Source organism: Bradyrhizobium sp. OAE829 (assembly GCF_040546575.1).
In the GTDB taxonomy this organism is placed as follows: Bacteria; Pseudomonadota; Alphaproteobacteria; order Rhizobiales; family Xanthobacteraceae; genus Bradyrhizobium.
The window spans coordinates 2,588,593-2,646,263 of sequence record NZ_JBEPOE010000001.1 but is presented as its reverse complement, the minus strand read 5'-3'; the positions used below and the strand labels follow the sequence as shown (position 1 = coordinate 2,646,263).

Sequence of the window (57,671 nt, the reverse complement as noted above, 5' to 3'; positions counted from 1 at the left end):
CGTGATCTGCGGCTCCTCGAGATCGAGCAGTGCGTCGATCGCCTCTTGGAGACGGGAGGGACTCGCCAGCAAGTTGCCCTTCGAGTGCTCCGTCTCGATCTGATAGGCATCAAGAGCCCGGCGCCGCAGGATGTCGCGCTTTTGGGTGGGCGACAGATTGCTGTCCAGCAGCACCTGTTTCGGATCTGCGTAGCTCTCGGCAGGTTCAGCCCCAGGTCCGAACCCGTGGCGGGTCACCTCCGGTCTAAGGGTCCGCTCGATCCATTCCAGCCTCCGTCGGCGGTGCTGGCTGGCGGCGCGGCCTTCAGGCTCGGGATTGTCCGATACCAGGCGTGGCTTCGATCCCTGTGTCGGCAAGTCCTGCGCCGTGTATTGCAGACCTTGGCGATGTGCATATGCGATAGCGGCTTCGGCAGACGGGAACGAAAGTTCGACCTGCGAGAGGGTATCGTCGTCGGCGGTCCAACCCATCAGGGGTTCGATGTACGGGGCCGAGCGGCGCTCGAAACGCAGCTTCCATTGCTGGGCACTCGTCCGTCTCGAAGTCATCGGCGAGGCGGCAGACTTGTAGATCACGGCCTGCGCATCCGCCGGGAATACCGACTTCGTCACCGGCGCCTCTGGAACGGGCCGTCGCGCCGTAAAGTCCGAATGAGCCGATAAAGGCGCGATGTTCATGAACGCCTCCCTCGAACCAGGCGGGCGGGAGCGAGGCTTCCGTCCGCTTCGTCTTACTTTCCGGGTCAGGCCGCCTGCATTGAACTGCCGACCGTTGCTGCCTGTAATGTCGATCAAAGCATCAGCGGCATGCTCCGTATGGCTGCACAAAACTTAGGAAGATGCGATTTAGCTGCAAGGGGTGTGGAGAAGACTGCGGCATCTACCCGCCGACCGAGCAGCGCGTCAAAGTTCGTCACTCCTCGTTCGTCTGGACCATTCGAGCGCCTCGCCGAGCGGCGATGCAATTCTGCGGCCAAAGCGAACGGCCGGGCGCTCATCGCCATTGCACGTTGCTGATCTTGTAAGCCTTTGCGCCGCTGGGTGTCAGAACCTCGACAGTTGAATCTTTGGCCTTACCGATCAGCGCACGGGCAAGCGGAGAGAAGACAGATATCTTGCCCTTTCTAGCGTCAGCTTCGGGCTCACCCACGATCTGCCATAGCCGCTTCTCATTGGTGTCCTCATCAATAACAGTTACCGTTGCGCCGAATTTCACTGTGTCGCCGGACAGCTTGGAAACATCGATCACTTCGGCCCGAGCGAGCTTGCTTTGAAGGTCCGCGATCCGCGCCTCATTGAAGTCCTGCTCAGATTTAGCAGTCTGATACTCCGCGTTCTCGGGCAGGTTCGGGTCGTCCGCAATGGCGTCCTGAATGCGTTCGCCGGTCCGAGGGCGCTCGATCTGGATTCGGTGTCTAAGTTCAGCGTGAAGGACGGCGTAGCCCTCGCTGGTCACAGGCAGCTTCTCATAAGATCTGTCAGTATCCTGATTCATTGGGCACTGCCGAATCCAACGCTTATGTGCGGACGCGACTTCACTCCCATCGCCTGTCCTGCATCGACAATCAAGGTGCGGGGCATCGGTTCCTAGTCGGGTGAAGAAATCCGCCTCGAGGGTATCGCGTCCGATCGAGCTAGCAAGGCGTACAGCCGAAAGGGCGAGGCGGAGTGCGCGCGCTTGAGCAGGAACGCGCGGCGAAGGGACTGCCGGGATGCACGCCGAGTCTCCCTCCAGAGAAGCCATACTGCTCCATCTCGCCGCGAGAGTGGCGTCGGTGTGGCCGGCGCCGGCTGATTTTGGAGTAGGCGACGCAGACGTTCTGGATCCGCGTCGCCGCTCTGATAAGGTCATTGGGCTCGACAGCAACCCACTTGAGACACAAGCCACGGTGTCCGCACTGTTCAGCCTTGCTGAACGGCCGCCTGCCGGCGCACACGGTCGTCTACAAGCTTACGCCTTGCGCCTACCGGATGCTGCTGAAATTGGCGGCCGAAGCTTGCTGCCGGAAGCGGGAAGGACATCCTTGAGCCGCGCCCGCAGTACTCCGCTGACCTTTTGTAACGCCCGAAACTCGATCTGGCGGACGCGCTCGCGTGACACCTTCAGCGTTGCGCCAAGCTCCTCCAGAGTCTTCGGCTGATCAAGCAGGAAGCGCTCTTCAAGGATGTGGCGTTCGCGAGACGACAGGACAGCGAGAGCGTCTCTCAGTGCAGTCCTTAACCGGTTGCGATCTTCCGCTTCCGATAACAGACTTTCCGGGTCCCGCGCCGGGTCAACCAGCCAGTCTTGCAACTGTTCGGAAGCGTCCTCCCGAGTCGTGGGCACGTTGAGCGAAACATCGCCGCGCATCCTTCCATTCATGTCGACCACCTCGTGGTAATCGACCTTCAGTTGGTCGGCAATGTAGTGAACGTGCTCGGGCGATAACTCCTCCTCGCCTGCGGAAATTCGGTTCTTCAGTTTTCGCAGGTTGAAGAAGAGCTTCTTCTGGGCGGCGGTAGTGCCTATTTTTACGATCGACCAGGACCTCAGGATGTACTCGTGGACGCTCGCCTTGATCCACCACATCGCATAGGTAGCGAGCCGAACGCCTTTTTCGGGCTCGAACCGCTTCACAGCCTGCATCAGGCCTACGTTTGCTTCCGAGATCAGGTCGGCGATGGGAAGACCATAGCCGCGATACCGCAGGGCCGTCTTGGCAGCCAGCCGAAGGTGACTTGTCACCAGGCGATAGGCCGCTTCGCGGTCGCCGTGCTCGCGCCAGCGGCGCGCGTACATCGCCTCGTCGGCCGCACTCAATAGTGGAAATGTTCGAATGGCGGCCAGGTAGCGGGGGAGCCCGCGTTCCGAGTTAACCGTCGGCAGATTCGATACAATTGAAAGGGTGCTCATATCCAAATCCTCCTCAGAGCAAAATGGGTGCGAGCTACCGTGCCTGCGCTTAGGCCCGGAAATGGCGCCAAAGCGCAACAAGCCGGTGGCATCGTCAGAATTTCGTAGCGCGCGAATTGTTCCACGAGCTTCCCATCCGTTTTGCCGCAGGAGGCCGTGACGCCAGCTTCGCGCCGACGGGGGGTTGCTCACTCATCCACAGACACCGGGTTTACCCTCAGGAAGAGCACCCCTTGCAGATATCCGGGACAATGTCCTCTGCCCGGAAAGTCCGGGTTCGCACCGTACCTCGGTTGGACGGCGTACGCCGACCAGACACCCCGCTGCGGTGCCTCCGTCTGAACGACCGCGTTGGAACCGCTATTCGACTTTGTCCGTGGCGCGCCAGAACACGGCCGACATTATGAAAGCTGCGAATAAGCCGTACATCGTTCATCCTCCCGCATTAGCCGCCGTTTCCTTGCGGCGGGACCGCCGTGCCAATCCGATGAGGCCTTGGCGGCGGTCGATTTAGGATAGATCTGCGCGGCGTCAAGAAGGGCGATTCGCTCTGGAAGCATCGCCCGGCTGGGCCACTCAGAGAGAACCATCACTGGCGCCGGTTCATACGGACTTCTGGCTCCCCGTCCTGCTCGTCGGTTTTGAAAGTGCCCGTTTGAAAAGGTATCAGGCGCGCTAGCGGCACTCTTGAAATCAAACCAAACTCTTCTAGTTCATGTGGTGCCACCAAATGCGTGGCATCGGAGGCCGTCAGGATTCGGCTGAGGCCGTCGATGATGCCGCATCGCGTGGCGGTTCAAGTCGACGGCAACGACAACCAGCAAATCGGAAAGGAGGCGGCCTGACAAGGTGGTTCAACGCTGTCAAATCCCTGCCGCGCATGGGGTCAAGTGAACATGAGAGGAGGCAAATGCTATGGCACTACGCGACCTAATACCGCGGAATAACGGCTCTCGTGATCTGAGCGTACCTCGCAATGATCCCAATCCGTTCCTCGCGTTTCACCGCGAGATGAACCGGCTGTTTGATGATGCGTTCCGTTCCTTCGATATCACTCCGTTCAGCTCCCGGGCGATGGGGTGGCCGAGCGTCGAAGTCAACGAGACCGACAAGGCTGTCACGGTCCTCGCCGAGCTTCCCGGTCTCCGGGAGAAGGACGTCACTGTCGAATTGCGGGACGGATTGTTGACCATTAGCGGTGAGAAGAAGAGCGAGACCGAAGACAAGGAGCGGCGCTTCAGCGAGCGCTTCTACGGGCGCTTCGAACGTTCCATCCCGATCGATGACGTCGATCAGGACAAGGTCGCGGCGTCGTTCAAGGATGGCGTTCTCACCGTGACGTTGGCGAAGTTACCTGCCGAGCAGCAGAAGGTTAGACGGATCGCCATCAACGACAAGTGAGCCAAGGGCGGGCGAGCACTCTCGCCCGCACAGAATGCAGTGATCACCAATGAAAGGTCACCGAACTCTGACGGACCGGTTACGAGCCGGAGTGATCTCCGGAAACCGAGTGAAGTTGAAAGGAGCCAATGTAAGGAGTTGCAACCATGCACACCGTCTGGAAAAAAGACATGATCGCCGACGCGGTAAATCTTGTGATCGGCGTGGGTTTGTTCTTGTCACCATGGATCTTGGGGCTCTCCGCCGAAAGCCCCACGAACTGGAATGCCTGGTTGACCGGGATCCTCATCGCCGCGCTCGCAGTAGCGGCGCTGGCTGTGTTCGGAGAATGGCAGGAGTGGGTGGCCCTTGCCGCCGGCGTTTGGGTGGCGATATCGCCGTGGGTGCTGCAGTTCTCGGCTAACGCGACTGCTACACCGGTCCACGTTGTTGCCGGGATCGTGGTGGCGGCCGCTGCTGCTCTACGACTCTGGTTTCTCCAGCAGAGCCATCCTCGCGTGACGGCGTGACAAGCGAGGGGAGGCCGCCGGGCCTCCCTTCATCAGTCGTCAGCGGACCGGAGACAGGTTCGAGCACATGGGGCACACCGATGGTGCGCGAGGTGCCTCGAAGACCAATGACTTGACCAGTGATGGCACCACCACCGCGACCGTTCTGGCGGCTGCGATCGTCCGTGAGATGCTACGTCGGTCGAGGGATCTGAAGCGCGGTGTAGAGAGCGACGGCGCTGCTACCGCGAAGGTCGTCAGCGAGATTGGGAGGCTGCCGCCGACCACGACGCGGCCGCCGTACGGCGGAGACCGAGAGGTCCATGCCTGCCGTGAACATGAGAAACATTACGCCGAACTCGGCCAGGAACCGGGTTTCGGCACTTTCCGCGAGAGCATCTAAGCCATGAGGTCCAAAGCAGTCCTGCGAGCAGATAGCCCAGCACCGGCGGGAGCTTCATTCTCGCAAGAATCATCACGGCAGTATGGCCTGCGTAGAATGCTTGTTGGGTCCGATCCGGCAGCCGCATATATCATCGGCGGCGCCGCCCCTATGTCGTCCACCGCACTGACGGTAAAGCAAGTAGCCGAGCAGGGCGAATTCGCGAGATTGCAATAACCAAGGTGTTTCCGGTTATGGTTCTCCGGTGAGGAACGAGTGCCCCCTTATGGCGTTTTTAGGCGGGAGAAGACGACGGCGGATCAGGTGTCGACGTGATGCTGTACCGGAGGCAGTAAATGAGGATCGCGCAGATTGCGCCGCTCTTCGAGAGCGTGCCGCCACGGCTCTACGGCGGAACGGAACGAGTCGTTTCATACTTGACGGAGGCTTTCATCAAGCAAGGTCATCAGGTCACGCTATTCGCCAGCGGCGATTCCATCACCTCCGCCGAGCTTGTTCCTTGCACGCCCCGGGCGCTGCGCCTCGATCCAGGCGCCCGCGACCCGATCCCGCATCACGCGCTGATGCTCGACAAGGTGCGGGAGCGCGCCGACGATTTCGACATCCTGCACTTCCACATCGACTATCTGCACTTTCCGCTATTCCGACCGGAGGCCCGACGGACCGTGACGACGCTTCACGGCCGCCAGGACGTTGCCGACCACATGCCGTTCTACCGCCGGTTTTCGGATATGCCGCTGATCTCCATCTCCAACGCGCAACGGGCGCCATTGCCCAGCGCGAACTTTGTCGGAACCGTCTACCACGGGCTCCCGCTTGATCTTCACAAGCCGAGGTGGACGCCCGCCGGCTATCTTGGGTTTCTTGGCCGCATCTCGCCCGAGAAGCGGCCCGACCGCGCCATTGCCATCGCACAAGCCGCGGGCCTGCCGCTCAAGATCGCGGCGAAGGTCGATAAGGTCGACGAAGCCTACTTCCAAAACGTCATCGCGCCACTCTTGAACGGGACGGACGTCGAATTTGTGGGCGAGATCAACGAGAGCGCCAAGACCGAGTTTCTCGGCCAGGCGGCCGGATTGCTTTTCCCCATCGATTGGCCCGAGCCGTTCGGGCTGGTCATGATCGAGGCGATGGCCTGCGGAACGCCGGTGCTCGCCTTTGGGGGCGGATCGGTACCGGAGATCGTCGAGGACGGGCTGACCGGGTGCATCGTCTCGAGCGTTGACGAGGCAGTGCGGGCCATTCCCGAACTGCTGGCGCTGGACCGGAAAGTCATCCGGGCGCGATTTGAGGAACGATTCTCCGCGCTCCGTATGGCCTCCGACTGTCTAAAAATCTACTCCATCCTCCGTACCCACGGGACGCAGCAGATCCAGCTCCCGGCTGTTCCTTACTCCTACAACGGGGCGCGTGCTGTTGAAGAGTCGGCAACGGCTGCTCTGCGGGCGTGCAAAACACGCGCTGATCCTTTCGAAGACGGGCGCTTCCGGAAAGATTCAGATAACGGATTTCGTAGCGGCGGGTAACGCGTTTATTTTCGGGGTCCTGTAGTGTCCGTCCCAGTCCAGGTTTCACGGGCTTTACAGGCAAGCGCCGGAATCATTCGTTCGATTGGCCGATTTGGAGGCGGGTGGGTATTTGTCCATCGCAATGGAGTTAACGACGGCAGCCATCGCCTTTGGCTATCCGCGCGAGCGCTAAGTAGTGAATAACAGCGGGTCTGTAGACCTTTGGCTATCCGCGACTGGCGCCGTTGTGAACGGCGGGCGATGGCTCCACGCTATCGACTCTTGGGCGGTGAATTTGTTCCCCGACTGTGTATCCTTTCGACGCGGCACGACGCTCCAACCCCAACGGCGGGGTCAGAACACGCACACGTCACGTCACGGGGATTCGATTGCGGCACCTCGGCGATTTGGGTGGAAGCCGGGATCGCCCTTCTTCCATACCGCCCGAGCAGCGTGGTAGTCGAAGGGGAACGTGAATGGTTAGGTCGACGAGTTGGCCGTTACCAGACTGGGCAGAAGTGCACGCAAATCCTCATGCACGGCAAAGCAGCCAGCATCCAACAGTGCCTCGGAAGAAAATCCACCTGTAAGTACGCCAGCGGCAGACGCTCCCGCTTCAAGGGCGGCTTCGGCATCGTATGGCGTATCGCCCACCATGACGGATTGCGGTCCTGAGAGACCAAGTTTGCTGAGGGCCAGGCCGATGAGACGGGGATCGGGTTTGCCATGTTCAACGTCGTCGCCACATGCCTTTGCTGTGACAAACTCGTCAACGTCGAGTAAAGAGAGATAATGCTTCAGTTCGGGTCCTTTGCAATCCGTCGCAAGCGCGATCCGCCCGCCCTGCCGGACGAGCGACTGAAAAACGTCGCGGATGCCCTCGAAGGGCTGCACGCCATTAAGATACGTTTCTCGATATATCCTCGCTTGCATCGTGAGGATGTCCTTCCTCACCGACTCTGGGGCATCAGGTACAACAAGTTGAAGCGTTTGATCGCCGTCTAGGCCAGAATAAAGTTGAAGCGTATTGTAGGGTACCGGCGGACCGTAGCGCTCGATCGCTTCCTGCAGGCTTTTCAAGGTTTGCGGAATGCAATCGACCAGCGTGCCCTCCACGTCGAAAATGAAACCTGAAAACATCACTCGCTCCGGTGTGGGCTGGAATATTGCTTCAATTCCGGCCTAGGGAAGGGGTTCCTAATCCAACCGGGGGCACTGATGGGCGAAGGAACCGGAGCCCAATCCTTTGGTTGATTGTCGATGTCGGAAGAACTCGACAGTAAGCTTAAGACCGCTCTCGACGAGTCACGCCTCCTCATCCTGGGGGCGCAGGTCTTATTTGGCTTTGCCTTCCAGGCCGCCTTTCAAGAGCTGTTCGTTGAGGTGGATACGGCCGGTCGGATCGCGCAGATTGTTGCACTTGCCCTACTCAGTATTAGCGTCATGCTCTTGATAGTTCCTTCCCTTCACCACCAGATTGCCTGCGATGGCCGAACACTCCACAGTGCGCTTAACGTAGCGACCGCGTTTGCGGCATGGAGCCTGCTTCCTCTCACGTTGGGTCTGGGCGCATCAGCATATGCCGTCTTGGGCCGCTTCGCAGGTAACCAGACGGGCATTATCTTTGCAGGTCTGTTGACTGCGACGGGCCTCGCACTGCTTTACGGGTTGGGGTTTGCACTTCGCAAGCAGCGAAAGGGCCTCACCCAAGCGGACGCGTCCGTACTTTGGAGCGCTTGCCCTAGCGGTGCGCGAGCAGAACGGCTGGCGCTATATCGGTCATGTCGGAACGGGCTTTTCTCACACTACCCTGGAGCAGCTGTACAGCAAGCTCATCAAGCTCAAAGCCTCGAAATCCCCCTTTTCTGCGAAAGTGAAGGATGAAGCCGTCACGACGTGGGTCAAACCGTCGCTGGTGGCAGAGGTGAAATTCACTGAGTGGACGACAAAAGGTGAGATACGCCATCCCGTATATCTAGGGCTCAGGGCAGACAAACGCGCGGAAGACGTTACCCGCGAGCGCGAGAAACCTGGTCACGCCAAGATGCCGGGCAAACGGTCCCCGTCGCGTCCAGCGCGATCTTCTTCCACTCTTCAGCCATCCGCAGCCAGGCCTTCTGGTCAGTCACGTCGTTAGATGCTCAGCCTGAACCCGGAAAGTTCTGCCCGCGCGCGGAACCTGGCGATGTCTTGTTCGGACATTCCACTGAGATGTCATCGTCTTTCGCATCACATACTCATTTTAGGCTATGGGTGATCGCGGCGGGGAACGTCGCGATCACGGCCCTCTCCGGATTTGGCACGGTGAGGCAGTCGATCTTGGCACTTTTCGATAAGTACATCGTTTGAATAGGAGGAACGCTCACAACTGCATTCGCGCCTGAGCAAATCCAGAGCATCAATTCAACGTCAGAGGGAGACGAACATGGCTGAGGGGACGACACGATCGCGTACAGGCGCCACTGCCCATGGCGAAACATTGAGGACAGCGAGCAGGCGATAGAAGCAGGTCGCGAGTTCAATGATAAGGCTGGCGATCTTGTAGGGAACAAAAAACCTGAAAGACCACGCGTCGGGCCTGGCCAATGACGCAAAGGAAATGATAGGGCAGGGGACCGAAACGTAGACAGCTTGGCTGAGGCGATACGTTGCGCCGGCCGGGAGTTCGACAGCGATTTTCCCATTTTCGGAAAATACATCCGGAACGCCGCATCCCAAGTTGAAAGCGTGGAGGGCTCGATCCGCATGGGGAGCCTCAATGATCTGGTGCTCGATGCGCAATCCTTTGCAAGACGGCAGCCCACGGCTAGTCTCGGAATCGCCGCTCTAGCAGGTTTTGCTTTGGTTCGCTTCTTGAAAATTTCCGCGGACGCTCCGGCAGACGTATCGGTGCACCGAGGGGGGCGGCAGGCGCAAACCTCACAAACTAGGTATCGAGATGGGTTCTCAAAGTGAGCGCTCGATCGGGCAACCCTTTTCAATGCAAACGCTAGCGCGTTCATTGTTCAGATGGCGCTTGATGATCCGTCCAACGCCAAACGTTCGGCACAGCGTGTTCCTGCGCCTGGCGTCGCGGTCGTTCCTAAAGTCGATGGGCGTAAGTCAATACAGAATGAGGAACAACGCCGCCCCAATTGCTTGTCGTGGCACAGAGAAGGAGATTGCCGAGGTCGATAAGCTTCCCCGGTAAACTGCTCGTTATGACCCTTCTGCTGTCGCCCATGGCTTCTTTGCTCAAAGTGGTGGTGGCGGCGGTGGAAGCTCAGGCGGCGGATCTGCGGGGGTGGCTCATCAAGCGGCGCCTCTGCCGGTGGCGCGTCCGGAGGTTCAGTGGGGACTAGTCCGGGAACCACAACCCCTAGCGCAGGCTCCGCCGGCGCCGGCAGTTCGGCAATCAGCGGTGCGCCGATGGGCCCGCGAATCCCGCGGGTCTCAATAATTCGTTGAACGACCCGAGCGGGGCGGCCAACGCTGGCGCGCCTCTGAACGTACCGGGCACCAATGCAGCAGGGACCGCAAACTTGGGCGGCTCCCTTGGGAATGCGAACGGGGGAAACTCAGCACCTCGCGGCTCCATCACAACTGGGACAGCAGGTAACAGAGCCGGTGGCACAAGCACTGGCCGCATTGACGGTACGGTAATCCCCGGCGGCCCTTCCACTCCCGCTGACGCGGTAATTAGCCAAGAAAATGCCAAAGTCGATCAGAAGGTGAAAAGTATCTGCAAAGGTTGCTAGAAACGAGCAGCACCAGCTACCCTAGTTGCTTGCCGAAGCCTTTTTGAACTTTCACCGAGATGCGTAACCCGCGGAGGCCACCGTGCGCGTCGACTTACAGAAGTGAATATGTAGCGCGGGCTACGAGAGACAGCCTCCCTGATGAATCGCATTGGACGGGTGAAAGGCTGCGGATCAGAATCCGCCGTGGGGCCTGGCTGGTCGCAGCGAAGATTGAGGGCGGGCCAATCTTCGGACGATCGATAAGGCCGGAAGGTGCGTCCTCACGACTTACATGCCGTTCAGTTACCAATTGTGTGAAGGTGTATGCGGAACGGGCTCTCAGTCGAACTTCGTGAATTTCTGAAGCGCGAGCCAGCGCAACCACCATCCCGCTATGGAACCAACCATCTTTCGCGGGCTTGGTGCATTTTTAACCCGGAGGACTCACATGAACAAGCTACGACATTCGCATTTTTTCGTCCTGGAATCGTCTTTGGCCCCGGCCCAGACCGGCGGGCCAATGATGATGGGAAAAGACACCAGCAAAACAGGCGCTACGCCGCCCAACGCAGGCGCGAATGCGCCCATCACGGTTGATCCAAAAGCCAAGAAACCGGCTCTGCTACCAGGCGCGGATACCAGCAAAGCTGGCGCTTCGCCGCCCAACGCAGGCGCCAGCGCGCCCATCGCGGCCGCGCCCGCGGCCAAAGGCAAAAAGTAAGATGAGAGCAGTTTTTGGCGTCTGGGAAGGTCCCGTCCCTACGGGGCCTTCTTCGTTTGCTAAAGGATGTGTCCGGATTCTGATCCTCATGGACGATTCCCGGTTTCGCTCCTTACCCGGAGGGCACGCTGCCGCGCCGATCCCATCCAGTTTACAAATGACTGTCGAAGAATCACTTCGAGCAACCCGCACAGCGATATGAGGCGAGCAGCCGGTGCGTATCAGTGGACCGATTGCCTACATTATCCTCTATGCCGCTTTGTACGCTGCGTTTGGTGTGGCTTCGCCGTTTTGGCCGAAGTTTTTCGAGTCGAGGGCTCTGAGTTCTCAGCAGATCGGTCTGGTCCTGGCTGCCGCAATGTCCATGCGGTTGGCGGCCGGGCCGCTGATCGGGCTACTCGCTGATTGCATGAGATCGTTGCGCGGCGTGCTCGCTATCTGCATCGTAATGGCGGCTGGAGCTGCCGCCACGTTTATATGGGCGGATGCTTTCTGGCTGTTCCTTGCAGTAGCTTTGATCCAGGCCGCTGCACTTGCGCCCACGACTTCGATTGCTGACGCCTTATCGGTGAACTCAGCCAAACCAGAGAGTGCCGGGAGACAGTTTGAATATGGTCGAATACGCGGTTCGGGGTCGGCCGCTTTCATATTGGGCACGCTAACGGTGGGGCAGCTCATTAGCCCCGATGATCTCGAGCCGATCATCTGGTTGAATATGGCCCTACTCATCATCTCCGCCGGCGCAACCGCGCTGGTGCCGGCTGTTGCCCCTCCATCAGGACCGCCTCCAGGCGCCCGACGTGTTCTGGTTCGAGTGCTTGAACTTCTCAAGCTGCCGCAGTTCCGGATTCTGATTTTGGTGTCAGCTCTAGTCTATGGCAGTCACGCAATGCATGACGCATTCGCCGTGATTCGGTGGAGCAATGCGGGAAGCAGCACCCCGTCCATAAGCATCCTGTGGTCCGAAGCCGTAGCTGCAGAAGTCATAATGTTTTTTCTGATTGGTCCAGCGCTAATTGATCGGTTCGGTGCGCGCGGTGCCGCTGCCCTGGCCGCCGCGGCAGGCATCATTCGTTGGTCTATTGCAGGCGTGACCACGTCCGTTTTGCTGCTCTCTATTACCCAGCCGCTACATGGATTGACTTTCGCCCTGCTTCATCTTGCGTGTATGCGCATGATGGGAGCTCTGGTGCCAGCGGCCTTGTCGGCCACCGCCCAAGCGCTGTACACATTCGGCGCGGGTTTCGTGACTGCTGCACTGACGTTGTTGTCGGGGGTTCTCTACGCAAGGTACGGAGGAGAGGCCTTCGTTCCTATGGCTGTGCTTTGCGGTATTGCCCTCCCGTTTGCCTGGTTTGGCTTCGCTGACCGGAGGCATCGATGTATAGGTTCCTGACGAGGCAAGCGACCCGCTCGCTGGGCCCCACCCTAGAGTGCTAGCAGGCCTTACAAGGTGCTGGCGAACCCAATTGCTTCGCAGCGTGGCAATTCACCGGCAAGCACGTCGGTGTCATCACGCCGCAACTTCCGGAACTGTTGGTAAAAATAGGCTGGTTTGTCATAATGTCGGACGGCCATAGACCAATGACCAAACCCTTGCTTCGAGTTGCTAAGCGCCCGCGCAGGGCGCGAGCTGGGCGCGGGGCGCGCCTTGAACAGCCGACATTCGCCAAGGCTTACCCCTGATCCAGATCCGATCGATCTCGATAGAGCGCCACCCCGTTGGCAAGAGTACGGGCCCTTTGCACCAATCTTGGGGATCTTCCGGTCCTGGCTCAATCCTTGGAAACCCCAGAATCAACCCCAGTAAAAGGCCCCCAAGATTTGCAAAGAAGGGTCCGGCTGGCGGTTGCTCGGGAAATACGTCTTTGCGGTATTCGAGCGTCTGCATGAACCTGCCGGTGCAGAAGTCACCATAGCCTCGGTCCAGCATTTCCAACGAAAGCCGCCTGTTGCCGGAACGGGCCGCCCAAACGCCATACAGGGCAGACAGCATGGGACTGCCGATGTATCGTTTTGCAATCTTCAAATAAAACGCGAGAGTAGCTTGCTCGGTCTCGTCATCGAGCCCGCAGCTGAGGGGAAAAATGCCCATCAGGGGATCGGGTGTCGCCGCCTTTTCCTCATCGACGCGAAATGCATCGTGAGAAATTATGACTTTACCTCGTTTGGGGACGACCATCTTCGTCGCCATCTCAAGCCAAGCAGGATCAACCGGCCTGTTCAGCCGCTTTGCAGCCGAAATGGCGTCACGCAAAATTGTCTGCGCAGAAAGGTTCGTAAATACTGCATTGTCGGAAGGCGATTTGCGCTCCGCGATACCCATCGAGGCACGAATTTCATACTTTCCGCGTCGCTTAGTCACGCGGCTCTTGATCCACTCGGCCACGCCGAACAGTACAGGCCATGCCTTATCCCGCAAGAATGCATCGTCGCCAATTACGTCGGCGCAAAGCGCAAAAGCGCGGGCGATATCAAGCGAGGCATGGTCCTCGCGCCATGCTGCCGAACCTGGCATAGGCGCGGCCTCTTCTCCGGAAGATGGCGCACTTTCCCAGGGAAATTGCAGTCCGCGTCGCCCCATCAGGCGTGCATTGCTGCGGGCGGCCTCTAGATTGCGTGCGCGGTAGTCGAGGAGTCCCTTTGCCGCATCGGGCTGAAGAAAAAGCAAGGGCGGGACACAGAAGGTCTCAATGTCCCACATCACATGACCGAAATAGTAATGGTAGTCATGCCAAGTCGCCAAGCCGAACATGGACGTTGAAGCAGGAGAGGAGCTATGTCCAGATGACATGAGGTAGAAGAACGCGGCATCCGCCATGGCTTGCCAACGCTTCTCTGCACCCACTAGCCGAATCCGGCTTCTCCACAATTGGGCCCAGCAAGCCCGATTATTTTTCTTGATTAGATCAAAGCCGATGTTAGCCGCCATGGCGATCAGCCTTGAAGCCTGGTAATCCGGCTGATTGTGGAGTGCACTCGGAACCAAACTGACTAACTGTCGGAGTTTATACCGCCGTCCCCGGCGACCCCGCCACGCATATTCGCTCCTTAAACCTTCACCGTCCAATGGCGGTCGTTGCGGTTTTGCATCATCTCCAACTAACTCAGTCACGTAAGCAATTCCGCATGTAGAAATCGCGCCGGCGCTTTCCCAGAGCACGGAACCGTCGCAGGAAGGCTTGGCTTCCCCAGGCGTGTCGCGATTATATCGTAGCGGGCGTCCTTCTATCCCTGATAGATCTATCCTTGCCCGAACCTTAAGGTCCGAGGCGGCATCGACATCAATGGCGATCTCTTGGCAGACCACGGTGGGCTGCTCTCGGCTGCAGAATGACGTCACGGCAATTTTGGCTTGATGTCCCTTCACTCTGAACCGCAGGCGCGTCGTCAATTCGGCCGTCGAAAAATCGTAGGCCTGGTCGACGATGTGAACACTTTGAGGAGTGTCCGACATCCAAACCCCTTCGAGGCAAATGTCACCGGCGAGCGGATAGGGAGCGAATGCCGCCGCCTCGATTTTTCTCTCAGGATGCTCCCCGGAGAATCCGCTAAGCAGTGCCATGCCGGGATTGAGTGGATTGTCGCGGATTTTCAGCCCTACGACGCCATTTGACAAATAGGCCGGCAACTCGTTGGCAGCGCTTCCGGTGACTGGCGGGGGACTTATAGGACCGTCCATTGCAATTTCCTCCAGGCCTCGCAACGCTCAGCGAGGAGTGGCGTTCCAAACGCCAAAGGGAGGGTAATAGAAAGGTCCCGCCGAGGCCGGAACGCTGGATTTACCGACGCGTTGCTAGGGCGTTACGCTCAAAGCATCTATAGAAGCAGGGTTCTACAATGCCGGCTGAAAATGCGAAGTGGTGGAAGACCGGGGTCATTTATCAGATCTATCCCCGCTCGTTTCAGGATAGCAACCACGATGGGGTGGGAGATCTCCGAGGGATAATAGACCGACTGCCTTATCTAGTAGAACTTGGCGTCGACGCCATCTGGCTGTCACCAATTTTTACATCGCCGATGGCCGACTTCGGCTATGACATAGCGGATTACACCGGTGTGGATCCCTTGTTTGGAAATTTGGCTGACCTCGATAGCCTGATAGACGCAGGCCGTCGCAATCACCTGAAGCTCATTCTAGACCTGGTTCCCAATCACACGTCGGATCAACATTCCTGGTTTGTTGAAAGCAGAGCCTCCCGTGATAACCCAAAACGCGATTGGTATATCTGGCGTGATGCGGCTCCGGATGGGGGGCCTCCAAATAATTGGCTGTCAGAATTCGGCGGAAGCGGGTGGGAATTCGACTCGAGCACCAACCAATACTATTACCATACATTTCTCTCAGCTCAGCCCGACTTGAACTGGCGCAATCCCGCCGTTCGCGAGGCGATGCATGACGTCATGCGTTTCTGGCTGAGGCGCGGCGTCGATGGATTTCGCGTCGATGCCGTCTGGTATCTCATCAAGGATGATCAATTTCGCAATAACCCTGTCAATCCAGATTTTCGTCCCGGCGAGCTTCCCCGCGATGCGTTAATCCCGCTTTACACGGCAGACTTACCGGAGGTTCATGACGCGATTGGTGGCATGCGACGCGTATTGGACGAATTTCCCGATCGAGTTCTTCTCGGCGAAATTTATCTGCCGATCGATCGTCTCGTCGCCTATTATGGCCGCAAGCTGGACGGCGTCCACTTTCCCTATAATTTTGCTCTCCTCACCGCCAAATGGGAAGCTCGCTCGATCGCTCAATTAATCGACGAGTATGAGGCAGCGCTCCCACCGGGAGGGTGGCCGAATTGGGTGTTAGGCAATCACGACCGGCCCCGCCTTGCAACTCGAGTGGGGCCGAACCAGGTGCGAGTTGCCGCGATGCTTCTAATGACTTTGCGCGGGACACCGACCCTCTACTACGGTGATGAAATTGGCATGCAGCAGGCGGCAATTCTGCCGGAACAGGTTCGGGACCCGTTCGAAAAGAACGTTCCAGGCATCGGTATTGGTCGCGACGGGTGCCGCACCCCGATGCAATGGGATGGTACGAAATCGGCAGGTTTTTCGGATGCTGACCCATGGTTGCCAGTTGGTGGCAACTTTCGCGAAGTGAATGTGAACAGTTTGAGCAAGGATAGGGGCTCGCTCTATTGGCTCTACCGTCGGCTGATCGATCTCCGGCGCAAGCACATTGCTCTTGCAGAGGGCTCGTATAAGCCCCTGATGGCGAGCGGCGAACTCCTGCTGTTCTATCGTGAGCTGCGGGAGGAGCGGGTGTTGATAGCCCTCAACATGGGGCCTGAGCCTATCGCGGTCTCGTTTCCTGACGAGAGAGTATCTGGCTACGTTCTTTTATCTGCATTTGCAGACCGCGAGGGGGAAGCGGTGAGCGCCAAGCTCGATTTACGCGGCAACGAAGGGTTGCTGATGAAATTGGACTCGGATCGGCGCGCCAATTAGGAACATATCGCAACATCGAGCGTTCGATGAATTGCTAGACATCAAGCGTTACACATGGGTGAACAAGGAGATGAGGATCGCTCAGATTGCCACGCTGATGGAGAGCGTGCCGCCAAAGCTCTACGGTGGGACTGAACGGATCGTTTCCTAACTTACGGAGGAGTTGGTCAAATTAGGTCACGACGTTACGTTATTTGCTAGCGGAGATTCAGTACCTCGGCCAAATTGGTGGGCTGCGTTCCGACGGCCCTTCGGCTGGACCCTAAAGTCTGTGATGTAATTCCGTACTACATGCTCATGCTCGACCGGGTCAGCGCCAGGCACACCAATTCGATGTTCTCCACTTCCACATCGACTATTTGCACTTTCCGCTCTTCAGCGAAATGTCCTCGCGAATCCTGACCACACTCCACGGAAGGCAGGATCTCCCGGACATCAAGCCGATCTATATGGGTTTTGACGAGATGCGTTTGGTCTCCATTTCCGATAGCCAACGAATTCCGATTCCGAACGCAAACTTCGCCCCAATACGCCGCCGACCCTTTTGAAAGAAAGCCCAAACGCATTCTACGCAAACACACCTGTACGGCCGGCAAGCGGTGACTCTGCCTAGTTGGATAATCGCTCGGTTACTGGCGCGGCGTTTTGACGGCATATTCGTGAGCAACTTCGAACGGGACGAGATGGGGCTGGACCTCTTCCGCCATGCCTGCAAAAGGACTGGAGGGCAGTATCAAAACTGGACGACGCGCCTTACCGCCCGGCCGATCGCCCATTGGGCGATGATCAAAAACCGGCTTCTCTGGCCATGAACGGCGCGAAAGATGCGTTTTCATGAGCGACGGAGTTGTTGCCATTGCCACCGCGAAGTAGCCGAGCGCACACCATCTGCAAGGGGTGAAATAGCGGGCTACTCGGCCGCACGGCGATTGCGGCACGTCATCCAACGTCTTACCGGTCAGCGAAGAGGGCAACGAAAAGCCCAACGCAATCGACCGCAGGCGGAGGAACGTTAGATACCATCACGGCTTATCCTCGCATTCGAAGGAGAAGATGCTCATGAAACCAATATGCCGAAAAGGTCCGGCAGGCTACACGCGAGCAGTGATTGCGTTGTCGGCCCCGTTCCTTTTCATAAGCGGCCGTCTTGAAGCCCAAGGCCTGCCAATTCAGAATGCATCGCCCATCCCGATCGCGATTTGGTTTGTCGGCGTCTTTATACTCGGCGGCTTCATCGCGTATGGCATCTTCCGAAACCGGAGCCGTACGCGCGCAGAAAAAGAATTGACGGACCGGGCGACCCGCCAAAACTACGCTGAAGAGGATCGCAAAGCGCGCTCGGCACGGTCCAACTTAAGTTAACCCATACTGCGGGCCAAGGATGCGTTCCTGATGGATGGCGATAAGCCCCGGTTGACGCGCCGCCGCTATCCTGACGCTCCGAGCAAGACGTGGCATGACGATGTGCGTGTCGGGACGATCGCCAAAGCGGAGGGCCAAAGAGGCTTCACCTATTGGACCCGGGACTGTGGCTTCAGCGTTAACGGCGCCAGTCGCGACCACCGATCCGGCGCAGCGGCGACCTATGACGACGCGCGCGCAGCTTCCTTGCCGCATGGGCCGAATACCTTCCAAAGCGAACGCCAGAGGATTTTGACAACTGGCGCCGCGAAGCCGCTTGGACTGCCGAGAAGTATGCACGCTGGGGTCGCGGGCGAACTCCGCCATGGCCGCTACCTGGGTTTGTGTCCAGACAGGCACTGGCACCGGAACAAAGTAGCCGAGCACACCATCATCTGGGGTAGGTTGAAATAGCGGGGCCCGGCTACTCGGCCGCACGGCGGTTGCGGCAGATCATCCAATGTCTGATTTCTAAATTTGTTGTAAAATCATCATCTAAGTAAAGCGATTTAATGTTCCATTTGAGGGTGCAACTCAACAGAAAAGCCCGCTGACGTGAACCGGTCAGCGTTCCGGATGCATTCGAGCGTTACTCCGAGCCGCGTTTAAGTAGTTTTGCGCCCGGCAAAACGCTGCGACGAATGCTTGTACTTTGCGGAGCAGCGCTATCAATTATGCGCTCCTATCCAATCGGAAGCGGCTCCCGCGTTGGTGTCTCTCCGACGCGGGGCCGCCCTCTCGGCCGGGGGTGCTGAGGGATCAGCGCCGGGAGCGGAGAAAAGATTCAGACGGTACGCGATCGTTCCTAATGGCTTAAAGAAAAAGCCTAGCCGGTTTGGGGCAAGGCTAAAGTAGATGCTCAATGACCATGGGCACCGGGAGCGTAGAATCGATTCCTCGTTCCTAGTGGCAAAGAAAAAGCCCCGCCTGTCAGGATGGCGGGGCTAAGTCAGAAACAGCCCAGCGCGGTTGGGGAATTCATGGAGGGGTGCGCCGGGCTGTTTTTGCGCCGGGTTCCGGCCGACGCGCACCAAGCTTGATCGAGTTGGCTTCGCGTGTCTGTTCGGCGGCCGACTAAGGAACCAAGCATTCGCGCTATGCGTCTCGACAGATGTTCTCTTGCAGGGCCTTATTCTGCGAGCCACATCCAGCGTTGCGAAAACTAATAGGTTGGCTAGCTTCCGTTTCGCACAATTCAGGCCGGGGTGACGTGATGACGACAGCCGACCAATATCGCGCAAATGCTGACAACTGCGCTGTGATGGCGGAAGCGGCTGAAACCGAACCGAATAAGAATCGCTTTAAGCGAATGGAAGTTGCCTAGCGGCTCTGGCAGAACAGCAGGATTGGTTAGACGGCAAATCGCCGGCCGAGGGGCTGAAGGCGAAGAGCAAATGATCCGCCGGAGTCGGCCTTGGACACCGGAAGACAAAAAGCTGCTGCGCTCACTTGTGGAAAGCGGCGCGTCCGTAACGCTCGTTGCCGCCAAGTTAAACAGAACGATTACCGCAATACAGGTGCGGGCTAAGTTGATGAGAATGCCCTTCAGGAAGATACGGCTGAGGCGAAGCCCAGGTCCTGATTTTTGTTTAAAGAATCCATCCCATTTTTAGAAGGAGGCGCGCATGAAGGCGATCGGCGTCGCGGCAATATTGGTGTGCTTCCTCGCGATGGTTTACTTCGTTTTCGATTATTACCAGCGCGGCCAGATCGGCCAGACGCGGGGAACAACAGCGGACACGCGGTGAGGACAGTTCTTGTGCTCAGGAACAAACGAAAGCATTGGAGCGACGAGGAGGATCGCCCCTTGCTGCAACTGGTGTCGAGCGGTCGATCGATCATGTCTATAGCCGTAGCGCTTAATAGGTCGCAGAAGGCAGTCAGATTGCGGCTTGAGTTTTTGCGCGCCGGAGCGAAACAATTAGATCACCGCCCGCCGAGTGGCGTTTCTTTGTACTGACAGAACTGCGTGGGGATCGTCGTGGCTTTCACATCTCCTGGCCGTTCCCGTTCATCACCCGGCGCCAGTCCGAATAGTCGTAATAGGCGGACCATCGGTAAATCTCAGCATTTGCATTCCCAGCATTCGAAAGTCCCCGATCGACTGGGCGAGCGTCGCACTTGCGAGGCGCGGTACACCAAACCGCTCGGGGAAGGCAAAGATAACGGTAGTCTTAATGCCGAGCGGCTAGCGAGTATGTCATTTGGGCCGACCGATTTCTACAGGCTCGTAATATCGGATAACGATGGCTCGCCTCGCCACCTCCGTTCGGCAGGCTCGCCGTGGCTGTTACACAATCAAAGCGACTGGTGAGTCGCCGCCCGTTAGGAACATTGGTCCCCGACGTGGGCCGGGGAAACCTCAGTTTTATGCTCAGGAACGAACGGAAGCATTGGAGCGACGAGGAGGATCGCCCCTTGCTGCAACTGGTGTCGAGCGGTCGATCGACCATGTCTAGAGCAGCGGCTCTTAATAGGTCACAGAAGGCAGTCAGATTGCGCTTTGAGTTTTTGCGTGCCGGAGCGAAACAATTAGATCAGTCCCCGCGACGAATTCATTGTAGCGGGCGCTACTGTAGGTCATTCGAGCGATTGCGGCGGGATCTTGGGCCCGCGTGAGGCTCTATCGAGCGCGGGATCACCGCCGCCACCTCCAGGCGCACCGCTAGCGGCTCCGCTCTCGCCTGCTCCACCGGCTCCGCTAGGGCCCCGGCTCCAGCACCGCCCGCGCCCTGCCTCAACCCTGCCAGCGCCGGCTCCGCCCGCACCATAGCCACCTGCTCCAAATCCGCCGGCGCCCTGCGCTAGCGCTAGTGAACTACCGAGCGAAAAAACAATCCTGACGAAAGTTTTTGGATTTTCTACCTGGCGCGCTAGGCGCGGTGGAGAGGAAGGGAACCGCTAGCCGCTCACGCTATTTACGAATCGCTCGGCATCAATGCAGAGCGCTTATAAGCTCAACCTGACAGGAGAGTGCTATGCGCAAGAAGCTCTTGACCGCTCTGGTCTGTATCGCCCTTGCTGGCGCGGTGTTGACCTTGGCTGCAAATGAAGCTTCGGCGAGGTTCGGCGGTGGCCGAGGTGGCGGCTTTGCCGCTGGCGGCGGCTTTGCTGGTGGCGGAGGCTTCCGGGGAGGCGGATTTGCGGGCGGCGGATTTCGAGGTGGGATGATCGGGAACAGCGGCTTCCGGGGTGCAGGATTTGCAGGCGGCGGATACCGTGGTGGCTTTGCCGGTGGCGGGTTTAGGAACGTCGGTATTGTAGGACGACCCGGGTGGGGGGTCACAGGCAGACCCGGTTGGGGAGCGGCAGGTCCGATCGCAGGCCGCCCAGGGTGGGGTGCCGCAGGCCGTCCCGCTTGGGGCGGCAGGTGGGCCGGCTACCGTCCGGGTTGGGGTCGCTCGGGTTGGGGAGGATGGGGTTTGCCGGTTGCAGCCGGCATCGTCGCTGCCGGCGCATGGGGTTATCCATATGGCTACTCGGGCTACGATAGCTGCGTGGTCTGGGACGGTTATCAGTACGTGAACGTCTGCTATGAATCGTACGGTTATGCGTACTATTGAGGGCTGATATTGGCGGGCTCACCTCAGCCCGCCACACCTCTTTCCAATTTCTGAGGGTGAGAGCAGAGAGGGTCCCTTGTCCGACGCTCCGGTGGGACCGCAGCCCGCTCGCAGGCAAGGTCGGCACGGTCATCAACGCCGGTCGCCTCGGCTCTACTCGGAGCCACGATGGACAGGAATCTAAACTGACAGCGGCGCAGTTCACCACGTTCGAGCCTGGATAAGCGCCATGGCCTTTTGGGACTCGGGCCAGGCGTATAGCTGACACCGTCGGCGATGGCTGTTTTCCTGATATCTTCGAGCTCCTCGTCCGTGAGATGCTCGATGCCTACGAATGAATTATGCGCGGTGCTAGGCTTGCAGCGCCCCAGCTGTACCTCGGCCGGTAGATGAGAGAGGTTAGAGCGGCCCGAACGGCTGTGTCGCAGCATCGCGAAGTGCCGTTGGCACCAAACGATTTCGGTGCCAGTTTAATTGATCGTGATTTGCTAGCTTCAGCAGTTGCCTCAGGGCGTGCTGTGCCCAACTACACCGTCTGCGCTTGTCCCTCTAAAAACAGGACGTCGGCTTCACAGCGGTTCAGACGGTTCGCAACGCTTGTCTGGGCCGCTTCCGCGCGTCCTTCGAGAGAAGTGCGATGCGGTATCGAATTAATTTGTAATGTCGGGTACCCGACTTTAACCTTGCCTTCGCGCCCGGCCGCATACGAGGGCTCTTGCCGCGATGACGGCCCCGGCGTTAGCCCCGGCGTCGGGGCCGTTTCGGGCAGGGTGCGGCTTAGGCCGACGGAGTGAGGCCGGGCCCTCTGACCATTTGAGTACCACACGCTCGCATGGTGAGGCGACTGACTGGCCCTTCAGACAATATCTAAGCAGCACGCCTGCTTACTTCCATATTCTTTTTGATCTGTTTTCCGGTTTCATCAGCCATTTTCAGCGACAAGTCGGCTATACGACGGCTGCTCTCCAGAGCGGTTTCGATGGTCTCCCGCACCACGTCGGTTTGTACGGCCGCGAGTTCCTGGGGAGTTCGACAGGTCCACAGCTGGTTCATACGGTCCATACTTTTCTCGACGTGATGCCGAACCATCTGAAAGTACTCTCGAGACACCCCATCCATAGCTCTGGCGGCAGCGGTACCTTGTAGAGTATTGTTTGCGCGTTGCGGGCGGAACGTTCCGTTGCCTCTTCCATCCCTTCTCCTGATAAGCCGAGCGTGCGACCAAATTGGTCGGTGGACCGTCCCATGACCGCGGTCGCCGCTTCCAGGCCAAAGCGCAATGCATTCTGTAACGTCTCGGCGTTTTGCTTGAGCAGGTTCGCACTTGCCCGAGCCACTTCCTCCCCGGCATCAGCCGCCGCTTGCCCAACACGCGTCGTTTGATCGGCCGCTGCTTGTCCAATGCGGCTGGTCTGCTCAGCAGCCCGCTCGCCGGCGCGGTGGACCGCATCTTCCATGCCCTGCCTATGTTTATCCTCGCGTGGGTTTGCCATCATTGCTCTCCGATGATTGCAGGTTGACGATTTGCCCCAGCTTCGTGTCGAGCAACGCGATCTGCGTGCGACCGTTCCAGGCCCGCGGGCTTTTTCCATGAGTGCGCGATGCCCCTTAGGAACGACGGCCATATGTCCCGGTTATGCCGCAGGCTGGCTTTTGCTCGGCACACCTGGGTTGCCTATTCACGTCGGGAGGCATAGCAAAAAATGCTCTCTGTTGAACTTGTCTTTGTCGTTATGGTGGGCATGCTTCTTCTAGTGATCGGGAATGTTGCGTTCTCGCTCGTGGCGGAACGACGGAACCCACCTATCGGCAATTTCATCGACTGCGAAGGCGTGCGCCTCCATTACCTGGAGCGTGGTGATAAGACGGCCCCGCCCGTCGTGCTGTTTCATGGCAACGGCTCGCTGCTGCAGGATCTCATCATCAGCGGTCTGGTGGACATGCTTGCTCGCCGCAACCGCGTTCTATGCTTTGATCGGCCGGGCTTTGGTTACAGTCAACGGCCCCGCCCGCGCGTCTGGACTGCGACGTCCCAAGCGGCGCTCTTCGTGAAGGCTCTGCATCAGCTCGGAGTGCGCGATCCTATTGTACTGGGCCATTCATGGGGTGCGCTGGTCGCTACTGCGATCGGATTGCAGGATAGCTACCCCGTCCGGGGTCTTGTGCTTGTGTCCGGCTACTACTTTCCAACGGCGCGCTGGGACTTCTGGATGATGTCCGGTCCCGCGGTGCCGGTGTTGGGTGATATCATGCGCTACACGGTAGCGCCGGTTATCTCATGGGCCATTTTGCCTGCGCTGCTTCGCAAGATATTTGCGCCTCGCTCCGTTCCTGGCAAATTCAAAGATAACTTTCCAGCCGCCCTGACGTGCCGGCCGAAGCAACTGAGAGCGGCCGCCGAGGAAAGCGCGCTTCTCATTCCCGAAGCGACGCGACTTCAGTCGCACTATTCAAGCATTCGGTGCCCAATTCATATTTTTCACGGCGCTGAGGACCACCTCATCGAACCCGAACAGGCGCGACGTCTATACAAAGTACTTCGTCGGTCCAACCTGCACCTCGTGAATGATGCAGAGCACATGGTGACTTATGCCGACGGTGACGCCATTGTGGAGGCTGTCGATAGCCTGAGGGTGGAGCAGCCGATCATCATCTCGTCGCCGCAGGAAGACGCCCGCGCGGACTAAGTAATCGAATGAACGAAGCGAAACCGTTGTTCGGCAACCAGCCCGGGTGCTGGCGCGGCGGGGCGCCGGCGGCCGAAAAGCCGAGGTTACGCAATAATTGCCACCGTATTGATGCCTTGCCGGGCTTGTAGTTGCGTATGAAAAGCCGTCCCCGATCGTCCCGGAGGCGGCTTTTTGTTTTATCCGGGACGCGCGGAGCAACGGCGCCAAAGCTCACCCGACCGTTTCTATTCTCATTTCCAATGGTCCCGATTGGACTGATCGAACACTAGCTGCGCTTGCGCCCGGTCTAAGCATCTTCGGTTCGCATTTTGTGACTGTCGATGTTGACGGTTGGCAGATTACCGACGCGGGCCGGGCGTTTTCTATCGTCACTCGAAACTCCAGCCTCGGCGGCTATGTCCGAAACACCCTCCTGCGGACATGCGCCGCTACCCATTACAGCATACCTCGAACCCACGCCGGAGGCATTACCGCCCCGGTCGGAAGACCAACGCGAGAAGGGCCGGGCTGCCTGAACGACCAATCGGCCAAGTGAGGGCACGACTTCCCCGATTGGCACGAAGTGTCGTTTTGTGCGGCCAAGGCAAAAACGCCCAGCTACACTTTAGTAGCTGAATGCGACCAATCGCCGCGAGAATGAAAGCGCGTGGAAACAACCGTAGTAAAAGCGGCGCAATCTTAATTGCGAGACCCGGCAAACCGGTCCGCTTGTTGGCCATCAGTCCCCGATACCCCGCCTGCGCGACCTGAAATGCGGAGACATTCATCATGTCATGCTCGAATCCAAGTTTAAGCCCGGCGCGCGCTTGAAATTCCGTCGAGACCGAACCTGGACAGAGTGTGGTCACGCGAACTCCAAATGGAGCGAGCTCCAGGCGGAGTGCTTGGCTGAAGGAGAGGACGTAGGCCTTCGACGCATAGTATACTGCCATCCCAGGACCGGGCAGGAAGCCAGCTAGCGAACTCAGGTTAAGGACGCCGCCGCGATGTCGGATCAAGCTATCTGAAAAACGTAATGACAAATCGGTCAAGGCAAAGATGCTGACCGCGATGATGTCGAGTTGTTCTTGTCGATTCAATTCGATCGCGTGGCCGAACAAACCGAATCCAGCATTACAAGCGACACGACTGCATTTGAAGGAAAGTAGACTGCCTCGAGCGGATCCCCAGCTTCAAACAGTATTTGATGCTGCTTGACCTCGACGACCTTCAGATGTGGCGCCAGAAGTGACAAGTCGGCTTGCCGCAGCGAGGCGATAAGAATATTATCGGTGAGAGGCATGACGCTCCTCCTCTGACAGGCGGGAGCGAAAAACTCTCAGCTATCGGCTTACAGTCTAACCGAAGATCAGCTTAAGCAGCGTCCGGTACCTTACATAGTACAATGCATTCCTGCGCAACGGTTTGCCTGGCTCCCCCAGACTTGACAGCGGCCTTCTAAAGAAAGCGCCACCGAATGGGCAGAAGGACTGGGTAATAGGTGCCTGTGCCTAATGATACCTCTCCGTTTGAAGGACCCGACGTGGACCCTGCCTCCTGCACTAGGGGCACCTAATGTGCGTTGATGGTTGAAGAAGCTAAAGATGCACGCTCTCCCCCAACCGCTCGTCAAAGGGCGACCTAGCATCTCCGGATTAGTTGGCGGTCCGCATCGAACGACCCGAGGGTACGCTGCCTTGGCAGCACAGTTACATCGCGAAAAGCAGCACGAGTTGTGGGCGCCCACGGGCACTGCGGGCCGTGATTGCTCTCTGGCTTCAGCAAAATTTGTCTGTTTGCGCCATAGACGCACTGGCCTGTGGTACATTGTACTTTGGTACAGGTGACGCGATCGTGCAAACGTCGTTTTATTACTGGACGGAATGCGAGAAATTACCCGAATAAGATCTCAAGATCGATCTCTTTAGGGTTCGGCCAATGTTTGTACGCTCCACCGCATACCGAACGTCTGGTCCTAATTCGCTTATGGACTTCGGTATGACGACCGGATCAAATTTAATCGTCAGCCTAAATGAATTCACCTACAATAAGGGGACCGAGATTTACGGCGAGAAGGAGCCGGCCGAGTACGTTTATCAAGTCAAAACGGGCGCAGTTCGAACCTATAAATTACTGACGGATGGTCGCCGCCAGATCGGCGCGTTTCACCTGGTCGGCGATATTTTTGGGCTTGAGAACGGAAACGAGCATCGATTGACCGCCGAAGCAGTCGTGAGAACGACCCTCAACCTTATCAAACGACAGAGCCTTGAACTAGTGGCTACGAGTGATCCGGTTGTAACGCGGAACGTCCTCACCATGACCACCCGCAATCTAGGTCCACTTTTGGACCAACCTCACGCCGCACGCATTTTCTCGCGGTCCACCGACGAGAAAACCCACGTCATCGAATGAATGGGTCCTTTACTGCCTTCAGGCACTCCGCCTAAGTGTCGAGAAGCACTTACGGTCAGCTGCCGCCCAGCCTTCACTGGTGGACTTATGCAGTGCCTGCATGAGCCTGTACGCGACATGCTCGGGCGAGTTTTCGCCCATGTGGTACGGGTGCGGCGTCTGCCGCATTCACCTAGGGAACAAGTGGCATGATCGGCGTTGGACGTCCCGTCTGGAGGAAACCGGTCATTTGGAAACGGCCTCAGCGTCCCTAACCCCCGATGCTGGGGCCGTTTCTTTTTGCGGCAGGGATCAGGCGAACAGCTCCGCGCAGTCCGGCCGGCGGAGAAAGCTTTTGGCTGCTCTGATGTCCCTGGCGCAAGAGCCACAGACGAACGAAAGAGGCCGCCTACTGAGGCCGCCTCTTGGTGCGCACTTGAGGGAGGAGGACTCAGTGCGTCGCGACTAATGCCACCATCCCGAATGCAAATAGGGTGGCGACGACCAGAGACCAGAGTGTTATTGCGATCTGATGTAATGCCCGCAGAACGCATGAGTTCCAACGGATGCGGCCTTACTGCACTTGATGCTCAGCCGGATCACGAAACGGTCCCCGCTCCAAAGTTCAATATCGTAGCCGTCTACGAGCTGCTTGGCCCGAACAACAGCCTCGCTATCGTCGGCGCATCTGAACGCGCGGGACGCGGTCTTTGGCCGTCTTGGCCGATCGTATACGCCCGGTACTCGTTCCCTTCGGCGAACCCAGTCCGGGAGATGAAAGCCAGGCGTTCACGCGTGCAGCCGTTTCGGCTTGGCGCGCCTGGCGCAATAGAAGTTCCCTGGCGAGGCTACCGGTGGGTTCTTTCTCGGCGGCTTCTTTGAATTTAATGGCCTCTTCGGCTAGGGGCGGCTTTCTCGCGCAGCTAGGCGCGTCTTCCGCGGTAGCTTGCGTTTTTCTAGCTGGCGGCGCGATTGAAGCGACAGTTTCAACTTGTGGGCCTTAGTCATTATCGCCCACGGAGCGATCAGTCACCTCAGCTATCATTGAGGGCGAATACTCACCTTTGAAGAGCGGCTAAGGGGCTTGGCAAATCGCTGGATCAAGGCTTCCTCATAAGGCTGCAAATCCCGCCGTCCAAACCAAAACAGTCGCTTGGTGCTCCATTACCTCGGTGGCAGCTTTCTGCGAACGAGCGGCCGCGATCTGGGTTCTGAGCAATTCTTGATTCAGAAGGCGTTCTCGCCGGCGGGGCCTCTTAATCCGGTGCTGTCCTGATTAGGACACTCACACTTCCAAATTAGGACACGGGATAGGCCATATCGGATGGTGAGCTTCTGAGCAGGGGGGCACTTGGAAGGGGCCGCAGCCATGGGCCATGGCTGGGGCCTTTTCGTTTGGCAGCGCGCGCGCTTGTAAATTAGGACCCCCTCGAAAGCCAACGCCGCCCGATTGGAATATGGTCGCTTGGACGGCGTTGTATTCCCCTGGTCGGGCGCAATCCCGGCAGCCCAAGCGTACAAATGCTGTGCCACAGTCATGTGACGCCACCCTCGGTTTTTTAAAAATCGGGTGACACCCGCGCTTGGGACACTAGGGGTTAAATACGGACAGTACCCGCGAAGCGGGTGCTGTCCTAATTCCTCTTAGTTCAGTGAAACCGGGTCCCCTGAGAATTGGGATCGGCGATGTTTTGGGCAATCGCTTCATCCACTCTTTGAGTCAGTCGGAATAGGGCCCCGAAGCTTTCAGCGATGTGGAGCCAAGCAGCCCTGTTTTTCTCGTTCGTTGCCTGCCGGGCATATTCATAGGCCGCTAGGGTCCGTCGCCAGTATTCGGCGTTATTGTCCATGTCAGAATTCACAATTGGAAAAAACGTCAATGTCATTAAAACTGTTGTACCCGCGACCGCCGGTCAATCCCCCGTCCGGGGTATTTCAAACAGGCCGCTGCCAGTACCCAAGGCTACCTTGCTGCCTTGCTCTGTTCCGGAGTCAACCGGCGTGGGCTTTGTGGCGATCCTTGACCCACCGTCTTCATATCTTGATACCAATTCCAGAAGCCGCCCCTTAATAAAGGGGTCCTTAGCTCTCTCTGCTAATTCCCGCACTGTTCGGGCGCGCTCTTTCTTAAATTCCTCGTCTAACATAACTTCACCTCAACTTACTCACGCGGCATCAGATCGGCCAAATGATCATCGCGATCAGATAGGCTATCCCGCCGCAAATGATGAGCAGGCCAACAATCAAGAGCGTTCGATCGCTCATTTACCCTTCGCCTTCAGCCCCAGATCTACAAGCAGGGCTGGCTGCTTTGCTCGTTTTCTGTAACGCCGTTGCAATCGAGCATAGACAGCTTGGCGTGTTCGATTCAGTTCAACAGCTATCTCGGCGGCTTCCTTTCCGGCATCGAGAAGCTCATCAAGCTTCTGCTCCTCTTCGGAGGTCCAACGCCGTCTCGCTGGACTCGGAGCTGTCATTTCTTTGCCTTGGGCTGGGCTTTTGTGGGCGGTGGCGCTGCAGCCTCGCGCTCCAGCCGCTCGGCCTTGAGACGCTCGCGGTTTTTTGAGAACGCCTTTTGCGCGATCTCGTGCTCGGTCATTGCCTTTTCGGCGTCGACTTGGCGGAATGCCTTCCGCGCTTCGCGCTCGGCTTTGCTGACCGGCTTCTGTGGTTCAACTTTGCCCGGTGCCTTCGTCATTTTCTTAGCCTTCAGCCAAGATTTCGACCAGCCGGAGTTTTCCGCAACCAGAGTGCGCGCGCAAGCAATAAGGCGCGTGACGCGCAGGGTTCAAAAGTGAACAGACGGCCCAGGAACGGCGCGCTTAACTAGACTCGATTGCTTCTAGCTACGTGTTACTTGCGTTCCGCCCGGCATGTTGCCGGGCTTTTCGCAGGAAGGAACGGCCTTGCCTATGTCAGGTCGCGCCGTGAGCGGAAGAAGATCGAAATGCTGTTCGCGCATCTGAAGCGCATCCTGCGCCTCGATCGGCTCAGGCTGAGAGGTCCATTTGGTGCTCAGGACGAGTTCCTGCTGGCTGCCACCGCCCAGAACCTCCGAAAACTGGCAAAGCTGATCCCGCTGCCTGGCCCAATGCCGGCCTGAGAGCAAACAAACTCACGTGCGCCCTGATTCCTTGCAACATCCCAAACATTTGGGACGCCGACTTCTTCAACACAATCGGCACATTTGAGACGTGCTGACCGTTCGCGACGATGTCCGTTTCTAAGACCGGAAGTCCTCGCAGATCAGGTTGAACTTCCCATGATCGAAACAATTAAGCCCTCTCAGTAAGCCGTCCCAGGGGTGGGCGGGCAGCGTCCAAATTGTTGAACAGACCGCACCGACTGCGCCGAACCGACCCGTCTTGATTGAACGTAAGCACCGCTTCCACAATCTCATCCGACACCCGGAAGTGCAGAACAACTTCGCTCCCGTACCACTGTAAATCTGTGACTTCGCCGGCAGGTGTTTCAACGAGCCGTTCACGCCAGCACGCTGTGATGGTGTGCGTGCCGAGTAGTTCTTTTTGCTTGCTGATGAATCCTGGCGCGCGGATCACCCTGCAACACGTAGCGCAAAAGGCCCGGTGAGGGATGAGGACCACCCCGGGCCTCTGGCGTTTCGCTCGTCGGCTGTGAGGTCAGGGTTGCTGGGTGCAGCCATAACCCGACGAAATGCTTCACGCAGACGACCGGAAGCTGAGTCGGGTGTTAAAAATGTGGCGCGAAGGGTTACGTCGAAATGTCGCGACGACATCGATCATCCCGGCGCTATCCTGCGCTCGTAGATCGGGACAGTGGCGTTGAGAGGACCCTTTCAGTTGCATGTCACGATGCGCCGGAATGCAGGAGCAGTGCGCTTGAAATCGGTTGAGAGTGCCAAGTGACGGTGGCGATCCCGCTGACATCAGTGCAGCAGACGATAGCTGACGGCGTATGGCTGTCCACCATCGCGAAAGACGATCAAGATTGGTCACGCCGTCACCAGAGGGGACGTTACGGACGTTGGTTAGGCGTGAAGCATTTGTCTGGTCTGGCTTTCCATTCTCGAACTCGACACGCTGCGATCCGACGTTGCCGTTCATCGTTTCAAACTTCGCTCCCTTACGCTCCTCCACGGTGGTGTCTCCCCTTAGGGCTGCGGAAGCGCCAGAACTTGGGGCCCAGGCCTTCTGGCTGACTTTCGGGGAGTATGGATTTTCTAGTTGGCGCAGTGGGGTGGAGACCAAGGGAACCTCTAGCCGCTCACGCAATTTATGAATCGCTCGGCATCACTGGGGTCGGGGATTGGGTTGGCCGATTGCGGCCGGCATCGTTGCTGCCGGCGCATGGGTTATCCGTATGGCTACTCGGGCTACGACAGCTGCGTGCTGGGACGGTTATCAGTACGTGAACGTCTGCTATGAATCGTGCGGTTATACGTACTATTGAGGTCTGATATTGGCGGGCTCACCTCCTTGCCGATCACCTTGTGGCGGCCAGCCCGCCACACCTCTTTCCAACCTCTGAGGGGTGAGAGGAGAACGCGTCTAAAGGATCGCGCATGAGCGCTGATGCACGTGGCCTTAGAGCAAGTCGAGACTAGGATTGGTTGTTGCCCAGCACGGTCGATACATCTCTTGCAAGGGCCTTCCGCTCAAAAAAATCGTGTGAGGACTCAATCCACCTCTGCGAGTGATCCAGCGTCGCACCGGCCTCGGATAGGTCGAGTATAGCATCAAGGTTGCTTCGGGATCGGTGAAGGTACGCCCGTCGGCACCGTAATTCCAGGCCGCATGGAACCCAAGCCTCGCGCGTGAGGTTACGCAAATCCTGTCGGAAGGAAGTGCACTGAGAACCATGGTGCACGCCGAGGCACAGAGACCATCGATAATCACGGATTCGCCCGACGAAGCGAGGCGATCGTACTTCAGGATGTAAGCCGCGATCAAGCCGCCTCGATCATTCTTAATGCGCACTGCAGACCTTGCCTCTGACAGACTCACAAAGAAAAGAACCGCTACAAGGACCCCCGTCGCATACTTCATGTCCCACCCCTCGAGTTCGAGCAAACCGAATCTTTGCGTGATGCGCGAAGCTGGGACAAAGCTCGTTCAGGTTCGTGGCATTATCTGGGCACAGGACGCGGCCTCATCGAAAGCATCCTTGACCCGCCTAGCCGGTTTCGGCGGATTGAACCATGGCTTTATTAGGCTGGTGTAGCAGCTGCCATTAGACAGCCGATCCTAAGCCGGTCCCTACGAGAGAATGAGAAAGATGGCAGGCCCGATCACTTCGCGGGCAATTGTCTTCAAAGATTGCGACCCTCACGCCGCGTGAACGAGAAGTATTAGTGGGTGTGGTCGCGGGACGCTTAAATAAGCAGATCGCAGCCGAATTTGGCACGGTCGAAAAAACCATCAAGGTTCATCGCGGGAGAATGATGCAGAAATTCGCACCCTTCGACCTCGTTCGGATGACCAGTAAACTTAGGTGCAAGCCGGTGCTCGGCCTAACGCTGGCCGCCGCGCGCCAGGCCACCGGCGCAGGGCCGCCTCAATACGGATTAGTAGCGCGGGCAAACCCAGTTGCCGTAGGTATCGTAGCCGCAGCCGCCACCGTAATAGGCCCCTGCCGCAGCCGCGCCAACGGCAGCCGCGCCGACCGCCGCCGCGCCGTAGCCCCGACGATATCCGTATCCGCCGTAACCGTAGCGACCGCCGCGCACTGCGACAGCGCCACCCCGCGCGCCTCGAACCGCTACCGCGCCGCCGCGGTAACCTCGGCCTGCAACAGCGCCGCCGCGATAGCCGCCACCATGAAATCCGCCACCACCACCACCACGGAAGCCACCACCGCCGCGACCGCGAACATCGGCAGGGTCTGGGATCAAACTGGCGGTGAGCAGAACGAGTGCTGCTGGAGCAGCGAGAATATAGCGAAGCATGACTGATCTTCTTTCTACATACCCAGCCGAGACGGAAATCGTTGCGCTGTCAGAGTGGGGCGTTGATGTAGATCAACGGAACTGGATCGCTCGACCGTGGTCCGCTCAAACAAATGCGAATGATCCCGACCGTACGTTCTGCCCCGTCTGCGTATTCGCGCGTCGTTAAGCGTACAAATGCGGTGTTCAACCTCACGCAAACAGATCTGCGCCGGCCGGCATGAACTTTTCGTAGGTTCCGCTCTCGTGGTACCACAGCCAGCCCTTATCGATTGCTTGCTGCAATCCAGCCCAGTATTCGAACAGCATCGGGCGGTCGATCTTCTCGATATGGATGCGGCCATCTGAATGGCCTCGACGGTGCTGGCGATCTCAATCAGTTTGCGCGCGGCGGCCTCCGGATCTGCGAATGGGCGGTCGGTGCGGAACTTCATGGTGCTACGAAACCATATGTGCTTCGTGAACGTGGCGGTCGGTTATCGCTATATCGATCGGGGCGCCACAGTAACACCGTGCCTGTCCACTGGTTGATTGCGTCGGCAGCGGCAGGCCAGCGGCATACATGGCGTATTTCCATGCCGTCCAGGCGCGCTCGCGCCGGTACTCGTCGAAGTCGGCTTCCGTGCACCGGGGCAGGTAGTCCTAGACCGCGGACTTCTGCATCCGCCTGAAGCTCAAGAAAACTCCCACAGAGTGGGGCACCTATTCTACTCAGGTCCGTCCCCGAATGTTCTGGTGTGGAAAGTGATTTCAGTCGGGACGTTTTAGGATGTGTTCGCTCTTTTTGGCGCGGTGAACGCCGCCGGTTGCGGCATCGAAAGATACGTTTTCCGCGCTGTAACCGCATAGGTGCCGGCGAAGATCAGAATTGCCGCGACGGCCGTCAAAGCGATGAACTTTTCCATTTTAGGAATGTGCTTTGGATGCGTCGGAGCGACCCGGCGCAAGCAGAATGCGATCGGACCATTCCTCTCAAGACCTTCACACAGTTCGCAAGCCGTTACGCGCCTTCATGCGCTTAAGCGCGGCGGTCAAGTCCGGTCGATCCAGCACCATGACCAGCCGGTGAATAGTACTGGCCGGATGGTGCAGCGCGCCGGGCGCAAAGTGTTCTGCGAGGATGCGCTGGGCTTCCTCCATTGCGTCGACGACAAGGTCGCGATCCGTGCTCATAGAACTCCGCTTCCTGGCCTTAGGTCACTCGTCGTCTGCGTCGAAAGGCGGTCCCCGCGTGTCCACCACCCTGCCATCCTGCGCCAGGGGAACATAGATGCAGGAACGACCGTGGCGATCGGTTACCTTGATTGCTTGCGGCATCGTATCGTCATACTCACCACCATGGTCCATAGTTTCAAACCGCAGGTCCTTGCCATCGAGCGTCGGGTCTTGCGGACGATCTTCGGCTGCCAACCTCTTAAACCGGCCCATGAGCCTCATTGACCACATCTCCAGCCGCAGTTTCCGGAACCGATAAATAGCGATCCCTCCAGTTGGTTCCTGACAGGCCGTATAGCATTTAGGAGACCGGCTCCATGACCCGTTGCATCGCCGGGGGCTGCCGGTTCTTGACCTCGATCCAACTCAGAGACCTGCCGGAGCGGTAGATGCTGTCGCGCCATTTCGAGACCAGCCCCCTCCATCCAGGACTTGCAGGCGTGTCGGAAAGGCGGGAATGCACGGTTCCTAAGGGGGAAGGCATGCAGCCCACCTAGTGGTTGCCAACCCGAATGATACGGATTTTCCTCCGGCGGTCGGGGGGCACCGTTCGGCTGGAGGCTTCGGATTGACACGCTTCGATGAGTGGCTGGATGAAACCGACGCGATGACCCTGAACGGAAGGACAAGAGCCTTCAATAGCCGGATCTCGGCTGCTACAATGCTAGCTTGGTCGCGCCAGTTTGGCCCCTCGGTGGTCGCTGGACGTCGTAGTTACTTAGAAGATTAATTCGGCCCCGCCGTCGCTGTGCAGATGCTGACTGACAGGATCGATCGGAGCGATCATGATCGGGCGCAGGTGTTTCATAACTCTAATTGGAGCCGTCATCGTCGTTCGGCCGCTCCCGACACGCGGGCAGCATGCGTCCACACCGGTCATCGGGTTCCTTAACAACCTGTCGCCAGGCGCGATCGCCCGCCCCGTGACGGCCTTCCATGAAGGCCTGAAGGAAGCCGGCTATATAGAAGGCCGTAACCTTGCAATCGAGTATCGCTGGGCTGAAAGTCACAGCGATCTTCTGACAGAACTGGCTGCCGATCTGGCCCGGCGCCAGGTGGCGGTGATCGTTGCGACCGGCGGTGGCGCCTCGGCGCTCGCCGCCAAGGCTGCGACTACCACCATCCCGATCGTGTTTTCTTCTGCGACGGATCCTCTCGAGCTGGGCCTCGTTGCGAGCCTGAACCAGCCCGGCGGGAACGCCACCGGCGTTCATGTGATGACCAACTCTCTGGAGGCCAAGCGCATGGGATTGCTGCACGAGCTGGTGCCAAATGCCGCGACCTTCGCCGTCCTCGTCAATCGGGGAACCCCCGGCGCCGACAGTCAGTTGAAGGAAGCAGAGACGGCGGCGCATGCCGTCGCGCGAAAGCTTCAGGTCTTAAAGGCAGACAGCGAGCCGGAGCTCGAAAATGCCTTTGCGACGCTGGCTAAGCAAGACACCGAAGCGCTTCTTGTTGCTGCCGATCCATTCTTCAACGCTCACCGCCAGCAGATCGTCGCGCTGGCGGAGCGCTACGCCATTCCCGCGATCTACGAGTTCCGGGAGTTCGCCGCAGCCGGCGGTCTGATGAGCTACGGCATCAGCCTGGCTGAAGCCTACCGGCGGATCGGACTTTACACCGGCAGAATCCTTCAGGGCGCCAAGCCCGCCGACTTACCGGTTATGCAGCCGACCAGATTCGAACTGGTCATCAATCTCAAGGTCGCGAAGGTGCTCGGCATCACCGTCCCGCCCATGCTGCTCGCCCGCGCCGACGAGGTGATCGAGTAAAGGATTCTGGCCATACGATGTCCTGATCAGAGCGTTGGAGAAACGAGATGAGGCGGCGCGAATTTCTCGGTGCGTTAGGGGGTGCCGCAACATTTCCGCTATCCACGCGCGCGCAACAGGGCGAGAGGCTGCGTCGCATCGGCGTGCTCTTCGCTGCAAGCGCAGATGATCCCGAACATCAAGGCCGCATCGCGGTTCTCTCGCAGACGTTAGTCGAGTTGGGTTGGATTGACGGTTACAACGTGCGCATCGACACTCGGTGGGCCACGACCAACGCCGATCTTCGCGGACAAGCGGCCGAATTGGTCTCGCGAGCACCGGATGTCATCGTGGCCGCAACCGGCACGGCAACCGTGGCGCCATTGCTTCAGGCAACCAGCAGGGTGCCTATCATCTTCGTGGTGGTCATTGACCCGGTCGGCTCCGGTTTCGTCACAAGCCTGGCACGACCTGGCGGTAACGCGACCGGGTTTACGATGTTCGAATATGGTATGAGTGGAAAATGGCTGGAACTGCTCAAGGAGATCGCGCCCGGCGTAACTAAAGCCGCGGTCCTTCGGGATCCGGCTGTCGCCTCGGGGATCGGACAGTTCGGGCCTTAGCACCGTCAATGAGGCTGGAGTTAAGCCCAGTCGACGTGCGCGATGCGTCCGAAATTAAACGCGCCGTCACGGCATTCGGACGCTCTGACAATGCCGGGCTGATCGTGACGGCGAGTGCGATGGCGACGCGTCACCGCGACCTAATCATTGCGCTGGCGGCTATACACAGTTTGCCCGCAGTTTACGCATCCCGCTTCTTCGTCACTGCGGGTGGCTTGATGTCTTATGGTCCTCATCTGACCGATCAGTATCGCCGCGCAGCTGGCTACGTCGACGGCATTCTCTAAGGTGAGAGGCCGGCCGACCTGCCGGTTCAGGAACCAACTAAGTTCGAGTTGGCGATCAACCTGAAGACTGCCAAGGCACTCGGTCTGACCGTGCCGCAGACGCTGCTCGCTCGCGCCGACGAGATGATCGATTAACAATCCGATTTGCTGCCCGCCAGGAGTCCGCGTTTGATGTGGTGGACGGCGCCCGCTCCCGGCATCGAAGTGCCATAGGGTGGCTCGCCGGAGACGAATCACATCAGGGGAGCCGTCCACATGCAAATTACCACGGTTGGTTTGGATATCGCCAAGAACGTGTTCCAGGTTCACGGCATTGACGGGGCCGAGAAGGTCATCGTCAGAAAGCAGCTTCGCCGCGGCCAGTGTAGGCCGGCGCCGTATTCCGCGGGCGAAGCGCCTTCCTTGTACAGCATCGGAGCGTTGATCTTCTCGATGTAAATCTTTCCGTCTACCGGCCCGGTCGCGTTGGCAATCTCCAGCAGTTTGCGCGCGGAATTGTCAGGATCGGAATAGGGGCGGTCAGGGCTGAATTTCATGCGTGCTGCGAATCCATATGCGCACCCTAGATGTGACGGTCGGTTACAGCTATGTCGATCGAGGCGCCACAGAAACAGCGTGCCTGTCCACTGGTTCGAAGCCCAGGCCAATTCGCGGTTGGGTCACGCGCCTTTGTACTCTTGGGAGCGCGACCGACAGATCGACAGCGCGCTAGCTTGGGGAGTAGAGGCTGCCGCGGTTTGGCGGCTACGTCCCAAGCCCGACGTAACACCCTCAGTCGATGCATTCTTCGGCACCTGACTGAGGCCATGCGACAGACTCACTATGATCAAGGCCACATACAAAAGAGCCGCCATAGACAGTTTTCATGGGCTTAACCGGGGCGAACGCAATAACTCCGTAACTGCATATGCAGCTTCGATCTCTACTGCTTTTTTTCGACTTGATCGCGCAGACGTCCATGCGGAAGCAATTGCGCCTGCTTGCGCGACGCACCGCTTCCTCGGCGAGGCGCACGTCCAGGCCTGCATTTTGATGAGCGTTTGGCTTGCACTTGTTGCTGAACTTTAGACGCGGCCGACTGCGCGCCGGATTCGAGGCAAAAGTCTTGGCTCCGTGACCAGTTTCATCGCCCTCTACGGCCGTCGACACCCACGGCGGGTAACGCCGTCACCTGACCAATCGCATAACCTTGTTGCCCGTTCAAATATCGCGCGTCATGATCTGGGCTGGTGTATTCAAGTTCAAGGGGAGTGCAAATGGCAAAAGAGCTTGCCTATCACGACGAGGCCGCAGCTGAGTATGATCGCGCGTTTGCGCGTGTGTCGAGCCACTTTCTGCCATTCCTTCTAGGTGCTGCCGGTATTGCGTCTGGCATGAAAGTCCTCGACATCGCGACAGGTACGGGACTGGCTGCGGAAGAATGCCTGCGCGCAGTCGGACCAACTGGGCATGTCGTTGCCGCCGATCTGTCGGAAGCCATGGTCGAACAGGTAAAGCAACGCCTGAGTTCAGCGCCGGGCGGACGTGCAGCGGCCTCCGTCCTTACCGTTCCACACATGACCCTGGTTGTGTGAAAACGCGGCTGCTTTGGTATGATTCTCTCGTGATTCTGCGGGGGAAGCTGATGAGGCGCTTCGTTGAGCAGGCGGACCGTGGGCAGTCGACGCTATTGCCCGAATGCCTCGATGATTTCATCGACGAGAGCAATCCCGTTCGCGTGATCGACGTGTTTGTCGATGCGCTGGATTTGGCTGAGATGAGCTTTGAGGGGGTGGAGCCGGCAGCGACAGGCCGGCCATCGTACCACCCCTCGGTTCTCCTCAAGCTTTACATTTACGGCTATCTGAACCGGGTTCAGTCGAGCCGGCGGCTCGAACGAGAGGCCGGGCGCAATGTCGAGGTCATGTGGCTGCTGGGTCGGCTCGCACCTGATCACAAGACGATCGCGGACTTCCGCAAAGACAACGGCCTGGCGCTGCGCAAGGTATGTGCGCGCTTCGTCGAACTCTGCCGCGAGATGGGTCTGCTGGCGACGGCGAGCGTTGCCATCGATGGCAGCAAGTTCAAGACCGTGAACAATCGCGACAAGAACTTCACGCGGGCGAAGGTGGAGCGGCGGCGTACCCAGCTGGAGGAGAGCGTCGCACGCTATCTGAGCCAACTTGACACGGCCGACCGGCAGGAGCCGACGGAGGCACTGGCCGCGAAGGTAACGAGGCTTACCGAGAAACTGACGAAGCTGAAGGAGGAAATGGGCAAGCTTGCCGTTTACGAGAAGCAGATGCTTGCTTCGCCTGACCAGCAAATCTCACTGACCGATCCCGACAGCCGTTCGATGGCGACGAGCGGGCGCGGCTCCGGCGTCGTCGGCTATAACGTGCAGGTCGCCGTGGATACCGAGCATCATCTGATTGTGACGCATGAGGTCACGAACAGCGGCTCAGATCGGGCCCAACTGGCCAATATGGCCAAGCAGGCCAAGGTTGTTCTCAAGACCGAGACGCTCGAGGCCGTTGCCGATCGCGGCTACTTCAGCAGCGTGGAGATCCTCGCCTGCCACGAGGCCGGCATCACAGTAACTCTGCCCAAGCCGCAGACGTCGGGCGCCAAATCGGATGGGCGCTTCGGCAAGCAGGACTTTGTCTATTTGCCAGAGGAGGACGCCTATCGCTGTCCGGCCGGAGAGCAACTGCCATATCACTTCACTAGCGAGGAAGATGGCAAGCGGATAAGGCGTTACTGGACCAACGCCTGTCAAAATTGTTCGCTCAAGTCCCAGTGCACGACAGGGCCAGAGCGGCGGATTCCACGATGGGAGCATGAGCACCTGCTCGATGCCGTGCAGCAGCGCCTTGATGCGAACCCGCTCGCCATGCGCCAGCGTCGCGAGACGGTCGAGCATCCGTTCGGCACGATGAAGGCCCGCATGGGAGCGACACACTTCGTCACCAAAACGCTTCCAAAAGTAGCCGCCGAGATGGCTCTCTCCGTTCTGGCCTATAATCTGACACGGGTCATCAACATCGTCGGGACCAAGCCGCTGATGGCTGCGATCGTGGCCTGAGACCGAACGGGTCCTGGCTTCTCACCGACTTCCTTGGGAAGGGTGTTTTTACACGACCAAGACCCGAAGCGGAAGTCGGACTTCCAAAACACTCAGGCGCGCCTTTCTGCCCGGTCTAGCCGGAACGGGATGACGACCTATGTGGCTCGAAATCATCGGCGCGCGCAAGGCGGCCACCTGAGGAGGTTGCCCGCCGTGGTGCGTCGCGGGGAAATTAAGCCGCGCGAGCCCTTAGGCCGAAGACATTAAGTCACAGGTATCCCTCGGAGCTGTCATGGCTTCATCGCACCCTGGGCGCTGGTGTAGACCGCATAGAGCGATGACGAGCCGCAGATATAGAGCCGGTTCCGCTGCTGACCGCCGAAGCACAGGTTAGCAACCGTTTCGGGGATGTGGATCTTGCCGAGCAGATCGCCGTCAGGCGTGTAGCAACGCACGCCGTCCTCGTTCGGATCACCCCAACCCACGGAGCACCAAAGGCGACCGGCGGTGTCGCAGCGCAGCCCGTCGGTAATGCTGGGCTTGGGCATGTCCGCAAAGACCTTGCTGTTCGAAAGCTTTCCGGCCCCGAGATCCACGTCGAACACGCGGATATGCGACGGGTTGTCCGGCCCGTCGGTGAAGCCGGTATCGCAGATATAGAGCTTCTTCTCGTCAGGCGAGAAGCAAAGGCCGTTCGGCTCCACGAAGTCATCGACCACCATCTTGATGTCGCCGGATTTCGGATCCGCCCGGTAGACGTTTTTCTTGTCCTGCTCGGGCTCGGCCTTGATGCCCTCGTAATAGCCGCCGATACCGTAGGCCGGGTCGCAGAACCAGATCGAACCGTCGGCCGCGACGACCGCGTCGTTCGGCGAGTTCAATTTCTTGCCGTTGTACTTGTCGGCGATGATCGTGATCGAGCCATCGAGTTCGGTTCGGGTGACGCGCCGGCCGCTGTGTTCGCAAGTGATCAGGCGTCCTTCGCGGTCGATGGTGTTGCCGTTCGAGTTCATCGATGGATGGCGGTACACGCTGACATGACCATCATCCTCCGAGAAGCGCATGATGCGGTTATTGGGAATGTCGCTAAACAGGACATATCGCCCAGCCGGAAAGTACACCGGGCCTTCGGCCCAGCGGAATCCGGTGGCGACGCGCTCGACTGCCATGGTGCCGGCGAAGGCCGGAAAGCCTGACGGCCCGAACGAAACCTTAGGCTTCTTCATCGACTCCAGCCGCGAATCCGGATAGCGGGCGCCGGGAAGCGGGCCAAGCGGCAGCGGTTCGGTTGGTCGGGTTGGGACGCCCGTTTGCCCCAATGGCGTTACGGTCGCCGCAGAGGCCGCTTTAATGGTCACGGCCGCGGCAGCCGCCGTTGTCGCCAAAAATGCGCGTCTATTCATTTGTTACCTCCCTAAAGATGTTCTTCCGAACTCCCACCGCTTGCGTTCTAACTCGGGGATGGACGCTCGGATGCGGGAAATCGTAGCACGAACAGAACTTGCCGAAGAGCCTTTCCGCCGGCGACGTTGACGTACCTCGGCCGAAGATGCCGAACTGCCAACCGACGCCGCGGCGGAATGCTCGCTCGCCTATCGGGTGATGCTCTGCACGATGCGGTCGCGGGCACTCCCGCGCCATGGCCGAAGTGACCGGGACTCAGCTCAAGGTTTCCACGGCTGACCGGCGCTCCACAAAAAAACAACAATCCGGTCCGCCTATTAGCATGAGCGTCGGGAGACATGTCATGGTGCAATGCACAGACGTCGCTGGGGGCAGCATAGGGCAGACTCGCCCCGGCAATGGTATGCGCCGCCGTGCACCGAATGCCACTCGAAAACAATCCTTCGCCCGAACCTCCGCCTGTCTCTTGCTCAGGCGACAAGAGCTGCACCCGCCCCGGCATGACGGCAGCCTCGGCGGACCGTGCAATCTATCCCGAACGCCCCAGAATCCTCGGCCCCAGAACAACCCTTCACCCAAGAGTTATTGACACACGACCACTGCAAGGGTCGCGACAACAATTCGGCCCAAAAACAAATCAGCACAGGGAGGTTACAGATGGCTTTTTATGAGCGATATCTCGGCCGCTGCTTCATGCTGGCGGTGGCTGCCCTGGTCACCGTCTCACCGACGCGCGCCCAGAACGCTGCAGCGCTGAATGCCGAAGCGGCCATGAACGATTGGCCGACCTATCACGGCACGTACAAGTCCTATCATTACAGCGGCCTCGACCAGATCAACGCCGGCAACGTCAAGAATCTCGAAGTCGCCTGGATGCATTTTCCGGAACGCGCCACCCGCGGCCTGCAATCGACGCCGCTCGCGCTTGACGGCGTGCTGTATTATTCGGGCTCCTACAGCCGTGTTTACGCGCTGGACGGCGCGACCGGCAAGACGATCTGGGCCTATGCGCCGGAGCTCGACGAGGAGCTGGTCGCCAAGCAGACGCACTCGCCCTACAACCGCGGCATCGCCATCGGAGGCGGCAATCTCTATGTCGGCACCGTCGACGGGCGCCTGATCGCGCTCGATCTGAAGACCGGCAAATCGGTGTGGGACACCAAGCTGCTGGATTCCAAGAAGGTGACCGTCGGCTTCACCGGCGCGCCGCTGGTGGTCAAGGACATGGTGATCATCGGTGCGCAGGGCGGCGAATGGACCGGTCGCGGACCGATCTTCGGCGTGGACGGCAAGACCGGCCAGAAGAAATGGGAATTCTTCACGGTAGCCGGGACCGAAGAGGCGATGAAGACCTGGGGCGGCGAGTCCTGGCGGACCGGTGGCGGCGGCGGCTGGATGCCCGGAACCTATGACCCGGAAACCAATTCGGTGTGGTGGGGCACCGCCAACCCGGCGCCGCTCTACGACTGGTCGGGCGCGGACTGGAAGAAGAGCGGACCGCGGCCGGGCGACAATCTCTACACGACATCGGTCATCGCGCTCGATCCCGATACCGGCAAGCTCAAATTCTACCATCAGGAGCTGCCGCACGATGCCTGGGACTTCGACTCTTCCGTCGGCGAGTTCGTCATGATCGAGCGCGGCGGCAAGAAGCTCGTCGTGCACGCCAACAAGAGCGGATACGTCTTCGTGTACGATCGTTCCAACGCCAAGGTCGAGAACGTCTGGGCGCTGGTAAAGAACATCAACTTCGTCAAGGGCATCGATCCGAAGACCGGTGAACTGATCGGTCGCCGCGACCTCGTCGAAGGCAAGGTGGACCCGCCATTGTGCCCGGCCATCGCCGGCGGCATCAGCTGGAACTCCGGCGCCTACAGCCCCAAGAACGGGCTGTTCTACCGGATCGGGCAGGAGTGGTGCATGGAGATGAGCGTCGAGAAGACCACGCCGATCATGGAGCCGATGGCCCAGCTCAACATCGGCGCCACGTTCAAGATCGTGGCGCCGCCGGACGGACCGGCCCGTGGCCATCTCAGCGCCCGTGATCCCGTCACCGGCGCCAAGAAGTGGGAGGTCGCCTACAAGCAGCCCCCGCTCGCCAGCGTTCTGGCCACCGCGGGCAATCTGGTATTCGTGCCGGACGCCGAAGGCATCGTGCACGCCTACAATGCCGACACCGGCGAGGAGCTCTGGTCGCGCAACAACGGCATGGGGCACAATGCCGGCATCATCAGCTACATGGCCGGCGGCAAGCAGTACGTCGCGGTACCGGCGGGCTGGGGCAGCCTGGTGGCCGATGAGTTCGTCGCGCTCTATGGCGAGCCCTTCAAGAGCATGTCGAAGAATACCGGCGCTATGATCGTCTACACGCTCAGACAATGAAGGTGGCGCGGGCGGCAGGGATCACTCCCTGCCGCCCTGGCCGGTCAAGACCTTGCCGCTCTCGCGATCAATGCGTTGTCGCTCTTGCGATCAATACATTGTCGCTCTTGCGATCAATACGGATGCTGGAATGCGAATACCGTTGCTAGTTGTTTCGGCCATCGTCTGGCCATTTCTGTCGACCGCCGCGTTTACCCAACAGGCTGCAAATCCGCTGCCGCAAGCCGAAGCCTCGCCTGATGACATCGAGGGCGGGAAAATGTTCGCCACCACCTGCGGCTTCTGTCACCAGGAGGGCGGCCGCCATGCGGGCAGGGGTCCGAAGCTGTCGAAGTCCGAGCGCAGCGACGAATACCTCATCGAGCGCATCAAGAAGGGCAAGGTCGGCGCCATGCCCGCCTATGGTTCGGTGTTCAGTGACGGCCAGATCATCGCGATCCTGGCCTACATTCGAGGGCTTGATGACTAAAGCGGCGTGGAAACCGCGATATCGCCTCTCGCGATGCGCGGCAGGTCTCGCGTTGCTGATGCTCTGGAACGCACCGGCGGATGCCCGCTCGCTGGAAGCCGTCATCGAGCGCGGTGCGTTGACGCTCTGCGCCAGCCCCAACGCGCTGCCGTTTGCCAGCAAGTCCGGACCTGTCCCGGGATTTCAGATCGAACTCGGCGAAAAAATTGCACAGCAACTCGGAGTCAAGCTGACGCGGGAGTGGGTGATCAGCGCGATCCAGTATCGCCGCGCCGACTGCGACCTCGTGCTCGACGTGATCGCCCGCAAGGATACGGAGCCCGCCGGCGGTGTGCGGACGTCGCGGCCTTACCATCGCAGCGGCGTCGTGCTCGCGGTGCGCGGCGATTCACAGGCCTCCTCGCTGGCCGGTCTCGGTTCCGACCAGCGGGTCGGGGTACCGGTCGGCTCGGTGGTCTCGATGACGCTCGCCAAGGGCGGCGCCGCCACGTCTCCGTTCGCCTTCGAGGACGATATCGTAGCAGCGCTCGCCAATCGCGAGATCGAGGCCGCCGCCGTCACGCCGATGACGGTCGGCTGGTTCAACCTGCAGCACGCCGACAAGCCGTTGCGCCTGATTCCGGCGTTCGGCGACGATCAGGATCTGAACTGGAATATTGCCGCCGGGCTGCTTCGCCCCGACGACCAGCTGCGCGCGCGTGTCGATGCGGCGATCGAGGCCCTGCTGGCCGATGGCACCATCGCGCGGATCTATGCGCGCTACGGCATCGAGCTGCGGCCTCCGCAGTGAGGCATCCCATTTCAGTGTCGAATAGCAAATCATCACTTCCGTGGGGCAACTTTAACCAGCGAGACGAGAGGTTGCCTCATTCCTGCGCGGCTCCCTTGATCGGCATCACCTTCTTGGGGCCGAGCCATTGGTCGATCCGATCGGCCCAATGTTGCATCAGCTTCGTCCGCGAGCCGATTAGCGCGAACGGTCCGTGCTTCTTGTGGAGACCTTCTACAGTAGAGTTATCGAGATGCGCGAGCTGTAGCTCGACGACATCGCCATCCCGTCCTTGGCGTCCTTGATCTCTTCGTGGTGAGACAGAGTCGAGAACGTGGTCCGGAATCCGTGGGCACAATGATCAGTCTTGGCGTCAATGCCAAGCAGCCGCCTGGACGCTTGATGTCCTGCCTGCACAGCTTGCCGAAGCGATCCTTGACGTAGCCGACGCGGAGCTCAAGCACCTCGATGGTCTTGGGGTCGTGCACCGCGACGATCCTGCCGCGTTTGACTTTCTCCACCTTCTGGGATCGGATGACGAACACCGATGTACGGGGAAGTGCATTTTTTCAAGGCGAGCACTTCGCGGGCGGTTGCGGACGCTTTAGAACGAGCTTGAACAGCCGTGTCGGTCCCCTGGCCGACAACAGCCTAGTGCCATAACTATTTGAGTTTGCATAGGGTTTCATGTTTGATTGCAGGCTATACCAGCAGGAATACAGCAAACTGATGTGCGGTATCGGCTTGGAAAATAAATCGCAGGCCCCGGCGGCCAGCCTCGCACCATGTCATTTTCGACTTCATCATCGCTCGACCGGAATCGAACCATGTTCGAAATCCGAGCGGGAGCGACTTATCGAGGGGGGCTGCTGGCTACCACATCAGTGAGCCCCATGATGCCGACCAGACGATTAGCCGGCCGATTGGTTGCCAGACGCGACACCGGCTCCGAACGCGCGGATATTGATCGGCTGGACGTTGGATGACGATAGTGTGCCGGATGCACTCAGGAAAGCGGTGCTGGAACTCGCTGGCGGCGGCGACAGGCCTATAGTCGAGAAGGGCTGCTCCCGTGCGGAACGGCGTCCGTAGGTGTCTGACACCCGAATCAAGGCAGGCGGCTTCGAAGTCGGCTATCTGGCTAGTAGAATATTCGACGACCCGTTCTCAAATCGCGGTACCATGCGATCTTTGACGAAAGCCGCTTCTTCGGTTTCTCCTCTTTCACGATTGGCGTTCTGTCCTCGCTACCGTCTGTATAGACCTTCAGCAGGCTGCGGCCCTCTTCATTTTCGATGATCTCGACTTTTCGAATCCGCTTGGCCATGTCCAAGGAACGTGAGAATTCCGCCATGGTTCCTCGGCCGGGCGTACCATCCAACGGTGTCGGGAGAAAGCCGGGCAGAGCGGACTCGCTGAGTCGAAATGCTACTGCAGGTTGGCCAACCACCAACGCGCGATTGCCATTGTGAGATCGTCCCACTGTTTCGTCGGGAGATCGGGTACCGCGATGCGGACACTGTAATCTTCCGTCAACACGTCCCGGAACCATTCCACGGCTGCAAAATCAAAGCCGAAGCTTCCAGCGTGCCGGATCGGAAAGCCTGCTCGTCCGAGATCCTCGGCCATCCTTGCAGCTGCCGACCTCGCAACCGCTTCATTCAGCGGCTGCCTGCTGCTCAGGGTTACGTAGAGACCATGAGCGAAATGGAGTTCACGAACCGGAGCCTTCAGAGCAGACCTGAAATATCGATTGGTGCGGCGCGAGTTGCGCAAGATTGTCGCGACCCTCCTGCTCGTCAATGACCGGTAGGAATCGGCTCCAATATAGGGTGGAAAATGTGCCGGAAGAGCAGCTCCGCCGAACAGACGGATTGCGTTCCTTGTCTCGGAAAGCAAATCGTTGAGTTTGGGATCTGGCGCTGCAACGCCGCTTGCAGGATGTACGAAGGAAGCGGAGCCCAATCGACCATACTCCGCCCCCAGCGAGTCTAGTTTGTTGTGACTGCGCACCATCACTGTGAAGATGTTCCATTGACGAGCCCAGCGTAGAACGCGCCGAATCCGGCCCGAGCTACCCGCAAAACAGGTCGTATCGAAAACAAGAAGATCCAATGATCGTCCTGCGCTACGAAGCGTCGCTTCGAATGCGCCGTCGGGGGCGCAAAAATCCAGCAAGAGAATCCGGCGGATGCCAGCCCCGGCGGGTTTATTATCCAGCCCGCCCTTAACCACGACCTTCCGAAGGTGGCCGGCATAGCGGTCGATCAATTCAAGGCTCTCGCCGTAGGTGCTAGGTAAAATCAAAACGTCTGCTCGGCCCAAAACATGTGCCGACGCCAACAAGAGGCCCGAGATCGCGGCCATCCCCGACCCGGTGTAGACGGTGTCCCAGGTGAACTCGCCGCTAAAGTCGTAGAAGGATGGGCCTTCCACCTCCAGATCCGCACGTTGGTAGTCGTATTTGAAATGGAATGGCCCAAATCGGCCACGGTCAAGCGAGGACCAGGCTGTTTCCGTTGCCGTCCAAGCTTCGAGCTCGTGTTCTGCCCTGATCGAAGCTGTGAACTGAAATTTGCTGCCGATCACTTCGCCGATCGATCGTGGGCGGATTAGTGACAAAGGCCTTCGCAGGCAGCTGTTTAATAGCTTGAGCTCCTCATACTTCCTGTCGAGATATGCCTCGGTCGACTCCGCCCACGCACCCATATTTTTTTACCATGCACTGGTGTCGAAATTTGAAACGCTTGGGAAAGGCTGCGGGTCCATCCGTATCTGTAATTTCGGGCCGGAAGGGCAGCCCCAACCGGATGCCCAAAATGCCGTCGCATCTCGCAGAAGCAGTCGTGATAGGTTCCCGGAGTAGACCAACGATTCCGCCAGATGCGCTCAGTCCGCGAGCGCATCCCAATTCCGCTCCTGCGGCCCGACTGGCGTTAGTTCGGGGGAGACGACGAGCGTTCAATGAGCACCGCATTTGCCTGCATCCCCGTCCTATGGAGCTTCAGCAGGCCTTGGGCAAGTTGCCGAAGGTGGGATCCCAGCTCTCGGGCTTTATTCTCGATGGGCCGTTTCGTGACTTGATGGGCGTTTGCGGCGGCACGAAAAAGAGGTGAATTGAGAATCTTACGGGAAAAATCCATCGATAAGCCCCAGGAATTCGAGGATGACTAACGCAAGACGGAAAGCCGGTTCCTATGAGAGAGCCCTCGGAAGAGGCTCTTCGGTCGCGCCGTTTACTGCCCGCGGATCAAATCGGTCCTTCATATCCTTTATTGGCTTGTCGTCTATTGGCTTGTCGTCCAGCCGCTCGCGAGAACCTGGGCAGGCGGATTTGTCAGGAGTCTGTGTTTTTCTTGCCCCGACATGTACGGGGACGGTAGGCCTCGAGCCGTAACAGGAACCTGCGTCCCGCAACGGCGTTCCAGCCTAAAGGAGGAGCGCATGCTGTCAGACGAGCAGATCGCCATTATTTCGGATATCGGCCAGTCAATCGCTTTTGCCGATGATAAGCAGGGACAGGTCGACGATCTCATCATCGAAGGTTATGTCGTGAAGAACGGTGACCTTTACGAGCTTACCCCCAAAGGAGAGAAGGTGTTAACCGACCAAGCCGCGACAGTCGCAGAAAAAGCCCACGAGTAGGGGCCCAGCCTAGCCTCATTCCGTTTCGGGCTGTGTGGTCTTGTCGGCCCTCAGGTCAGGGCCGCCATCAGCACAACGGGCTCGGCTCCGAGATGACGGTCCACTTGTCCAGCCGGGCCGACTTTCCTTCTCCATCCACTCCTGTGGAGTCCCTTGCGTTGCTGGCTACCATCGCCATGGATTTGGCTTGCTGGAAAACGCCAGTTGTTGGACTGACTCGTTCGACTGCCGGGCACTCTGATCGATTGGGAGCCCTGCGGCGTGTCCAGTGTGCGATCCGAAGTCGCGGCGGGCTTGTCAGTCGCCGCTCACATTGCTCCCGCAAGATCAGGCGGGAACAGACGATAGCGTGCTGCTAGCGTTTTCAGTTGCCCGTACGTAGTGCCTCGGGAACCTGCCTCGACGCCGTGTCGATTGGTGTCCCCGAACGTGCGGGGCGTGCCGAAAGCTGCCGGTCCGACGCTACGTGTCTTTGTATTATCTTCTGGTAGACCCGGACATAATCGGCCGCCATGCGGGCAGAAGAGAAGCGGTCCTCGAACCGGGAACGGATGATCCTGCGGTCGAGCGTCAGCAAATTGGGAATGGCACTAACGGCTTGGTCAACGTCAGCTACGATGCATCCCGTCACCCCATCCTCGATAATCTCCGGGACCGATCCGCAGCGAAATGCGAGCACCGGCGTGCCGCATGCCATGGCCTCGATCATGACCAGCCCGAACGGCTCGGGCCAGTCGATCGGAAATAGCAGTCCGGCCGCCTGGCCGAGAAACTCGCTCTTGGCGTTCTCGTTGATCTCGCCGATGAACTCAATTCCCGGTCCCTTTAGCATCGGCGCAATGACGTCACGGAAGTAGACTTCGTCCGCCTTATCGACCTTTGCCGCGATTTTGAGCTGAAGACCGGCTTGCTGCGCAATTGCAATCGCGCGGTCGGGCCGTTTCTCTGGGGAGATGCGGCCGAGGAAGGCAAGATAGCCGCCTCTCGCATCGAAGTTCGGCGCCAGGAGATCGACCGGCAGTCCATGATGGACGGTTGCGACAAAGCTTGCCCCCGGCAGCGGACCCCGCTGCGCATTTGAAATCGAAACCAACGGCATGTTGGAGAACCGGCTGTAGAACGGCATGTGGTCGGCCAGGTCCTGCCTGCCGTGCAGGGTAGTCAAGGCCCTGCCGCGCTCGGAACGGAAGAGCGGGAAATGCAGGTAATCGATGTGGAAGTGCAGGACATCAAAACCGCCGGCGCGCTCGGCCACCTTGTCGAGCATGACCATATGGTGGGGCAGGCCATCGCGAACGCTCGGATCCAGCCGCAGCGCGCGCGGGATGCAAGGCACCAGTTCGGCGGAGGTGATGGAATCGCCGCTCGCGAACAGGGTCACCTGATGCCCCTGCCGGACAAGTTCCTCGGTCAGGTATGAAACGACCCGCTCCGTTCCGCCGTAGAGCCGAGGCGGAACACTCTCGAATAGCGGAGCTATCTGCGCAATCCTCATTCCGTCTCTCCCTCATCCCCTGGGCCGTTCACCAACCGGCACGAGCGCTCCATCGAGCTGGACGCTCAGTGCGTTTCTGATCTTTTGCAGCGCACGAACTTCAATCTGCCGAATCCGTTCACGCGACACGCCGAAGGTGGGGCCAAGTTCGTCCAATGTCCTCGGCTGCTCCGCCAAGAAGCGTGCTTCGATGATGTGACGCTCGCGGGCAGTGAGGGCCGCCAGTGCGTCCGCAAGCGCGGACCGGACCCTTTCGCGATCGACTGCTTCGGACAACAGAGTTTCGGGGTCTGGCGACGGATCAACCAGGCAATCCTGCATTTGCTCCGAGCCATCCTGCTGGGTAAGCGGCAGGTTGAGCGAAATGTCGCCCCGGATCCTGCCGTTCATCTCGACGACTTCGCGGGGAAGGACGTGCAGCTGTCCGGCGATGTAATCGACCTGTTCCGGCGACAAGTCGGCTTCCTCACTTGCCGAGATCTGCGTCTTGAGTTTCCGTAGCTTGAAAAACAACTTCTTCTGGGCCGCCGTGGTGCCGATTTTTACCAAGGACCAGGACTTTAGCACGTACTCGTGAAGGGTAGCCTTGATCCACCACATTGCATAGGTGGCGAGTCGGACGCCTTTTTCCGGTTTGAACCGCTTGACCGCCACCATCAGACCAACATTTGCTTCCGAGATCAGGTCGGCAATGGGGAGGCCGTAGCCGCGATATCGAAGAGCGAGCTTTGCAGCCAATCGAAGATGACTGGTCACCAGACGATAGGCCGCTTCGCGATCGCCGTCCTCTCGCCAACGGCGCGCGTACATCGCCTCGTCGGCCGGATTCAGCAGCGGAAACTTGCGAATGGCGGCGAGGTAGCGGGAGAGCCCGCCTTCCGAGTGAAGCGGGGGAAGATTCGATACGATTGAAAGGGTGCTCATCCAATTCCTCCACGGAGCAAAGTTGGGGTTCGAGCTACCGGCCATGCGCTTGGGCCCAGAAACGGCTCCCAAGTGGCGCATGCCGCCGGCGTCGACAAAATGTCGTGGCGCCCAAAATGTTCCTTCGAAAATTCGAAAGAACGTAGCGGGTTTCGGCGGGACGGGTTATGCGGCTTGTGTTGTGGCTGGCGGGGCATTCCCTGGCTGAAGCTTTGCGCCTGAGCGCCAGCGGCGAAGGTTCGACCATCAGCCTGCCAGGCAGGCACGGTGATTGCCTGTTCGGATCAAATATTCCTTGCGGCGGTGGATTTTAAAGAAGCAGCGCGCGGTCAAGAGGTACGAAAGGCCTGGAGACGGCGCGCTTGCTCGGGTCATCGGTTTCAATCGGGTCAAATCTCGGTCCCTCGACAAATCCTGGGCGGGTCAGCCGCATGCTTGATGGCTTTGCACGATACTGAAAACGTAATGCGCGCGCCGACAGGGGGCCTTGCAACCAAGCCGAGCGCTTCTAGTTCTTTTAATGTCACAAGTGTGATGCAGGCTGCCGTCAGGGTCTGACTGATCTAGGGTCGAGGGTGAAAGGAGCTATCTGAGGAGCTGTAGCCATGAACACCGTCTGGAAAAAAAGGATTGCTGATGTGATAAGTCTTGTGATTGGCCTGGGCCTGTTCCTTTCGCCTTGCCCCGCGGGCTTCTCCGCCGAAAGCCCGATGAACTGGAACGCCTGGCTAAGTGGCATCATGATCGCCGCGCTTGGGGTAGCAGCGCTGGCAGTGTTTGCGGAGTGGCAGGAGTGGCTAACTCTCGCCGCTGGTGTTTGGGTCGCGGTGTCGCCTTGGGTGCTGCAATTCTCGTCTAACCCAACCGTCACACCGCTCCACGTCATCGCCGGAATCCTGGTGGCGGCTGTCGCCGCTGTCCGGCTTTGGTATATGCAACAGAGCAGTCCCCGCGTGACAGTCTGATGCCTGAAGGGAGACTCTGCCGGCCTCCCTTTGTTGGCCGCGAATGCTGCGCGCTCTCTTCTCCGCCCATCGCGCGATACGCACGTCATGCTCTCTGATTTTACGATAACCGCCTTTGCAACTCTATTTGTAGCGATCGGACCGATCGATACGGCAATCGTGTTCGGTGGCCTGACGGCGGGTGTTCACCGGCCTGAGCGGTTTCGGTTGGCGTGGCAGGCCGTGCTGATCGCCGGAAGTGTCCTGTTGGGTTTTGCACTCTTCGGCAACCGGCTGTTAGGCGCACTACGGGTTTCGCTGGACGCCTTTCGAGTTGCAGGTGGCATCTTGCTGTTGTTGCAGGCAATCCAGATGATCTTCGCCCATCCCTCGGGCCTGTCCTCGCTCACTGCACTTGAACGGCGCGAGGCATTGGAGCCTGGCGACATCGCGATTTTCCCCCTGGCGTTTCCAGTCATCGCCGGACCGGCAGGCCTCACGGCGGTCGTCCTACTGATGGGCCAAGCCGGCGGTGATCCGGTCGCCTCGACGATAGTATTGGCAGCTATGCTGCTTTGCCTTTTGCTGACGTACTGCGGGATGATCTTCACCGACGTCTTGCACCGGGTGCTTAAGGCTACAGGTTCCAACGTGCTGGCCAGGCTTGCCGGCGTCATTCTGGCCACCCTTGCTGTCCAATTCATATTTGACGGTATCAGAGGCGCTCGGCTTGTAGCAGGTGCCTGAATAACCACGGACTGTCTGCCGAGTGTTTTTCATGCGGTGCGGGACCCGAATTGCAAGGCGTGTCGCTACAGCGCCCCTCGTTGTCTGATGAAATGCAGCTCTTCTCATTTATCGCTCTGGTCCAACAAGAATGAGACCGTGCATTCTATTCCATCAGAATCAAACGTTCGCTCGAATCGACCGCGCAACATATGTGGTATCGATTTCTCAAGAAATTCAGAACCAAAACCCCGCCGAGCCGGCTGGTGCCCGATCGGGCTCGCTCGCTCCCGCCAGTGGAGTTGAAACTCTTTTTCATGGCCTCGATCATGAGCATCCCACGATATATCAATACGACCGTTCTCCACGGACAGCGCGCCGTGCTTAACGGCGTTTGTCGCAAGTTCGTGTATTGCCATCGACAACACCTCGGCCTGTTTTGCCGGGATCAAGATATTGGGACCGCGCTGCTGAAGGTTCTCGCCCTCGACAGCGCCATGCACCGACAGCTCCTGCGAAAGAATCTCCCGGATATCAATCGTGCTGGTGTGGGTTCGGCTCAATAAAGCATGGGTGCGCGCAATCGCAGCCAATCGGTCCTCAAACGCCTTTGCAAACTCGTCAAGGTTCTGGCTCTTGGCGCGCGTCCTCCGCGCAATGGCTTGGATAGTCGCCAGCATGTTATTGATGCGATGCTGAAGCTCGTGACCGAGCATTTCCTGCCTGAGCGCCCGCTCCGCCAATTCCCGCTGGATCCTCACTCGGTCGATAGCGGAAGCCAACAGATTGGCGTAGTTCTGAAGGAAATCGATATCATCCTGCTCGAATTTGCGGAGCCGACGCGAGTCAACCTCCAGCACACCGAATGGGCCGCTCTCGCCGCGAATAACAACATTAACGGTGCTCCTGACGCTATGCTCGATCAGGAGCTCGGGAATTTCGAACCGGACTTCCCTTTCGGTATCTTCGGTGATCACCGGCTGGTTCGTGTGCAAGGCATAGCCAGCCGGCGAGCCCTCATGCGCAGGTATTTCGGCGTGGCCTACCACGCCGGGGTTCCAGTTCACCCCGGCGCGGACAAGCAAATTCTCGCCGCCCGGGACAAGCTCCAGCACTTTCACCAGCTCAACATCGATGGCGTCGGAGACAAGCCGAGTTGCCTCTTGTAGAAGACCGTCGATGTCATCGCTGCGCAAAGCTTGCTTGCCGAACTCGGACAATGTGGAGACTTGTCTGCGAAGCTTATGCGCTTCCGAATGGGGCACTGTTCTCGGTCTCCCGTAAATCGGATAAAGTCTCATCGCCCATTGCAGGTTCCAATGGCATCTCCTGACCTTTTAGCCACGGGAATGACGCGCTTGGGCGGGATGAGACGGGAGCGTTGCCGTGCCAACCAGCGGCACCTTGCCGCGCGAACCCGTGCCGACAGAGGCAGCGGAGGGACCTTGAGGCGCGGCGCGGGCGCGGGTGTCAATGGATTGGCCCACTGCCAAAGTCACTTCTGATTGGCGCCTGCCTCAGAGTCTGATCGCATCAGAAAAGGGCGTCCGCGTCGGGGTGCTGAAAACATGGACGCTTGACTGAATTCAGCCGCGCAATTTCTTCCTATAGGCCGCTGCTATCGCCATCCAGTCTCGCAGCAGTCCTCTATCCTCCTTTGAAAACGCGGCCCGCCGCTTGAGATCATCAAACGTGTCGCCGGGATGGCATCGCTCGTAATCCCGGCGGATCAGGGACTCCAATTCGTCGTCGCCTGATGATTGATGGTCGTGGTTGGAGGTGATCGGCACTACTAGCATCCCAAAAAGATGTTCTGTCTATTGAATTAGGAAGAGCGAGCGTCCTTTCAATCCTCGGAGGAACGCGCGCAGGCTGTTCGGATCGCTGAAGCCGAAAATCCTCCAATCCAGCTATCGCCACAGCCCCGAGGGCAGGGCCTCCCCGGGGGGACTCACAGAGATGCGTCCGCGCAATTGTGCAGATCTGATGTATTTGGTATGCGGTCTGTCTCGTGTCACACCACGAACGAGCCTTTGGGTAGCGCCGTGCGCATCAATGGACCGATCGTATATATCGTTCTTTACGTCGCGCTGTATGCTGCGTTTGGCGTGGCATCGCCCTTCTGGCCAAAGTTTTTTGAAACGAGAGCTCTGACTGCTCAGCAAATCGGTCTGATACTAGGCGCTGCAATGTTGGTGCGCCTTGCCGCCGGCCCACTGGTAGGAATGCTGGCCGATCTTTTGGGATCACTACGGCTTCTGCTCGCGACCTGTGCTGCGCTGGCAGCCGCTACGGCTGCTGTATTCTCGTTGGCAAATAGCTTTTGGTTATTGTTTCTTATAGCTTTAGTTCAAGCTGCAGCACTTGCGCCCACGACGTCGATTGCCGACGCGTTGTCAGTTAACGCAGCAAAGCCTCAGATCGCGGGCAGGCCTTTTGAATATGGCTGGATACGCGGCTCCGGGTCGGCGGCATTCGTATTGGGAACGCTGATCATCGGACAGTTAGTCAGCCAAGACGATCTCACCCCGATCATCTGGATGAATGCGGCCCTATTGGCGGCGGCAGCTGGAGCAACGGCCCTGCTGCCTCGTGTTACCCCTCAGCCCCAACGTTGTGACGGTGGACCGACCGTTCTCGCTGCCCTGCATAGCCTTCTTAAGATCTCGCGGTTTCGCATCCTGATTGTGGTTTCAGCTCTGGTCTACGGTAGTCATGCGATGCACGATGCGTTTGCCGTGATCAGGTGGAGTGCTGCCGGCATCGATACGTCGGTTATAAGCGTGCTATGGTCGGAAGCCGTAGCTGCAGAAGTCATCGTGTTTTTCTTAATTGGTCCCTCCTTACTCGACCGGTTCGGCGCGCGTGGTGCGGCTGCTCTGGCGGCCGCAGCTGGAATCATACGGTGGTCCATCGAGGGCGTGAGCGCTTCCGTTTTAGTGCTCTCGATTATACAGCCGCTACACGGACTGACTTTCGCCCTGCTTCATCTTGCATGCATGCGCATGATGGCGACACTTGTTCCAGCGGGCACGGCGGGCACGGCCCAAGCCCTTTATGCGTTTGGCTCAGGTTTGGCGACAGCCGCGCTGACATTGTTGTCAGGAAATCTCTATGCCGGGTTCGGAGCTGCGGCCTTCTTTCCGATGGCCCTTCTATGCGGCGTCGCTCTCCCGTGCGCTTGGTCCGGCTTTTCTGATACGCGGGACCGGCCCGCCGAGGCTGGTTGATCCAGCGGGACGTGCCCAATCGTACCGAGCGGCTCGGCACCGGTGGCGGGCGTCTGCAGAAGGCGTTCTTAAGAAAGGACTCCGCGCTTTACCTTTCGTTTAACGTCAGAAACGCGGTCCAGGCGGCCGTCGCCAAAATCTGAGATGGTTTTCGGCGGCAAGCCTTTTCCACCTCGGCCATCATCATATCAGTATCTGGGGTGGATTGTTTCTGATCACTCGCCGCCGCCACATAGTTCAACCCGCTCGAAAATCCTTCGATCCATAGAATGATTTCTCGTTTGCGGCTCTCAACTGACTGAAGGATATCGCAGCGCTCGGAGCCCAAGCCGAATATGTTGACGCGAGCTCGAGTTCCTTCCGCGTTTGAGCGTAAAGAAAATCCGATCGTCAGAGCGATGATCGCGGCCAGCAAGATCCGCTGAAATGTGGTCGTCACGACCCCCTCCAAACATGAATCATCGCACAGCGTGCGGCTCGCATCGCCTAGACGGCCCTTAGCCCCTCCTTGGGCGTTTCCCGCACCAGCGTATCGAGGTCGCTTTGCTCCAGCGTTTCTTTTTCCAATAGGGTCTGTGCCGCCCGGTCCAGTATCGCGCGGCGGGCCTTCAAGAGACTTTGTGCGCGCTGAAATACCCGATCAATGATGGCCCGGACCTCATGATCGACTGCGGCGGCGGTCTCTTCGGCATATTCGCGCTCGCGCGCAGGATATGGCCGGTCAGGACCGGCGAGGAAATTGCCCGGCTCGCGATCATAGGCGATGCTGCCAAGCTTTTCAGACATGCCGTAGCGCGTGACCATACTACGGGCGATGTCGGTGACGCGGCGAAGGTCGTCGGCCGCACCCGTTGACAGATGCTCAAAGACGATCAATTCCGCTGCGCGCCCACCCAGCAGCACCGCCATCTTGTTCTCCAACTCTTCCTTGGTCATCAGGAAGCGATCCTCGATCGGTCGCTGGATGGTATAGCCGAGCGCCCCGACCCCCCTTGGGATGATCGATACCTTGTGCACCGGGTCGACGCCCGGCAATGAGAGCGCGATCAGGGCATGGCCCATTTCGTGATAGGCCACGATTTCGCGTTCCTTTGGATTGAGCAGCCGGTTGCGCTTTTCCAATCCCGCGGTCATGCGCTCGACCGCATTGTTGAAATCAGCTATCGCGACCGCATCGGCGCCGCGGCGGGTTGCCAGCAGCGCGGCTTCGTTGACGAGATTGGCGAGGTCGGCGCCGGTAAAACCGGGCGTCATCGCCGCCACGGCCTCGGCGTCGACACCGGGCGCCAGCTGCACCTTTTTCATGTGCACCCTGAGAATTTCGGTGCGGCCCTTCCGGTCCGGACGGTCGACCAGCACTTGGCGGTCGAAGCGGCCGGCGCGCAGCAGTGCCGGATCGAGGATCTCGGGGCGGTTGGTGGCGGCGAGTATGACCAGGCCCGAGCGTGAGTCGAAGCCGTCGAGCTCGACCAGGAGCTGGTTGAGGGTCTGCTCCTTTTCGTCGTGGCCGCCGGCGAACGCCCCGATGCCGCGGGCGCGGCCGAGCGCATCCAGCTCATCAATGAAGATGATGGCGGGGGCCTTCTGGTGCGCCTGCTGAAAGAGATCGCGAACCCGGGCCGCTCCGACGCCGATGAACATCTCGACGAATTCCGAGCCGGAGATCGAGAAGAACGGGACCTTCGCCTCCCCGGCGATAGCCTTCGCCAGGAGCGTCTTGCCGGTGCCGGGGGGCCCGACCAACAGCACGCCCTTGGGCATCCGGCCGCCGAGCCGGCCATACCCTGCCGGATTCTTGAGAAAATCGACGATTTCGCGCAGTTCGTCCTTGGCCTCGTCAACGCCGGCAACGTCCGCGAACGTCACGCCGGTATTGGATTCGACATAGACCTTCGCCTTGCTCTTGCCGATTGCCATCAGCCCGCCGCCGAAGCCTCCGCCCTCCGCGGCTCGCTTGCCGATGTACCACCACAGGCCGAAGAACAGTAGCACCGGCATGACCCATGACAACAGGTCGCGAACAAAGGTGCTCTCGATCTGACCGGTGAAGATAACGCCGGCTTTCTCGAGTTCCTGTGCAATCCCAGGGTCCACGCGCGTGGTAACGAACTGCTTTTGTCCGCTAGGCAAAGGCTCTTTCAGCGTGCCCTGCAATATGCGATCGGAGATCCCGACCGTCGCGACCTTTCCCTGCTTCAGCAACTGTTGATATTCGCTG

At 58.9% G+C, this 57,671-nt stretch carries 45 protein-coding genes and 9 pseudogenes (2 of these 54 only partly in view); 31 read left to right on the top strand and 23 right to left on the bottom strand.

The window, feature by feature from the left end; all coding sequences use genetic code 11:
• From ABIE49_RS12850 to rpoH (ABIE49_RS12840), 3 genes are all read right to left on the bottom strand, one after another.
• Positions 1-678, bottom strand: partial view of an NADH dehydrogenase ubiquinone Fe-S protein 4 gene (locus ABIE49_RS12850; protein WP_192740759.1) — the 5' portion only. Its footprint begins 39 nt before the window's first position; the window shows 678 of its 717 coding nt (coding positions 1-678); it begins with the start codon at positions 676-678; its stop codon lies off the left edge, out of view.
• A 316-nt stretch (positions 679-994) separates the two neighbouring features.
• Positions 995-1,495, bottom strand: coding sequence for a transcription elongation factor GreA (gene greA, locus ABIE49_RS12845; RefSeq protein WP_192740758.1), 501 nt, complete (start codon positions 1,493-1,495; stop codon positions 995-997).
• A gap of 456 nt (positions 1,496-1,951) precedes the next feature.
• On the bottom strand, positions 1,952-2,893 hold the full coding sequence (gene rpoH / locus ABIE49_RS12840) for an RNA polymerase sigma factor RpoH (RefSeq protein WP_192740757.1): 942 nt from the start codon (positions 2,891-2,893) through the stop codon (positions 1,952-1,954).
• 915 nt (positions 2,894-3,808) lie between these two features.
• Here rpoH (ABIE49_RS12840) and ABIE49_RS12835 point away from each other — a divergent pair.
• From ABIE49_RS12835 to ABIE49_RS12820, 4 genes are all read left to right on the top strand, one after another.
• Positions 3,809-4,294, top strand: coding sequence for an Hsp20/alpha crystallin family protein (locus tag ABIE49_RS12835; RefSeq protein WP_192740756.1), 486 nt, complete (start codon positions 3,809-3,811; stop codon positions 4,292-4,294).
• Between the two features lie 146 nt (positions 4,295-4,440).
• A complete protein-coding gene (locus ABIE49_RS12830; protein ID WP_192740755.1) occupies positions 4,441-4,803 on the top strand; it encodes an SPW repeat protein in 363 nt (120 codons plus the stop codon).
• Positions 4,804-4,915: 112 nt separating this feature from the next.
• Positions 4,916-5,185: a hypothetical protein gene (locus tag ABIE49_RS12825; protein ID WP_192740754.1), complete on the top strand. Its 270-nt coding sequence runs from the start codon at positions 4,916-4,918 to the stop codon at positions 5,183-5,185.
• 335 nt (positions 5,186-5,520) lie between these two features.
• On the top strand, positions 5,521-6,711 hold the full coding sequence (locus ABIE49_RS12820) for a glycosyltransferase family 4 protein (RefSeq protein ID WP_192740753.1): 1,191 nt from the start codon (positions 5,521-5,523) through the stop codon (positions 6,709-6,711).
• A gap of 462 nt (positions 6,712-7,173) precedes the next feature.
• Here ABIE49_RS12820 and ABIE49_RS12815 read toward each other — a convergent pair whose 3' ends face one another.
• Positions 7,174-7,833: an HAD family hydrolase gene (locus ABIE49_RS12815; protein ID WP_192740752.1), complete on the bottom strand. Its 660-nt coding sequence runs from the start codon at positions 7,831-7,833 to the stop codon at positions 7,174-7,176.
• Between the two features lie 120 nt (positions 7,834-7,953).
• Between ABIE49_RS12815 and ABIE49_RS12810 the strand changes: the two are divergent.
• The 4 genes and pseudogenes from ABIE49_RS12810 to ABIE49_RS12795 all read left to right on the top strand — a co-directional run.
• Positions 7,954-8,343 (top strand): annotated as a pseudogene (locus tag ABIE49_RS12810) (DUF6328 family protein); the annotation flags it as partial.
• A 52-nt stretch (positions 8,344-8,395) separates the two neighbouring features.
• Positions 8,396-8,725, top strand: a pseudogene (locus tag ABIE49_RS12805) (ATP dependent DNA ligase); the annotation flags it as partial.
• Positions 8,726-10,860: 2,135 nt separating this feature from the next.
• Positions 10,861-11,133: a hypothetical protein gene (locus ABIE49_RS12800; protein ID WP_192740751.1), complete on the top strand. Its 273-nt coding sequence runs from the start codon at positions 10,861-10,863 to the stop codon at positions 11,131-11,133.
• Between the two features lie 214 nt (positions 11,134-11,347).
• Positions 11,348-12,529, top strand: coding sequence for an MFS transporter (locus ABIE49_RS12795; protein ID WP_192740750.1), 1,182 nt, complete (start codon positions 11,348-11,350; stop codon positions 12,527-12,529).
• A 213-nt stretch (positions 12,530-12,742) separates the two neighbouring features.
• On the opposite strand, the gene ABIE49_RS12790 is transcribed toward ABIE49_RS12795, so the two are convergent.
• Entirely contained in the window at positions 12,743-14,815 is a 2,073-nt protein-coding gene (locus ABIE49_RS12790) for a glycoside hydrolase family 65 protein (RefSeq protein WP_210337588.1), read from the bottom strand.
• Positions 14,816-14,973: 158 nt separating this feature from the next.
• Between ABIE49_RS12790 and ABIE49_RS12785 the strand changes: the two genes are divergently transcribed.
• The 4 genes and pseudogenes from ABIE49_RS12785 (at position 14,974) to ABIE49_RS12770 (ending at position 21,162) form a co-directional block, all read left to right on the top strand.
• Positions 14,974-16,590 (top strand): alpha-amylase family glycosyl hydrolase, encoded by a 1,617-nt coding sequence (locus tag ABIE49_RS12785; protein ID WP_192740749.1) that lies wholly within the window; start codon positions 14,974-14,976, stop codon positions 16,588-16,590.
• A gap of 70 nt (positions 16,591-16,660) precedes the next feature.
• Positions 16,661-17,111, top strand: a pseudogene (locus ABIE49_RS12780) (glycosyltransferase); the annotation flags it as partial.
• Positions 17,112-19,616: 2,505 nt separating this feature from the next.
• On the top strand, positions 19,617-19,739 hold the full coding sequence (locus ABIE49_RS12775; RefSeq protein WP_354066801.1) for a hypothetical protein: 123 nt from the start codon (positions 19,617-19,619) through the stop codon (positions 19,737-19,739).
• Between the two features lie 1,300 nt (positions 19,740-21,039).
• On the top strand, positions 21,040-21,162 hold the full coding sequence (locus tag ABIE49_RS12770; protein WP_354066800.1) for a hypothetical protein: 123 nt from the start codon (positions 21,040-21,042) through the stop codon (positions 21,160-21,162).
• Between the two features lie 1,259 nt (positions 21,163-22,421).
• On the opposite strand, the gene ABIE49_RS12765 is transcribed toward ABIE49_RS12770, so the two are convergent.
• Together ABIE49_RS12765 and ABIE49_RS12760 are read right to left on the bottom strand one after the other, a co-directional pair.
• Positions 22,422-22,643, bottom strand: coding sequence for a phasin family protein (locus ABIE49_RS12765; protein ID WP_354066799.1), 222 nt, complete (start codon positions 22,641-22,643; stop codon positions 22,422-22,424).
• On the bottom strand, positions 22,604-23,047 hold the full coding sequence (locus ABIE49_RS12760; protein ID WP_354066798.1) for a hypothetical protein: 444 nt from the start codon (positions 23,045-23,047) through the stop codon (positions 22,604-22,606). Before ABIE49_RS12760 ends, ABIE49_RS12765 begins: the two co-directional genes overlap by 40 nt.
• Positions 23,048-23,257: 210 nt before the next feature.
• Between ABIE49_RS12760 and ABIE49_RS12755 the strand changes: the two genes are divergently transcribed.
• The gene (locus ABIE49_RS12755) at positions 23,258-24,241 is read left to right on the top strand and encodes an alpha/beta fold hydrolase (RefSeq protein WP_192740748.1); all 984 of its coding nucleotides are present in this window, start codon (positions 23,258-23,260) and stop codon (positions 24,239-24,241) included.
• A 611-nt stretch (positions 24,242-24,852) separates the two neighbouring features.
• On the opposite strand, the pseudogene ABIE49_RS12750 reads toward ABIE49_RS12755, so the two are convergent.
• Positions 24,853-25,359: pseudogene (locus ABIE49_RS12750) on the bottom strand (SDR family NAD(P)-dependent oxidoreductase); the annotation flags it as partial.
• A complete protein-coding gene (locus tag ABIE49_RS12745; protein ID WP_192740746.1) occupies positions 25,320-25,526 on the bottom strand; it encodes a cyclic nucleotide-binding domain-containing protein in 207 nt (68 codons plus the stop codon). The gene ABIE49_RS12745 and the pseudogene ABIE49_RS12750, both read right to left, overlap by 40 nt.
• 635 nt (positions 25,527-26,161) lie before the next feature.
• Here ABIE49_RS12745 and ABIE49_RS12740 point away from each other — a divergent pair.
• A pseudogene (locus ABIE49_RS12740) lies at positions 26,162-26,560 on the top strand (cyclic nucleotide-binding domain-containing protein); the annotation flags it as partial.
• Positions 26,561-28,266: 1,706 nt separating this feature from the next.
• On the opposite strand, the gene ABIE49_RS12735 reads toward ABIE49_RS12740, so the two are convergent.
• Together ABIE49_RS12735 and ABIE49_RS12730 are read right to left on the bottom strand one after the other, a co-directional pair.
• Positions 28,267-28,467, bottom strand: coding sequence for a hypothetical protein (locus tag ABIE49_RS12735; protein WP_192740744.1), 201 nt, complete (start codon positions 28,465-28,467; stop codon positions 28,267-28,269).
• 623 nt (positions 28,468-29,090) lie between these two features.
• A complete protein-coding gene (locus ABIE49_RS12730; protein ID WP_192740743.1) occupies positions 29,091-29,315 on the bottom strand; it encodes a hypothetical protein in 225 nt (74 codons plus the stop codon).
• A gap of 213 nt (positions 29,316-29,528) precedes the next feature.
• Here ABIE49_RS12730 and ABIE49_RS12725 point away from each other — a divergent pair.
• From ABIE49_RS12725 to ABIE49_RS12710, 3 genes and pseudogenes are all read left to right on the top strand, one after another.
• Positions 29,529-29,720 (top strand): annotated as a pseudogene (locus ABIE49_RS12725) (transposase); the annotation flags it as partial.
• A gap of 2,181 nt (positions 29,721-31,901) precedes the next feature.
• Positions 31,902-32,039, top strand: a pseudogene (locus ABIE49_RS12715) (LuxR C-terminal-related transcriptional regulator); the annotation flags it as partial.
• Positions 32,040-32,549 carry a hypothetical protein gene (locus tag ABIE49_RS12710; protein ID WP_354067741.1) on the top strand — a complete coding sequence of 170 codons (510 nt, stop codon included), beginning with the start codon at positions 32,040-32,042 and terminating at the stop codon, positions 32,547-32,549. It abuts the pseudogene before it with no gap.
• Between the two features lie 758 nt (positions 32,550-33,307).
• Here ABIE49_RS12710 and ABIE49_RS12705 read toward each other — a convergent pair.
• The 3 genes from ABIE49_RS12705 to ABIE49_RS12695 form a co-directional block, all read right to left on the bottom strand.
• The gene (locus ABIE49_RS12705) at positions 33,308-33,448 is read right to left on the bottom strand and encodes a hypothetical protein (RefSeq protein WP_192740742.1); all 141 of its coding nucleotides are present in this window, start codon (positions 33,446-33,448) and stop codon (positions 33,308-33,310) included.
• Between the two features lie 76 nt (positions 33,449-33,524).
• On the bottom strand, positions 33,525-33,716 hold the full coding sequence (locus ABIE49_RS12700) for a hypothetical protein (protein ID WP_192740741.1): 192 nt from the start codon (positions 33,714-33,716) through the stop codon (positions 33,525-33,527).
• A gap of 24 nt (positions 33,717-33,740) precedes the next feature.
• Complete coding sequence (locus ABIE49_RS12695) at positions 33,741-33,980, bottom strand: hypothetical protein (RefSeq protein ID WP_192740740.1); 240 nt, start codon at positions 33,978-33,980, stop codon at positions 33,741-33,743.
• Positions 33,981-34,543: 563 nt separating this feature from the next.
• On the opposite strand from ABIE49_RS12695, the gene ABIE49_RS12690 reads away from it, so the two are divergent.
• The 7 genes and pseudogenes from ABIE49_RS12690 (at position 34,544) to ABIE49_RS12660 (ending at position 39,483) form a co-directional block, all read left to right on the top strand.
• Complete coding sequence (locus ABIE49_RS12690; protein WP_192740739.1) at positions 34,544-35,530, top strand: ABC transporter substrate-binding protein; 987 nt, start codon at positions 34,544-34,546, stop codon at positions 35,528-35,530.
• Between the two features lie 47 nt (positions 35,531-35,577).
• On the top strand, positions 35,578-36,132 hold the full coding sequence (locus ABIE49_RS12685; RefSeq protein ID WP_192740738.1) for an ABC transporter substrate binding protein: 555 nt from the start codon (positions 35,578-35,580) through the stop codon (positions 36,130-36,132).
• An 8-nt stretch (positions 36,133-36,140) separates the two neighbouring features.
• Positions 36,141-36,419 (top strand): type 1 periplasmic-binding domain-containing protein, encoded by a 279-nt coding sequence (locus ABIE49_RS12680; RefSeq protein WP_192740737.1) that lies wholly within the window; start codon positions 36,141-36,143, stop codon positions 36,417-36,419.
• Positions 36,420-36,431: 12 nt separating this feature from the next.
• Positions 36,432-36,554 (top strand): annotated as a pseudogene (locus ABIE49_RS12675) (ABC transporter substrate-binding protein); the annotation flags it as partial.
• Between the two features lie 120 nt (positions 36,555-36,674).
• Positions 36,675-36,782, top strand: a pseudogene (locus ABIE49_RS12670) (IS110 family transposase); the annotation flags it as partial.
• A gap of 893 nt (positions 36,783-37,675) precedes the next feature.
• Positions 37,676-37,993 (top strand): methyltransferase domain-containing protein, encoded by a 318-nt coding sequence (locus ABIE49_RS12665; RefSeq protein ID WP_192740735.1) that lies wholly within the window; start codon positions 37,676-37,678, stop codon positions 37,991-37,993.
• 50 nt (positions 37,994-38,043) lie between these two features.
• Positions 38,044-39,483 carry an IS1182 family transposase gene (locus ABIE49_RS12660; protein WP_354067472.1) on the top strand — a complete coding sequence of 480 codons (1,440 nt, stop codon included), beginning with the start codon at positions 38,044-38,046 and terminating at the stop codon, positions 39,481-39,483.
• Positions 39,484-39,755: 272 nt separating this feature from the next.
• Here the strand turns inward: ABIE49_RS12660 and ABIE49_RS12655 are convergent, their stop codons facing one another.
• Positions 39,756-40,691: an SMP-30/gluconolactonase/LRE family protein gene (locus ABIE49_RS12655; RefSeq protein WP_502915993.1), complete on the bottom strand. Its 936-nt coding sequence runs from the start codon at positions 40,689-40,691 to the stop codon at positions 39,756-39,758.
• Positions 40,692-41,526: 835 nt separating this feature from the next.
• On the opposite strand from ABIE49_RS12655, the gene ABIE49_RS12650 reads away from it, so the two are divergent.
• From ABIE49_RS12650 to ABIE49_RS12640, 3 genes are all read left to right on the top strand, one after another.
• A complete protein-coding gene (locus ABIE49_RS12650; RefSeq protein WP_354066796.1) occupies positions 41,527-43,251 on the top strand; it encodes a pyrroloquinoline quinone-dependent dehydrogenase in 1,725 nt (574 codons plus the stop codon).
• A gap of 130 nt (positions 43,252-43,381) precedes the next feature.
• Positions 43,382-43,720, top strand: a complete 339-nt coding sequence (locus ABIE49_RS12645) for a c-type cytochrome (protein WP_192740822.1) — start codon at positions 43,382-43,384, stop codon at positions 43,718-43,720.
• Positions 43,713-44,510, top strand: a complete 798-nt coding sequence (locus ABIE49_RS12640; protein ID WP_354066795.1) for a substrate-binding periplasmic protein — start codon at positions 43,713-43,715, stop codon at positions 44,508-44,510. Before ABIE49_RS12645 ends, ABIE49_RS12640 begins: the two co-directional genes overlap by 8 nt.
• Positions 44,511-45,630: 1,120 nt before the next feature.
• On the opposite strand, the gene ABIE49_RS12635 is transcribed toward ABIE49_RS12640, so the two are convergent.
• Positions 45,631-45,843 carry a hypothetical protein gene (locus tag ABIE49_RS12635; RefSeq protein WP_192740821.1) on the bottom strand — a complete coding sequence of 71 codons (213 nt, stop codon included), beginning with the start codon at positions 45,841-45,843 and terminating at the stop codon, positions 45,631-45,633.
• A 74-nt stretch (positions 45,844-45,917) separates the two neighbouring features.
• Positions 45,918-47,198 (bottom strand): hypothetical protein, encoded by a 1,281-nt coding sequence (locus ABIE49_RS12630; protein ID WP_192740820.1) that lies wholly within the window; start codon positions 47,196-47,198, stop codon positions 45,918-45,920.
• A 735-nt stretch (positions 47,199-47,933) separates the two neighbouring features.
• Between ABIE49_RS12630 and ABIE49_RS12625 the strand changes: the two genes are divergently transcribed.
• Positions 47,934-48,134 carry a hypothetical protein gene (locus tag ABIE49_RS12625; protein ID WP_192740819.1) on the top strand — a complete coding sequence of 67 codons (201 nt, stop codon included), beginning with the start codon at positions 47,934-47,936 and terminating at the stop codon, positions 48,132-48,134.
• A 364-nt stretch (positions 48,135-48,498) separates the two neighbouring features.
• On the opposite strand, the gene ABIE49_RS12620 is transcribed toward ABIE49_RS12625, so the two are convergent.
• Positions 48,499-49,629 (bottom strand): glycosyltransferase family 4 protein, encoded by a 1,131-nt coding sequence (locus ABIE49_RS12620; protein WP_192740818.1) that lies wholly within the window; start codon positions 49,627-49,629, stop codon positions 48,499-48,501.
• 12 nt (positions 49,630-49,641) lie between these two features.
• The gene (rpoH, locus tag ABIE49_RS12615; protein ID WP_192740817.1) at positions 49,642-50,553 is read right to left on the bottom strand and encodes an RNA polymerase sigma factor RpoH; all 912 of its coding nucleotides are present in this window, start codon (positions 50,551-50,553) and stop codon (positions 49,642-49,644) included.
• A gap of 605 nt (positions 50,554-51,158) precedes the next feature.
• On the opposite strand from rpoH (ABIE49_RS12615), the gene ABIE49_RS12610 reads away from it, so the two are divergent.
• Both ABIE49_RS12610 and ABIE49_RS12605 read left to right on the top strand, forming a co-directional pair.
• The gene (locus tag ABIE49_RS12610; RefSeq protein ID WP_192740816.1) at positions 51,159-51,518 is read left to right on the top strand and encodes an SPW repeat protein; all 360 of its coding nucleotides are present in this window, start codon (positions 51,159-51,161) and stop codon (positions 51,516-51,518) included.
• A gap of 87 nt (positions 51,519-51,605) precedes the next feature.
• Entirely contained in the window at positions 51,606-52,244 is a 639-nt protein-coding gene (locus tag ABIE49_RS12605; RefSeq protein ID WP_192740815.1) for a MarC family protein, read from the top strand.
• A 104-nt stretch (positions 52,245-52,348) separates the two neighbouring features.
• Here ABIE49_RS12605 and ABIE49_RS12600 read toward each other — a convergent pair whose 3' ends face one another.
• Both ABIE49_RS12600 and ABIE49_RS12595 read right to left on the bottom strand, forming a co-directional pair.
• Positions 52,349-53,443, bottom strand: coding sequence for a sensor histidine kinase (locus tag ABIE49_RS12600; protein ID WP_192740814.1), 1,095 nt, complete (start codon positions 53,441-53,443; stop codon positions 52,349-52,351).
• Between the two features lie 366 nt (positions 53,444-53,809).
• Positions 53,810-54,013 (bottom strand): hypothetical protein, encoded by a 204-nt coding sequence (locus tag ABIE49_RS12595; protein ID WP_354066794.1) that lies wholly within the window; start codon positions 54,011-54,013, stop codon positions 53,810-53,812.
• A gap of 255 nt (positions 54,014-54,268) precedes the next feature.
• Between ABIE49_RS12595 and ABIE49_RS12590 the strand changes: the two genes are divergently transcribed.
• Complete coding sequence (locus ABIE49_RS12590; RefSeq protein WP_192740812.1) at positions 54,269-55,453, top strand: MFS transporter; 1,185 nt, start codon at positions 54,269-54,271, stop codon at positions 55,451-55,453.
• Between the two features lie 88 nt (positions 55,454-55,541).
• Here ABIE49_RS12590 and ABIE49_RS12585 read toward each other — a convergent pair whose 3' ends face one another.
• Entirely contained in the window at positions 55,542-55,892 is a 351-nt protein-coding gene (locus tag ABIE49_RS12585; protein ID WP_192740811.1) for a hypothetical protein, read from the bottom strand.
• Between the two features lie 47 nt (positions 55,893-55,939).
• A protein-coding gene (gene ftsH, locus ABIE49_RS12580; RefSeq protein WP_192740810.1) for an ATP-dependent zinc metalloprotease FtsH crosses the window boundary here: on the bottom strand, positions 55,940-57,671 show its 3' portion. 110 nt of this gene lie beyond the right edge of the window; only the last 1,732 of its 1,842 coding nucleotides appear in the window; its start codon lies beyond the right edge, outside the window; its stop codon occupies positions 55,940-55,942.

Excerpts from the sequence above, each read along its gene's own strand:
- greA (WP_192740758.1), bottom strand. The coding sequence starts at position 1,495 with ATGAATCAGGATACTGACAGATCTTATGAGAAGCTGCCTGTGACCAGC.
- rpoH (WP_192740757.1), bottom strand. The coding sequence starts at position 2,893 with ATGAGCACCCTTTCAATTGTATCGAATCTGCCGACGGTTAACTCGGAA.
- ABIE49_RS12835 (WP_192740756.1), top strand. The coding sequence starts at position 3,809 with ATGGCACTACGCGACCTAATACCGCGGAATAACGGCTCTCGTGATCTG.
- ABIE49_RS12830 (WP_192740755.1), top strand. The coding sequence starts at position 4,441 with ATGCACACCGTCTGGAAAAAAGACATGATCGCCGACGCGGTAAATCTT.
- ABIE49_RS12820 (WP_192740753.1), top strand. The coding sequence starts at position 5,521 with ATGAGGATCGCGCAGATTGCGCCGCTCTTCGAGAGCGTGCCGCCACGG.
- ABIE49_RS12815 (WP_192740752.1), bottom strand. The coding sequence starts at position 7,833 with ATGTTTTCAGGTTTCATTTTCGACGTGGAGGGCACGCTGGTCGATTGC.
- ABIE49_RS12800 (WP_192740751.1), top strand. The coding sequence starts at position 10,861 with ATGAACAAGCTACGACATTCGCATTTTTTCGTCCTGGAATCGTCTTTG.
- ABIE49_RS12790 (WP_210337588.1), bottom strand. The coding sequence starts at position 14,815 with ATGGACGGTCCTATAAGTCCCCCGCCAGTCACCGGAAGCGCTGCCAAC.
- ABIE49_RS12785 (WP_192740749.1), top strand. The coding sequence starts at position 14,974 with ATGCCGGCTGAAAATGCGAAGTGGTGGAAGACCGGGGTCATTTATCAG.
- ABIE49_RS12775 (WP_354066801.1), top strand. The coding sequence starts at position 19,617 with ATGAAGGCGATCGGCGTCGCGGCAATATTGGTGTGCTTCCTCGCGATG.
- ABIE49_RS12770 (WP_354066800.1), top strand. The coding sequence starts at position 21,040 with ATGAAGCTTCGGCGAGGTTCGGCGGTGGCCGAGGTGGCGGCTTTGCCG.
- ABIE49_RS12765 (WP_354066799.1), bottom strand. The coding sequence starts at position 22,643 with ATGGTTCGGCATCACGTCGAGAAAAGTATGGACCGTATGAACCAGCTG.
- ABIE49_RS12760 (WP_354066798.1), bottom strand. The coding sequence starts at position 23,047 with ATGGCAAACCCACGCGAGGATAAACATAGGCAGGGCATGGAAGATGCG.
- ABIE49_RS12755 (WP_192740748.1), top strand. The coding sequence starts at position 23,258 with ATGCTCTCTGTTGAACTTGTCTTTGTCGTTATGGTGGGCATGCTTCTT.
- ABIE49_RS12745 (WP_192740746.1), bottom strand. The coding sequence starts at position 25,526 with ATGCCTCTCACCGATAATATTCTTATCGCCTCGCTGCGGCAAGCCGAC.
- ABIE49_RS12735 (WP_192740744.1), bottom strand. The coding sequence starts at position 28,467 with ATGGACAATAACGCCGAATACTGGCGACGGACCCTAGCGGCCTATGAA.
- ABIE49_RS12730 (WP_192740743.1), bottom strand. The coding sequence starts at position 29,315 with ATGACGAAGGCACCGGGCAAAGTTGAACCACAGAAGCCGGTCAGCAAA.
- ABIE49_RS12710 (WP_354067741.1), top strand. The coding sequence starts at position 32,040 with ATGCAGAAATTCGCACCCTTCGACCTCGTTCGGATGACCAGTAAACTT.
- ABIE49_RS12705 (WP_192740742.1), bottom strand. The coding sequence starts at position 33,448 with ATGGAAAAGTTCATCGCTTTGACGGCCGTCGCGGCAATTCTGATCTTC.
- ABIE49_RS12700 (WP_192740741.1), bottom strand. The coding sequence starts at position 33,716 with ATGAGCACGGATCGCGACCTTGTCGTCGACGCAATGGAGGAAGCCCAG.
- ABIE49_RS12695 (WP_192740740.1), bottom strand. The coding sequence starts at position 33,980 with ATGAGGCTCATGGGCCGGTTTAAGAGGTTGGCAGCCGAAGATCGTCCG.
- ABIE49_RS12690 (WP_192740739.1), top strand. The coding sequence starts at position 34,544 with ATGATCGGGCGCAGGTGTTTCATAACTCTAATTGGAGCCGTCATCGTC.
- ABIE49_RS12685 (WP_192740738.1), top strand. The coding sequence starts at position 35,578 with ATGAGGCGGCGCGAATTTCTCGGTGCGTTAGGGGGTGCCGCAACATTT.
- ABIE49_RS12680 (WP_192740737.1), top strand. The coding sequence starts at position 36,141 with ATGAGGCTGGAGTTAAGCCCAGTCGACGTGCGCGATGCGTCCGAAATT.
- ABIE49_RS12665 (WP_192740735.1), top strand. The coding sequence starts at position 37,676 with ATGGCAAAAGAGCTTGCCTATCACGACGAGGCCGCAGCTGAGTATGAT.
- ABIE49_RS12660 (WP_354067472.1), top strand. The coding sequence starts at position 38,044 with ATGAGGCGCTTCGTTGAGCAGGCGGACCGTGGGCAGTCGACGCTATTG.
- ABIE49_RS12655 (WP_502915993.1), bottom strand. The coding sequence starts at position 40,691 with ATGAAGAAGCCTAAGGTTTCGTTCGGGCCGTCAGGCTTTCCGGCCTTC.
- ABIE49_RS12650 (WP_354066796.1), top strand. The coding sequence starts at position 41,527 with ATGGCTTTTTATGAGCGATATCTCGGCCGCTGCTTCATGCTGGCGGTG.
- ABIE49_RS12645 (WP_192740822.1), top strand. The coding sequence starts at position 43,382 with ATGCGAATACCGTTGCTAGTTGTTTCGGCCATCGTCTGGCCATTTCTG.
- ABIE49_RS12640 (WP_354066795.1), top strand. The coding sequence starts at position 43,713 with ATGACTAAAGCGGCGTGGAAACCGCGATATCGCCTCTCGCGATGCGCG.
- ABIE49_RS12635 (WP_192740821.1), bottom strand. The coding sequence starts at position 45,843 with ATGGCGGAATTCTCACGTTCCTTGGACATGGCCAAGCGGATTCGAAAA.
- ABIE49_RS12630 (WP_192740820.1), bottom strand. The coding sequence starts at position 47,198 with ATGGGTGCGTGGGCGGAGTCGACCGAGGCATATCTCGACAGGAAGTAT.
- ABIE49_RS12625 (WP_192740819.1), top strand. The coding sequence starts at position 47,934 with ATGCTGTCAGACGAGCAGATCGCCATTATTTCGGATATCGGCCAGTCA.
- ABIE49_RS12620 (WP_192740818.1), bottom strand. The coding sequence starts at position 49,629 with ATGAGGATTGCGCAGATAGCTCCGCTATTCGAGAGTGTTCCGCCTCGG.
- rpoH (WP_192740817.1), bottom strand. The coding sequence starts at position 50,553 with ATGAGCACCCTTTCAATCGTATCGAATCTTCCCCCGCTTCACTCGGAA.
- ABIE49_RS12610 (WP_192740816.1), top strand. The coding sequence starts at position 51,159 with ATGAACACCGTCTGGAAAAAAAGGATTGCTGATGTGATAAGTCTTGTG.
- ABIE49_RS12605 (WP_192740815.1), top strand. The coding sequence starts at position 51,606 with ATGCTCTCTGATTTTACGATAACCGCCTTTGCAACTCTATTTGTAGCG.